At 60.5% G+C, this 55,012-nt stretch carries 56 protein-coding genes and 3 pseudogenes (2 of these 59 running past the window's edge); 27 read left to right on the top strand and 32 right to left on the bottom strand.

Translation table 11 applies throughout. The features are described from left to right. The 4 genes from ACZ445_RS23675 to gntR form a co-directional block, all read right to left on the bottom strand. Positions 1-846: the 5' portion of an MFS transporter gene (locus tag ACZ445_RS23675; RefSeq protein ID WP_464704390.1), read on the bottom strand. It extends 564 nt beyond the left edge of the window; 846 of the gene's 1,410 nt are visible here — the first part of the coding sequence; the start codon lies at positions 844-846; the stop codon falls past the left edge of the window. Between the two features lie 9 nt (positions 847-855). After that, a complete protein-coding gene (locus tag ACZ445_RS23670; RefSeq protein WP_179029308.1) occupies positions 856-1,593 on the bottom strand; it encodes an NAD-dependent epimerase/dehydratase family protein in 738 nt (245 codons plus the stop codon). Positions 1,594-1,608: 15 nt separating this feature from the next. Beyond that, entirely contained in the window at positions 1,609-2,241 is a 633-nt protein-coding gene (locus ACZ445_RS23665; RefSeq protein WP_179029309.1) for a glutathione S-transferase family protein, read from the bottom strand. A 144-nt stretch (positions 2,242-2,385) separates the two neighbouring features. Further along, positions 2,386-3,417 (bottom strand): HTH-type transcriptional regulator GntR, encoded by a 1,032-nt coding sequence (gntR, locus tag ACZ445_RS23660; RefSeq protein ID WP_179029310.1) that lies wholly within the window; start codon positions 3,415-3,417, stop codon positions 2,386-2,388. 212 nt (positions 3,418-3,629) lie between these two features. Between gntR and ACZ445_RS23655 the strand changes: the two genes are divergently transcribed. Together ACZ445_RS23655 and ACZ445_RS23650 are read left to right on the top strand one after the other, a co-directional pair. After that, a complete protein-coding gene (locus ACZ445_RS23655; RefSeq protein WP_058423190.1) occupies positions 3,630-4,163 on the top strand; it encodes a gluconokinase in 534 nt (177 codons plus the stop codon). An 84-nt stretch (positions 4,164-4,247) separates the two neighbouring features. After that, positions 4,248-5,600, top strand: a complete 1,353-nt coding sequence (locus ACZ445_RS23650) for a GntP family permease (protein WP_058423189.1) — start codon at positions 4,248-4,250, stop codon at positions 5,598-5,600. Positions 5,601-5,737: 137 nt separating this feature from the next. On the opposite strand, the gene alaC is transcribed toward ACZ445_RS23650, so the two are convergent. Further along, positions 5,738-6,949 (bottom strand): alanine transaminase, encoded by a 1,212-nt coding sequence (gene alaC, locus ACZ445_RS23645; protein WP_058423188.1) that lies wholly within the window; start codon positions 6,947-6,949, stop codon positions 5,738-5,740. A gap of 196 nt (positions 6,950-7,145) precedes the next feature. On the opposite strand from alaC, the gene ACZ445_RS23640 reads away from it, so the two are divergent. Next, a complete protein-coding gene (locus tag ACZ445_RS23640) occupies positions 7,146-7,628 on the top strand; it encodes a GyrI-like domain-containing protein (RefSeq protein ID WP_464704386.1) in 483 nt (160 codons plus the stop codon). A gap of 60 nt (positions 7,629-7,688) precedes the next feature. On the opposite strand, the gene ACZ445_RS23635 is transcribed toward ACZ445_RS23640, so the two are convergent. After that, positions 7,689-8,189 (bottom strand): GNAT family N-acetyltransferase, encoded by a 501-nt coding sequence (locus tag ACZ445_RS23635; protein WP_464704385.1) that lies wholly within the window; start codon positions 8,187-8,189, stop codon positions 7,689-7,691. A gap of 148 nt (positions 8,190-8,337) precedes the next feature. On the opposite strand from ACZ445_RS23635, the gene ACZ445_RS23630 reads away from it, so the two are divergent. Genes ACZ445_RS23630 through ACZ445_RS23615 form a run of 4 tightly spaced genes read left to right on the top strand, consistent with a single transcriptional unit; the run spans position 8,338 to position 10,860 of the window. Continuing rightward, positions 8,338-8,757 (top strand): YybH family protein, encoded by a 420-nt coding sequence (locus ACZ445_RS23630; protein WP_464704384.1) that lies wholly within the window; start codon positions 8,338-8,340, stop codon positions 8,755-8,757. A gap of 42 nt (positions 8,758-8,799) precedes the next feature. Next, positions 8,800-9,144 (top strand): YciI family protein, encoded by a 345-nt coding sequence (locus tag ACZ445_RS23625; RefSeq protein WP_016978318.1) that lies wholly within the window; start codon positions 8,800-8,802, stop codon positions 9,142-9,144. Positions 9,145-9,178: 34 nt separating this feature from the next. Next, positions 9,179-9,655 (top strand): SRPBCC family protein, encoded by a 477-nt coding sequence (locus ACZ445_RS23620; RefSeq protein WP_179029552.1) that lies wholly within the window; start codon positions 9,179-9,181, stop codon positions 9,653-9,655. Beyond that, a complete protein-coding gene (locus ACZ445_RS23615) occupies positions 9,652-10,860 on the top strand; it encodes an RNA polymerase sigma factor (protein WP_058423183.1) in 1,209 nt (402 codons plus the stop codon). The genes ACZ445_RS23620 and ACZ445_RS23615 overlap by 4 nt, the downstream gene beginning before the upstream one ends. Positions 10,861-11,273: 413 nt before the next feature. On the opposite strand, the gene ACZ445_RS23610 is transcribed toward ACZ445_RS23615, so the two are convergent. Then, complete coding sequence (locus ACZ445_RS23610; RefSeq protein WP_464707635.1) at positions 11,274-12,128, bottom strand: LysR family transcriptional regulator; 855 nt, start codon at positions 12,126-12,128, stop codon at positions 11,274-11,276. Between the two features lie 89 nt (positions 12,129-12,217). On the opposite strand from ACZ445_RS23610, the gene ACZ445_RS23605 reads away from it, so the two are divergent. Next, a complete protein-coding gene (locus ACZ445_RS23605) occupies positions 12,218-12,730 on the top strand; it encodes a multidrug/biocide efflux PACE transporter (RefSeq protein WP_464707634.1) in 513 nt (170 codons plus the stop codon). Here the strand turns inward: ACZ445_RS23605 and ACZ445_RS23600 are convergent. Further along, positions 12,629-13,387: an SDR family NAD(P)-dependent oxidoreductase gene (locus ACZ445_RS23600; protein ID WP_464704382.1), complete on the bottom strand. Its 759-nt coding sequence runs from the start codon at positions 13,385-13,387 to the stop codon at positions 12,629-12,631. The genes ACZ445_RS23605 and ACZ445_RS23600 overlap by 102 nt on opposite strands. 106 nt (positions 13,388-13,493) lie before the next feature. On the opposite strand from ACZ445_RS23600, the gene ACZ445_RS23595 reads away from it, so the two are divergent. Then, positions 13,494-14,390, top strand: a complete 897-nt coding sequence (locus tag ACZ445_RS23595; RefSeq protein WP_464707633.1) for a LysR family transcriptional regulator — start codon at positions 13,494-13,496, stop codon at positions 14,388-14,390. Here ACZ445_RS23595 and ACZ445_RS23590 read toward each other — a convergent pair. Continuing rightward, on the bottom strand, positions 14,387-15,304 hold the full coding sequence (locus ACZ445_RS23590; protein WP_464707631.1) for a LysR family transcriptional regulator: 918 nt from the start codon (positions 15,302-15,304) through the stop codon (positions 14,387-14,389). The two genes, ACZ445_RS23595 and ACZ445_RS23590, sit on opposite strands and share 4 nt — an antisense overlap. A gap of 103 nt (positions 15,305-15,407) precedes the next feature. Here ACZ445_RS23590 and ACZ445_RS23585 point away from each other — a divergent pair, with 103 nt between their 5' ends. The 3 genes from ACZ445_RS23585 to ACZ445_RS23575 are packed head-to-tail and all read left to right on the top strand — an operon-like array spanning position 15,408 to position 18,074. After that, positions 15,408-16,166, top strand: coding sequence for a 5-oxoprolinase subunit PxpA (locus ACZ445_RS23585; protein WP_464707630.1), 759 nt, complete (start codon positions 15,408-15,410; stop codon positions 16,164-16,166). A 58-nt stretch (positions 16,167-16,224) separates the two neighbouring features. Beyond that, positions 16,225-17,103: a 5-oxoprolinase subunit B family protein gene (locus ACZ445_RS23580; RefSeq protein WP_464707629.1), complete on the top strand. Its 879-nt coding sequence runs from the start codon at positions 16,225-16,227 to the stop codon at positions 17,101-17,103. After that, positions 17,100-18,074, top strand: a complete 975-nt coding sequence (locus tag ACZ445_RS23575) for a 5-oxoprolinase subunit C family protein (protein WP_464707628.1) — start codon at positions 17,100-17,102, stop codon at positions 18,072-18,074. The genes ACZ445_RS23580 and ACZ445_RS23575 overlap by 4 nt, the downstream gene beginning before the upstream one ends. Before the next feature lie 66 nt (positions 18,075-18,140). On the opposite strand, the gene ACZ445_RS23570 is transcribed toward ACZ445_RS23575, so the two are convergent. Both ACZ445_RS23570 and ACZ445_RS23565 read right to left on the bottom strand, forming a co-directional pair. Continuing rightward, complete coding sequence (locus tag ACZ445_RS23570) at positions 18,141-19,757, bottom strand: inorganic phosphate transporter (protein WP_464707627.1); 1,617 nt, start codon at positions 19,755-19,757, stop codon at positions 18,141-18,143. A gap of 234 nt (positions 19,758-19,991) precedes the next feature. Then, complete coding sequence (locus tag ACZ445_RS23565) at positions 19,992-21,014, bottom strand: transporter (protein ID WP_058423173.1); 1,023 nt, start codon at positions 21,012-21,014, stop codon at positions 19,992-19,994. A 263-nt stretch (positions 21,015-21,277) separates the two neighbouring features. On the opposite strand from ACZ445_RS23565, the gene ACZ445_RS23560 reads away from it, so the two are divergent. Next, positions 21,278-22,906, top strand: coding sequence for a methyl-accepting chemotaxis protein (locus tag ACZ445_RS23560; RefSeq protein WP_058423172.1), 1,629 nt, complete (start codon positions 21,278-21,280; stop codon positions 22,904-22,906). 48 nt (positions 22,907-22,954) lie between these two features. On the opposite strand, the gene ACZ445_RS23555 is transcribed toward ACZ445_RS23560, so the two are convergent. Both ACZ445_RS23555 and ACZ445_RS23550 read right to left on the bottom strand, forming a co-directional pair. Next, entirely contained in the window at positions 22,955-23,263 is a 309-nt protein-coding gene (locus ACZ445_RS23555; RefSeq protein ID WP_058423171.1) for a PepSY domain-containing protein, read from the bottom strand. An 86-nt stretch (positions 23,264-23,349) separates the two neighbouring features. After that, positions 23,350-24,477 carry a glycerophosphodiester phosphodiesterase family protein gene (locus ACZ445_RS23550; RefSeq protein WP_092247092.1) on the bottom strand — a complete coding sequence of 376 codons (1,128 nt, stop codon included), beginning with the start codon at positions 24,475-24,477 and terminating at the stop codon, positions 23,350-23,352. A gap of 232 nt (positions 24,478-24,709) precedes the next feature. Between ACZ445_RS23550 and ACZ445_RS23545 the strand changes: the two genes are divergently transcribed. Next, a complete protein-coding gene (locus ACZ445_RS23545) occupies positions 24,710-25,033 on the top strand; it encodes a DUF2025 family protein (RefSeq protein WP_032891062.1) in 324 nt (107 codons plus the stop codon). A gap of 198 nt (positions 25,034-25,231) precedes the next feature. Here ACZ445_RS23545 and ACZ445_RS23540 read toward each other — a convergent pair whose 3' ends face one another. Both ACZ445_RS23540 and ACZ445_RS23535 read right to left on the bottom strand, forming a co-directional pair. Beyond that, positions 25,232-25,555, bottom strand: a complete 324-nt coding sequence (locus tag ACZ445_RS23540) for an antibiotic biosynthesis monooxygenase family protein (protein ID WP_058427268.1) — start codon at positions 25,553-25,555, stop codon at positions 25,232-25,234. Beyond that, positions 25,552-26,253, bottom strand: a complete 702-nt coding sequence (locus ACZ445_RS23535) for a CTP synthase C-terminal region-related (seleno)protein (RefSeq protein ID WP_179029311.1) — start codon at positions 26,251-26,253, stop codon at positions 25,552-25,554. The genes ACZ445_RS23540 and ACZ445_RS23535 overlap by 4 nt, the downstream gene beginning before the upstream one ends. A gap of 80 nt (positions 26,254-26,333) precedes the next feature. On the opposite strand from ACZ445_RS23535, the gene ACZ445_RS23530 reads away from it, so the two are divergent. Next, complete coding sequence (locus ACZ445_RS23530) at positions 26,334-27,212, top strand: LysR family transcriptional regulator (protein ID WP_058427266.1); 879 nt, start codon at positions 26,334-26,336, stop codon at positions 27,210-27,212. Here ACZ445_RS23530 and ACZ445_RS23525 read toward each other — a convergent pair. The 5 genes and pseudogenes from ACZ445_RS23525 to ACZ445_RS23505 form a co-directional block, all read right to left on the bottom strand. Further along, a complete protein-coding gene (locus tag ACZ445_RS23525) occupies positions 27,209-27,727 on the bottom strand; it encodes a DUF1003 domain-containing protein (protein ID WP_071496640.1) in 519 nt (172 codons plus the stop codon). The genes ACZ445_RS23530 and ACZ445_RS23525 overlap by 4 nt on opposite strands. Before the next feature lie 76 nt (positions 27,728-27,803). Then, positions 27,804-28,241: pseudogene (locus ACZ445_RS23520) on the bottom strand (methyl-accepting chemotaxis protein); the annotation flags it as partial. Positions 28,242-28,400: 159 nt separating this feature from the next. Then, positions 28,401-29,033: pseudogene (locus tag ACZ445_RS23515) on the bottom strand (PAS domain-containing protein); the annotation flags it as partial. A gap of 351 nt (positions 29,034-29,384) precedes the next feature. Continuing rightward, positions 29,385-30,443, bottom strand: coding sequence for a diguanylate cyclase (locus ACZ445_RS23510; protein WP_058427263.1), 1,059 nt, complete (start codon positions 30,441-30,443; stop codon positions 29,385-29,387). Positions 30,444-30,634: 191 nt separating this feature from the next. Then, complete coding sequence (locus tag ACZ445_RS23505) at positions 30,635-31,261, bottom strand: TetR/AcrR family transcriptional regulator (RefSeq protein WP_058427262.1); 627 nt, start codon at positions 31,259-31,261, stop codon at positions 30,635-30,637. Positions 31,262-31,384: 123 nt separating this feature from the next. Between ACZ445_RS23505 and ACZ445_RS23500 the strand changes: the two genes are divergently transcribed. The 3 genes from ACZ445_RS23500 (at position 31,385) to ACZ445_RS23490 (ending at position 34,897) form a co-directional block, all read left to right on the top strand. Further along, positions 31,385-32,434, top strand: coding sequence for an MBL fold metallo-hydrolase (locus ACZ445_RS23500; RefSeq protein ID WP_058427261.1), 1,050 nt, complete (start codon positions 31,385-31,387; stop codon positions 32,432-32,434). 357 nt (positions 32,435-32,791) lie between these two features. After that, a complete protein-coding gene (locus ACZ445_RS23495) occupies positions 32,792-33,283 on the top strand; it encodes a hypothetical protein (RefSeq protein WP_235595024.1) in 492 nt (163 codons plus the stop codon). 114 nt (positions 33,284-33,397) lie between these two features. Further along, positions 33,398-34,897: an amidase family protein gene (locus tag ACZ445_RS23490; protein ID WP_464707625.1), complete on the top strand. Its 1,500-nt coding sequence runs from the start codon at positions 33,398-33,400 to the stop codon at positions 34,895-34,897. Positions 34,898-35,010: 113 nt separating this feature from the next. Here the strand turns inward: ACZ445_RS23490 and ACZ445_RS23485 are convergent, their stop codons facing one another. The 7 genes from ACZ445_RS23485 to argH all read right to left on the bottom strand — a co-directional run bounded on the left by ACZ445_RS23485 (position 35,011) and on the right by argH (position 41,792). Continuing rightward, positions 35,011-35,391, bottom strand: coding sequence for a helix-turn-helix domain-containing protein (locus ACZ445_RS23485; RefSeq protein WP_058427259.1), 381 nt, complete (start codon positions 35,389-35,391; stop codon positions 35,011-35,013). 93 nt (positions 35,392-35,484) lie between these two features. Next, positions 35,485-36,432 (bottom strand): hypothetical protein, encoded by a 948-nt coding sequence (locus ACZ445_RS23480; RefSeq protein WP_058427258.1) that lies wholly within the window; start codon positions 36,430-36,432, stop codon positions 35,485-35,487. 54 nt (positions 36,433-36,486) lie between these two features. Beyond that, a complete protein-coding gene (locus ACZ445_RS23475) occupies positions 36,487-37,656 on the bottom strand; it encodes an MFS transporter (RefSeq protein ID WP_058427257.1) in 1,170 nt (389 codons plus the stop codon). Between the two features lie 88 nt (positions 37,657-37,744). After that, complete coding sequence (locus ACZ445_RS23470; RefSeq protein ID WP_058427256.1) at positions 37,745-38,566, bottom strand: ABC transporter substrate-binding protein; 822 nt, start codon at positions 38,564-38,566, stop codon at positions 37,745-37,747. 25 nt (positions 38,567-38,591) lie between these two features. Beyond that, positions 38,592-39,356, bottom strand: coding sequence for an amino acid ABC transporter ATP-binding protein (locus tag ACZ445_RS23465; RefSeq protein WP_016974699.1), 765 nt, complete (start codon positions 39,354-39,356; stop codon positions 38,592-38,594). A 24-nt stretch (positions 39,357-39,380) separates the two neighbouring features. Continuing rightward, the gene (locus tag ACZ445_RS23460; protein ID WP_058427255.1) at positions 39,381-40,259 is read right to left on the bottom strand and encodes an amino acid ABC transporter permease; all 879 of its coding nucleotides are present in this window, start codon (positions 40,257-40,259) and stop codon (positions 39,381-39,383) included. Between the two features lie 105 nt (positions 40,260-40,364). Further along, positions 40,365-41,792, bottom strand: coding sequence for an argininosuccinate lyase (gene argH, locus ACZ445_RS23455; protein ID WP_058427254.1), 1,428 nt, complete (start codon positions 41,790-41,792; stop codon positions 40,365-40,367). A 193-nt stretch (positions 41,793-41,985) separates the two neighbouring features. On the opposite strand from argH, the gene ACZ445_RS23450 reads away from it, so the two are divergent. Further along, positions 41,986-42,945, top strand: coding sequence for a LysR family transcriptional regulator (locus ACZ445_RS23450; RefSeq protein ID WP_058427253.1), 960 nt, complete (start codon positions 41,986-41,988; stop codon positions 42,943-42,945). Between the two features lie 188 nt (positions 42,946-43,133). Then, on the top strand, positions 43,134-43,358 hold the full coding sequence (locus tag ACZ445_RS23445; RefSeq protein WP_058427252.1) for an AbrB/MazE/SpoVT family DNA-binding domain-containing protein: 225 nt from the start codon (positions 43,134-43,136) through the stop codon (positions 43,356-43,358). A 131-nt stretch (positions 43,359-43,489) separates the two neighbouring features. On the opposite strand, the gene ACZ445_RS23440 is transcribed toward ACZ445_RS23445, so the two are convergent. The 4 genes and pseudogenes from ACZ445_RS23440 to ACZ445_RS23425 all read right to left on the bottom strand — a co-directional run bounded on the left by ACZ445_RS23440 (position 43,490) and on the right by ACZ445_RS23425 (position 46,513). Further along, a complete protein-coding gene (locus ACZ445_RS23440; RefSeq protein ID WP_038846731.1) occupies positions 43,490-44,131 on the bottom strand; it encodes an HAD-IB family hydrolase in 642 nt (213 codons plus the stop codon). Between the two features lie 72 nt (positions 44,132-44,203). Beyond that, positions 44,204-44,368, bottom strand: a pseudogene (locus ACZ445_RS23435) (HNH endonuclease); the annotation flags it as partial. 71 nt (positions 44,369-44,439) lie between these two features. Further along, on the bottom strand, positions 44,440-45,690 hold the full coding sequence (locus ACZ445_RS23430; protein WP_310863313.1) for a ribonucleotide-diphosphate reductase subunit beta: 1,251 nt from the start codon (positions 45,688-45,690) through the stop codon (positions 44,440-44,442). 553 nt (positions 45,691-46,243) lie between these two features. After that, entirely contained in the window at positions 46,244-46,513 is a 270-nt protein-coding gene (locus tag ACZ445_RS23425; protein WP_092242420.1) for a DUF2790 domain-containing protein, read from the bottom strand. A gap of 397 nt (positions 46,514-46,910) precedes the next feature. Between ACZ445_RS23425 and acs the strand changes: the two genes are divergently transcribed. The 7 genes from acs (at position 46,911) to ACZ445_RS23390 (ending at position 54,871) form a co-directional block, all read left to right on the top strand. Further along, positions 46,911-48,866, top strand: a complete 1,956-nt coding sequence (gene acs, locus ACZ445_RS23420) for an acetate--CoA ligase (protein ID WP_058426874.1) — start codon at positions 46,911-46,913, stop codon at positions 48,864-48,866. 652 nt (positions 48,867-49,518) lie between these two features. Next, on the top strand, positions 49,519-50,304 hold the full coding sequence (locus ACZ445_RS23415; RefSeq protein ID WP_058426873.1) for an ABC transporter substrate-binding protein: 786 nt from the start codon (positions 49,519-49,521) through the stop codon (positions 50,302-50,304). A gap of 91 nt (positions 50,305-50,395) precedes the next feature. Beyond that, a complete protein-coding gene (locus tag ACZ445_RS23410) occupies positions 50,396-51,085 on the top strand; it encodes an ABC transporter permease (protein ID WP_010208305.1) in 690 nt (229 codons plus the stop codon). Then, entirely contained in the window at positions 51,082-51,780 is a 699-nt protein-coding gene (locus tag ACZ445_RS23405; protein ID WP_058426872.1) for an ABC transporter permease, read from the top strand. Before ACZ445_RS23410 ends, ACZ445_RS23405 begins: the two co-directional genes overlap by 4 nt. Before the next feature lies 1 nt (position 51,781). Beyond that, a complete protein-coding gene (locus ACZ445_RS23400) occupies positions 51,782-52,894 on the top strand; it encodes a succinylglutamate desuccinylase/aspartoacylase family protein (protein WP_310863314.1) in 1,113 nt (370 codons plus the stop codon). Positions 52,895-52,921: 27 nt separating this feature from the next. Next, the gene (locus tag ACZ445_RS23395; RefSeq protein WP_003214336.1) at positions 52,922-53,686 is read left to right on the top strand and encodes an ABC transporter ATP-binding protein; all 765 of its coding nucleotides are present in this window, start codon (positions 52,922-52,924) and stop codon (positions 53,684-53,686) included. Between the two features lie 204 nt (positions 53,687-53,890). Further along, the gene (locus ACZ445_RS23390; RefSeq protein ID WP_058426870.1) at positions 53,891-54,871 is read left to right on the top strand and encodes a GlxA family transcriptional regulator; all 981 of its coding nucleotides are present in this window, start codon (positions 53,891-53,893) and stop codon (positions 54,869-54,871) included. 9 nt (positions 54,872-54,880) lie between these two features. Here ACZ445_RS23390 and ACZ445_RS23385 read toward each other — a convergent pair whose 3' ends face one another. After that, on the bottom strand, positions 54,881-55,012 hold the 3' portion of the coding sequence (locus tag ACZ445_RS23385; RefSeq protein WP_464707624.1) for a dermonecrotic toxin domain-containing protein. Its footprint extends 5,763 nt past the window's final position; only the last 132 of its 5,895 coding nucleotides appear in the window; its start codon lies beyond the right edge, outside the window — the gene reads right to left on this strand; it ends in the stop codon at positions 54,881-54,883.

The following is a 55,012-nucleotide window of genomic DNA, read 5'->3' as shown; positions in this document are numbered from 1 at the left end:
GCGACGGCGGTACGGCGGTTGCCAGATATCGGCAAAGCGGCCACTGCCTTGCACGCTGACGGCTTCCGGTTCTGGCTCATCCAGCGGTTTGCCATGGTCCTTCTGGCAGCGCGCCTCCAGGTTGTCCATGATTGTGCCGGCTTCTGCGAAGCGGCCCTTTTGCGCGAGCCAGCGCGGTGATTCCGGCAGGCGCTTGCGCAGTTGCCAGATAAACAGCGCAAACACCGCACTGCTCAGCACCACCCAGCGCCAGCCCGACACGCCGAATGGCGCCTGGGGCACCAGCCACCATGACATCAATGCCACCGCCGGCACCGACAGGAACTGGATGAAAAACGCAAAGGCAAACGCCGAACTGCGCATGCGCTTGGGCACCAGTTCCGAGAGGTAGGCGTCGATGGTCACCAGTTCGATGCCCAGGCCGATCCCCACCAGGAAACGCATGCCGATGATGCCCAGCGCTGACGTTTGAATCCCCATCAACACGGTAGCGACGGTGTACCAGATCAACGCAAAGGTGAAGATCGCCCGGCGCCCGAAACGGTCGGCGATGGGGCTGAGCAGGCTGGCGCCGAGGAACAGACCGAGAAAGGTCGCCGAGGCAAAGGCGGCCTGGTCCGAGAAGCCGAATACGCCCTCGCTGCCGGTGTGGAAAATCCCATCGCTGATCAGGCCGGGGCTGATATAGGCGGTCTGGAACAGGTCATACAGCTCGAAAAAACCGCCTATCGACAGCAGCGCGACCAGGCGCCAGACGGTGGCAACGGCGGGCAGGCGGTCAATGCGTGCGCTGATGTGGGCGGCGCGGATTGGGTCGATGCCGTCGGTACTGGAGAGTGCGGGCATGGGGGAAACTCAATAAGTGATCGGAATCTCGAATGTTTGAAACGCGTCATCCTTGGGATGGTAACCCAGCACCCGCGTGGTCTCGCTCAAGTCCAGGCGCTTGAAGCGGTTGTTGGAAATACCATGGGCGATCAGGTGCTTCACCCCCTCGGCTTCTACCGAACGTTGCAGCAACTGCACCGCGTCACGCGGGCTGAGCCAGGCGCTGAGGTCGCGGGCGTTGTTGAGGTCGTGGGTGTCGGGAAATTCGAAGGCGCCGATGCGCAAGGCAATCGTCGACAGCGGTGTTTTTGCGGCGTAATAGCCACACAGCGCCTCGCCGTAGCATTTGCTCACGCCATAAAGGTTGGCGGGCATTACCTGCATGCCCGGGGTGATCTGGCGGTCCACCGGGTAACCTTCGATGGTTTGTGCGCTGCTGGCGAACACCAGGCGCTTGACGCCAGCAGCCACGGCGGCTTCGAACAGCCAGGTGGTGGCGAGGATGTTGTTGGGCAGCAATTCGTCGAACGAGGCGCTGGCGTGGGGGATGCCCGACAGGTGCACGATCACGTCGATGTCTTCAAGCAAGGTCGCGAGCCCGGTTTTATCGCTGAGGTCAGCGTGTATGAAGCGGTGCTCGCCTAGGGCGAAATCCGGCGCAATACGGTCAGTGAGCGTGAAGCGGTAGCGGTCTTTCGAGGCTTCGAAAAATGCCTTGCCGATTCTGCCGCAGGCGCCGGTCAGCAGTACGTTGAGTCCTTTCACGGTGCAGTCCTTGTTTTAGTTATGGCCGTCGAGGGCAAAGGTTTTGAAACCGGGGCGCTGGCTGAGACGCTGGTAATACGCCTGCACCGCGGGGTAGGGCGGATGCTCCAGGGGGGCATTGCGCCAACGGTGCACCGAGAGGCCGATGAGGATGTCGGCCAGGGTGAACTCATCACCCGCGACGTAGGCGCCGGTCTTGATCAACTGCTGTTCGAGCAGGCCCATCTTGTCATTCCAGGCTTGCACGCCGGCCTGGATGCGCTGCGGGTCCTGGTAGTCCGGGTTCTGGCGCACCAACGCATGAAAGGCATAGCCCCACGACGGGTTGAGCTCGGTGGCTTGCCAGTCCATCCATTGCTCCACGCGGGCCCGTGGTGCGGGTTCGGCGGGGAGCAGGTCGTGGCGTTGGTAAAGGCTGACGAGGTAGCGGCAGATGGTGTTGGACTCCCACAGCACGCCGTGGTCGTCGATCAGCACCGGCACTTGGGCGTTGGGGTTCAGGGCGAGGAATTCGGGGGATTGGGTGGGGGCATAGCCGATGCCCCAGTCTTCACGCTGGTAGTCGATGCCCAGTTCCTGGCAGGTCCAGAGCACTTTGCGCACGTTGATGGAGGACGTGCGGCCCAAGATTTTCAGTGAGTGTCCCATGGTGCTTCCCTGGCATTTGGAGAAGGGCCAATCTAGCAGGGGTGATAGCAATGTGGGAGGGGGCTTGCCCCCGATATCGGTGGGGCAGTTGCAGCTAACCGGCCTGACACACTGCAATCGGGGGTAAGCCCCCTCCCACATGGGTCAAGTGCTTTCTCGTATCTGCAATTCAAAGCCCATATCCACCACTGGCTTGGCGATCTTGTTACCCGCCATGATCGTCAGCAAATGCTCCGCCGCCCTCCGCCCAATCGCCTCACGCGGCGTGCTGATGCTGCTCAGGCGCGGCACCATGAACGACGACGCTGGCAAATCGTTGAAGCCCAGCACAGCCACGCGCTCCGGCACCTTGATGCCATGGCGCATGGCCTCCAGCAGTGCGCCCTGGGCCAGGTCGTCGTTGCCGAAGAAGATCGCATCCACATCCGGATGGGCTGCCAGCAACTGCAAGAACAGTTCGCCACCCAGGCCCACGGAAGACGGGCGCGGTGTCAGCAGTTCCAGCGCCGGGTCATACAGGCCGGCCTGTTGCAGCGCCCGGCGGAACCCTTCGCCACGCAGCAACGTGCGTTGGTCCAGTTGCGCGCCGATATATGCCAGGCGCTTGCGCCCACGGGACAGCAAGTGCGCCGCCGCCGTCTCACCCGCCGCCAGTTGCGAGAAGCCCACGCAGTTCACTCCGGCGTTCGGGTCCAGGTCCATCATGTACACGCAAGGCACATTGCTGGCCTCGACCATTCGTCGGGCACTTTCGGTGCGATCAAAGCCGGTCAGCAACAAACCCCGTGGCTGGTAGGCCATGTAGTTGCGCAGCAGGTTTTCTTCTTCATCGCGGGAATAGTGGGAGTTGCCGATCAGCACTTCAAAGCCCTTGGGCCGCAGCACCTGGTGGATGGCTTCGAGGGTTTCGATAAACAGCAGGTTGGACAACGACGGCACCAACACCACCACCGAATGGCTCTGCGCCGAGGCCAGGGCGCGGGCGGCGGGGTTGACCACGTAGTTCAGTTCGGCGGCGGCCTGCTGTACTTTTTCCACCAGTTCGGTGGCGACGGTGCTGATGCCGCGCAGGGCGCGGGAGGCGGTAATCGGGCTGACGCCGGCCAGGCGGGCGACTTCGTTAAGGGTCGGGCGACCCGTGGTGCGCATTTTTTTATCGTTCTTGGAGGTCATCAGGCGGCTTGCCAAACAAAAATCGAGGCACTAAGGTAGCGCTGTCTCCAAGTAGCTGCAAATGCTTGAACGCAGGGTTGCCTGATCCGGTTCAAATGATTGGAGAGGATGCACGCGTCACTCCATAAAAATGACAAGACGGCGCGGGAAAAGCCTGTTTTTGCACTCGCCTTACAGCGTGCAAAGGTAGCGCTATCTGCGTCCTGAGGTGTTTCATGAGTCAACCTGTTACCGCCCTGGTCATCATGGGTGTCGCCGGCTGTGGCAAGACCAGTGTCAGCGAGGCCCTGTGCCGCCTGAACGGCGCCACCGCGATTGAAGGCGACAGCTTTCACCCCGCCGCCAACATCGAAAAGATGAGCGCCGGCCACCCCCTCAACGACGACGACCGCGCCGGTTGGCTCGACATCCTTTGCGATGAACTGCGCCGTTCGCTCAAGGCGGGCGAGCATCCCGTGCTCACCTGTTCAGCGCTTAAGAAGAAATACCGCGATCACCTGCGCGAAGCCGCGCCGGGCCTGGGTTTCGTGTTCCTGGAGCTGACCCGTGAAGTGGCCGCCGACCGTGTGTCCCATCGCCCCGGGCATTTTATGCCGGCCAGCCTCATAGACAGCCAGTTCGCCACCCTTGAGTCGCCCAAGGGCGAGCCGCTGACCCTGGCCCTCAACGCCAGCGAAGACAGCGTCGAGGAGCTGGCCGAGCAGACCAATGCCTGGTGGCTGCAACACGGTTTTGAACCATCCAACTGATTTTTTGCCGGAAAAGATAGCGCTGTCCCCGGCAGGAAATTCAACACCCGCTTTAATAACAACAACAAACAGGAGAGACCCCCCATGTTTGGCATGTCCCACGAGTCCTACCTGCTGCTAGACGCAGTGGTTACCATCATCGGGTTGATCGTTCTGATCACCAAGTTCAAGGTGCACCCGTTCATTGCCCTGATCATCGCGGCCGGTTTCCTCGGCCTGACCTCGGGCATGCCCGTGGACAAGATCATCAAGGCGTTCCAGGACGGCTTCGGCGGGGTGCTCGGCTTTGTCGGCATCATCCTCGCGCTGGGTACGATGCTCGGCAAGATGATGGCCGAATCCGGTGGTGCCGATCAGATCGCCCAGACCCTGATCCGCGCCTTCGGCAAAGAGAAGGTCCAGTGGGCCATGATGTTCGCCGCGTTCCTGGTGGGCATCCCGCTGTTCTTCGAGATCGGCTTTGTGCTGCTGATCCCGCTGGTGTTCATCGTCGCGCGCCGTACTGGTGTGTCGCTGATCAAGATCGGCATCCCGTTGCTCGCCGGCCTGTCGGCGGTGCACGGCCTGGTGCCACCGCACCCGGGTCCGCTGCTGGCCATCGGCGTGTTTGGCGCGGACATCGGCAAGACCATCCTCTACGGTCTGATCGTCGCACTGCCAACGGCCATTATCGCCGGCCCGATCTTCGGTACGTTCATCGCCAAATACATCCCGGGCAACCCGTCCCAGGAATTGGTCGATCAACTGGCTCGCGAGCCTGAGAACAAAGACCTGCCGAGCTTTGGCATCACCCTGGTCACCGTGCTGTTGCCGGTGTTCCTGATGCTGCTGAAAACCTTCGCCGACATAGCGTTCGCCGAAGGCAACGTGGTACGCAACTGGATGGATATGATCGGTCACCCGATCACCGCCTTGCTGCTGGCGTTGCTGCTGTCGCTGTACACCTTTGGCCATCGCCAGGGCATTCACTCCAAGCAGATCCTCAAGCTGCTCGACGCCAGTCTCGCGCCGACCGCCGCGATCATCCTGATCATCGGTGCCGGTGGTGGCTTCAAGCAGATGCTGGTCACCAGCGGTGTGGGTGACGTGATCGGCCATATGGCGGTAAACGCGCAGATCAACCCGATCCTGCTGGCGTGGCTGGTGGCGGCGGTGATTCGCGTGGCGACCGGTTCGGCTACCGTCGCGACCATTACCGGCGCGGGCATCGTGGTGCCTGTGGTGGGCATGATTCCGGGGGTTAACCGCGAGCTGCTGGTGTTGGCGACGGGGGCGGGCTCGTTGATCCTGTCTCACGTCAACGATGCGGGGTTCTGGCTGGTGAAGCAGTACTTCAATATGACCGTGGCCGAGACGTTCAAGACCTGGACGGCGATGGAGACCATTCTGTCGGTGGTGGCGTTGATTTTCATCATGCTGCTGTCGCTGGTGGTCTAAGCCACACCGCGGAACAAATGTGGGAGGGGGCTTGCCCCCGATAGCAGAGTGTCAGTCACAGCATCTGGTGACTGATCCACCGCCATCGGGGGCAAGCCCCCTCCCACAGTTTGACCACATTCCTAAAGGTAGATTGGTCAGGCCTTCGTGACCAATCCATCCGCGCGAAACATCCCGCGAATCCCGCGCACCGCCTGGCGGATGCGGTCCTGGTTCTCGATCAGCGCAAAGCGCACGTGATCATCGCCATACTCGCCAAATCCAATCCCCGGCGACACACACACCTTGGCCTCCAGCAGCAACTTCTTGGCAAATTCCAGCGAGCCCAGGGCGGCATACTGCTCGGGAATCTTCGCCCAGACGTACATCGACGCCTTCGGGTTCTCCACCATCCAGCCCAGCTCATGCAGGCCCTTGACCAGCACGTTGCGGCGCTGGCGGTACTGCTCGGCGATGTCCCTCACGCACTGCTGGTCGCCTTCCAGTGCAGCAATGGCGGCGACTTGCAGCGGGGTGAAGGTGCCGTAGTCGTGGTAACTCTTGATCCGCGCCAGGGCGTTGACCAGTTCCGGGTTACCGACCATGAAGCCGATGCGCCAGCCGGCCATGTTGTAGCTCTTGGACAGGGTGAAAAACTCCACCGCAATGTCCTTGGCACCCGGCACCTGCATGATCGACGGGGCTTTCCAGCCGTCGTAGACGATGTCGGCGTAGGCCAGGTCATGCACCACCAGCACGTCGTACTGCTTGGCCAGGGCGATCACGCGTTCGAAGAAGTCCAGCTCCACGCACTGCGCGGTAGGGTTGGACGGGAAACCGAGGATCATCATCTTCGGCTTGGGGATCGAGCCGCGAATCGCCCGTTCCAGTTCGGCGAAGAAGTCCACGCCAGGCACCAGCGGCACCGAACGCACCTGGGCGCCGGCAATCACCGCACCGTAGATGTGAATCGGGTAGCTCGGGTTGGGCACAAGCACGGTATCGCCTTGGTCCAGGGTGGCCAGCATCAAGTGCGCCAGGCCCTCCTTGGAACCGATGGTGACGATGGCTTCCGACTCGGGGTCGATGTCCACTTCATAGCGGTCCTTGTACCAGCGCGAAATCGCTCGGCGCAGACGCGGAATGCCTTTGGAGGTGGAGTAGCCGTGGGTGTCTTCACGCTGGGCGACGGTGACCATTTTCTCCACGATGTGCGCAGGCGTGGCGCCGTCGGGGTTACCCATGCTCAAGTCGATGATGTCTTCGCCGCGCCGACGCGCAGCCATCTTCAGCTCGGCAGTGATATTGAAAACATACGGGGGGAGTCGATCTATGCGCGCAAAGCGGCGCGGCGAACCTTGGTCGGCCATTGTTGCCTCGAGAGTACGTAAGCGCCCGGAACCGTCCGAGCGACGTCGGCCACTGCGGTGGCCTGCGGGGCAGACAATACGGTCGATGATGGCAAGTTGTCCAGATGCGTAGGAAAATTTTCTGCATGGAGTAGCGCGTGGATATGCCCCTATACTCGATACGGGTTTGTTCCCTCATAAGAAGGAGACTGTTCGTATGGATCAGCAGACAAAACAACCGTTGGAGCCACGCATGGAAGCGGGCAAGGCCCTGGTGATTGCCGGTGTACAAGGGCGTTATTCGAAGGCCACCGTGGGCGATATCCCTAAGCTGTGGGAGTTGTTCGACACCTGCATCAAGGACATCAAGAAGCGCGTGGGCGGTGTGACCTATGGCGTTTGCCATAACCCCAACCATGGCGAATTCGACTACATGGCCGGGGTCGAAGTCCTTACAAAAGCCGACGTGCCAAGCAACTTCCAGTCTATCGAGATTCCGCCGCTCAACTATGCCGTGTTCCCGCATTACGGGCCGGTGCATGCGCTGGAACAGACCTACGAACGCATCATGTTCGAGTGGCTGCCGCACTCGGGCTACAAGGTGGTGGGCGCGGATTTCGAGCGCTACAGCGCGGATTTTGATGCGCGCAAGGGCACCGGGACGGTGGAGATCTGGTTGCCGGTGGGCGAAAGAGGCTGAAGCACTCGCCGATGTCACGTAAACAGGACATTAACGTCTGAACGTCATGTTTACGTGACATCAAAGGGCTGGGTTAAACACCCTCCTCAATCTGCGCTCATACCCGATCCGCCCTTTATACGCCTCCCCGCTATCGACCCAACCGGCCGACAGATACAACCCGATCGCCGCCACATTGTCCGCGTCCACCGACAATTCCAGGCCCTTGATCTGCGGCCACGCAGCCAGTGCCGCCGCCGGCAGTGCCTGCAAGCACGCTCTACCGAACCCGTGTCCTTGTTGATGCCGATTGACCTGCAACGCATGCAAGGTCGCGCTGTGCTCATCGGCCCAATGGGGTAGGCACGGTGGGCGTTTGAGTAGCAGGAAGGCCACCGGTATTTCGTCGGCGAGCAGGGCGAAGCCTTTGATCGCGCCGGGGCTGGGATTGACCAGCAGGCTGTTCAGCGCACAGTAGATATCGCCGGAATACGGCAGTTGCTCGGGATGCACTTGCAGGGTGTCGAGTTGCTGTTTCTGCACAAGGCTCAGCGTCTCATAGGCGACGAGGCGGGTTTCCATTGGTGGTGCATCCGAAATCCTACAAAGAGGCGTGGATTCTAGCGGGTTTGCCGAGAGCGAAATTATTTTTAAGCGGGTTGTCGATTTGCCGAAGGGCCATTCGACTAGGGGTGTCTTCCGTGAGTTTTCCAACCCGAGGAGTATCGCCATGAGCACTGCCATCAACACCTTGATCGAACAATGGAAACACGCCGTCATGGCCAAGGATGTCGACAAAATTGTCAGCTTTTACGCCGAAGATATCGTCGCGTTCGACGCCGTTGGCGCCCTGCAATTCAAGGGCAAGGCCGCCTACCAGGCGCACTGGAAGGCCTGCATGGAGTTCTGCCCCGGCCCCGGTATTTTCGACTTTCATGAGCTGCATATTGTTGCCGGTGAAGACAGCGCCTTTGCCCACTGGCTCGCCCACTGTGGTGGCACCGGGCCGGATGGCGTGCTCAAAACGTGCTGGATGCGGGTCAGCGCCGGTTACCAGCGCATCAACGGGCAGTGGAAGGTGGTGCATGAACACTGGTCCGCGCCTTTTGACATGGAAACCGGCGCCGGTCTGTTCGACCTGAAACCGTGAGCGCCGCGAACTATAGTCAGTAGTCCGAAAACGGAGAAGCCCATGAAATACCTCTGCCTGATCTACAGCAACGAACAGGTGTTGCACACCTCGCCGGACAGCCCGGCAGACCCGGAATGCTTCGCCTACGCGCAGTCCGTGCAGGCCAGCGGTCGCATGCTGGCCGCCGAGCCGTTGGAGTCGGTGAGCACCGCCACCACCGTGCGCATGCGCAACGGTAAGCTGTCGATCACCGACGGGCCGTTTGCCGAAACCAAGGAGCAGCTCGCCGGCTTCTACCTGATCGAGGCCCGTGACTTGAACGAAGCGATCCAGGTGGCCGGTGGTATTCCGGCTGCCCGGGTCGGCAGTGTGGAAGTGCGCCCCGTGCGTGAATTGAATCTCTGAACACAACAACCATAAGACTCAAGAGGTTTACCCCATGTCTACGCAACCTGCCGAGTTTGAACTGTCCATCAGCCGCCTGATCGATGCACCGCGCAGCCGGGTGTTCCGCGCCTGGACCGAACCCGCCTTGCTCCAGCAATGGTGGGGCCCCCACGGCATGACCACCCCCGAGTGCGAAATGAACCTGTGGGTCGGTGGCCTGTTTCGTACCCTGATGCGTGCGCCGGACGGTGCCGAATACCCGACCCAGGGCGTGTTCCTGGAAATCGTTGCGCCCAGTCGCCTGGTGTTTACCGATGCCTTCATGCCCGGCTGGATACCCTCGGGTAAGGCGTTCATGAGCGCTGAAGTCACCTTCGAAGAGGTCGATGGCAAGACGCTCTACACCGCCCGGGCCATGCACTGGAGCGCCGAAGACAAACAGGCCCACGAAGCCATGGGCTTTCACGATGGCTGGGGCCAGAGCCTGGATCGGCTGGTCACGCTGGTGACTGAGGGCATGGGCGATTGACCCTCTCGGTCGAGGCCCTTTACCGCAGCGAATCACGTCGGGTGCTCGCCACGCTGATTCGCTTGCTGGGCGACTTCGACCTGGCCGAGGAAGCCCTGCACGAGGCGTTTTTCGTCGCCGTGCAGCGCTGGCCGCTGGACGGCGTGCCGGCCAATCCACGGGCCTGGTTGGTGTCGACCGGGCGTTTCAAGGCCATCGACCGTCTGCGCCGCCAGGCGCGGTTTACCCCGTTGTTGCAGGAGCAGGCCGACACGCTGGAAGCGGCTGACTGGAGCGATGAAGACGTGGAAGACGACCGCCTGCGCCTGATCTTTACCTGCTGCCACCCCGCACTGGCGGCGGATGCCCAGGCGGCGCTGACCTTGCGTGAGATCTGCGACCTCACCACCGAGGAAATCGCCCGCGCGTTCCTGGCCACGCCGGCCACCATCGCCCAGCGCATCGTGCGCGCCAAGGGCAAGATCCGCGAGGCGAAAATCCCTTACCAGGTGCCGTCCAGGGACGCGCTGCCGGAGCGTTTGGACGCGGTGCTGCGGGTGATTTACCTGGTGTTCAACGAAGGGTATTCGGCCTCCATCGGTGCCGACCTGACCCGCGAGGAGTTGACCCGCGAAGCGATTCGCCTGGGGCGCCTGCTGCTGGAGTTGCTGCCCGAGCCGGAAGTCATGGGCCTGCTGGCCTTGATGCTGCTGCACGAGTCCCGCCGCCCGGCGCGCACCTCGGACGAGGGTGAGTTGGTGCTGCTGGCTGAACAGGATCGCTCGCTATGGGACGCGTCGATGATTGCCGAAGGCTGTGGGTTGGTGGAGCGCGCGCTTGGCACACGGCGCTTTGGCCCGTATTGCCTGCAGGCCGCCATCGCAGCGGTGCATGCCGAAGCGGCGCGTGCCGATGAGACCGACTGGCCGCAGATCGTCGGTCTCTACGATGTATTGCTCAGGGCAACGCCGTCACCGGTGATCGAACTGAACCGCGCCGTAGCGCTGGCCATGCGCGATGGACCGTTGGCAGGCTTGCAGCAGGTGGAGGGGATTCTGGCGCGTGGCGAGTTGCTGGATTACCACTTGGCGTATTCGGCGCGGGGAGAGTTCTGCCGGCAACTGGGGCGCGTCGAAGAGGCACGCGCAGCCTACGAGCGGGCGCTGGCCTTGACCCAGCAGACGCCCGAACGCAGGTTTATCGAAAAACGTTTGGCGGGACTCTGAATCAAGGCTGCTGACGCGTCGCCGCGCAAACATTGGCGCTGCCCGCATTGCGTGCCCTGCACGAATACTTCCAGAACAACCGCCCGCCGCAGGTTCAGGCCGCCTGACTTTGTAGGAGCCCGGCTTGCCGACGATGGCGTCCTTAAGGTCTGCCCTTTCAAGGTTTTCAGGTAGAACGGGTGATAAATACCCTGTGGCGAGCGGGCTTGTCCCGCGCTGGGCTGCGAAGCGGCCCCAACACCAGCGGCCGAAGAGTGCCTGACTCACCGTATTCCTCCTTCCAGGGTCGCTTCGCAACCCAACGCGGGACAAGCCCGCTCGCCACAGTTGCAGTGTTCGCCTTTAATGGAATGGTATTAGCCAGATATGGCTGGTTCTTCAAAGACTTTCAAAGAGCTGGTCCTGGTGGAGAGTTACTCGAGCATCTTGCCAAGCAACCAACTCCCCGCCGGCCCTGGCGGGTGGTGCCGTGACCACAGCGCATCCACGGCCACCGAGCGTGGCCAACTGCGGGCTTTGAGTTCGACCAACTGGTCGCCGCCAAAACGCTCCACCAGCCAGCGCGGGATCGGCGCCCAGCCGAAGCCCAGTTGCGCCATTTCCATCAGCATCAAATAACTGGGTGCCGACCATACCCGGCCGGTTGGGCGGGTTTCAGTCGGGTTGATAATGCTGGCCAGGCGCAGTTCGCGGTGTTGTTGCAGTGTGTCGGCCGAGATGTTGCGCAGGTGGGCCAGCGGGTGTGTCGGTGCGACAAACAGCGCGATTTCCGTGCGTTCTTCCACCGGAGCGCCCGTCAGGTCGGGTGGGTAGACGTCTTGTTTTTCGATAAATGCGATATGCGCACGACCACTTTGCACAAGGGCGATCAAGTCTTCACATTCGGCGATCAGGCATTCCAGTTCGAGGTCGGGGTAGCGCTGCTCAAAGGCTTTGAGGGCGATCTCGAAACGATCGGATTGGTAGGTATCCGACATGGCGATGGTCAGTTTCGGCTCCAACCCCTGGGACAACTGGCTCGCTGCCAATTCCAAACGACTGCTGGCCTCCAGCACCTGCTCGGCGCGTTGCAGCAGCACATGGCCGGCGGCGGTCAGCGTCGGCTTGCGACTGCTGCGGTCGAACAGCACCACATCCAGGTCGATTTCCAGACTCGCCACGGCCGCGCTGACGGTGGACTGGCTCTTGCACAGCTTGCGTGCCGCCGCCGAAAACGACCCTTGGGTGGCAGCCTGGACAAACGCCTGCAGCACTTCGTGGGAGGCCATGACTATCGCCTTGATCGATGGTTATTAGTTATGAAGTATCGATCCAAAGGGTAATCATGGCAACCATCGTCCTTCACAGAGCAAAGGTTATGAGCCCTACCAAGTCGATTTCTGAACGCGTTTGCCAAGCCCTGGGTTTTGAAGGCCTGGCGTTGTTGATCTGTACGCCGCTGCTGGTCTGGATCACCGGCAGGCCGGCCCTGGAAATGGGCGCGGTGACCCTGGGCCTGAGCCTGCTGGCACTGACCTGGAACATTATCTTCAACAGCCTGTTCGACCGTCTCAAGGTGCGCCTGCAACTGTCCAACGGCGGTTGGACGCGGGTGCTGCATGCGCTGATGTTCGAAGGCGGGCTGGTGATTATCGCCGTGCCGTTGATCGCGGCGTGGCTGAACATCAGCCTGATGCAGGCGTTCATGCTCGACATCGGTGTACTGCTGTTTTTCCTGCCGTACACCTATGTCTATCACTGGGGCTATGACGCACTGCGCGACACGTTTTTACAGAAACATGCCGCCCGACGCCTCGATGCGCTGCCCCGTGATCCAGTTGCTACCGTCGGCCAGCAGGACGGCGATGGCGCCGCCGATATCGTCCGGTAAGCCTGCCCGGCCTAGGGCTGTGTTGTTGGCGACCATCGTATTGAGCGCCGCATTGTCGCGCACGGCGCCGCCGCCGAAATCAGTTTCGATGGCGCCGGGCGCGAGGATGTTCACGGTGATCCCACGACCGCCCAATTCCTTGGCCTGATAGCGGGTCAGCACTTCCATCGCACCTTTCATCGAGGCATACGCCGCATAGCCCGGCAGGCTGAACCGCGCCAGGCCGCTGGAGATATTGAGGATACGACCACCGTCGTTGATCAGTGGCAACAGCTTCTGGGTTAGGAAAAACGGGCCTTTGAATTGGATCGCCACCAATTGGTCGAACTGCGCTTCGGTGGTCTCGGCAAAGCTGGCGTGGGCACCGATGCCGGCGTTGTTGATCAGAAAATTGAAGTGGTCCTGTGCGAATACGTCTTTGAGCACGGTGCCGACTTCGCCGACAAAATCATCAAAGGTGCCGCTCTGGCTCACATCCAGTTGCAGCATGGCGGCTCGGCCCCCCAGAGCCTGGACCTGTTCGACCACCGCATGGGCTTCAGCCGCCGCGCTGTGGTAGGTGCCGATGATGTCAACGCCCTGGGCCGCCAGGTGCAGCGCGGCGCTTTTGCCCAGGCCACGGCTGGCGCCGGTGATGAGTGCGATTTTACGGGTCATGGTCTAGTCCTCGTGGGTGATCAGTGGGACAGAGTGTATTTATTCGCCCATAACGTGATAAACAGCGCTATACCGGAATCACTGACCGGATAAGGCGAACAATCCCATGAACAAACTTGAGCTGTTGCGCACCTTCGTGCGCGTCACCGAGCTGTCGAGTTTTACCCAGGCCGGCGACAGCCTTGGGCTGCCGCGCTCGACCGTGTCTGAGCATGTGCAAGCCCTGGAAGAACTGCTCGGCGCGCGCCTGTTGCAACGCACCACGCGCAAGGTGCAGGCGACCCAGGACGGCCGGGTTTTGTATGAGCGTAGTAAGGATCTGCTGTCGCACATGGAGGAACTGGAGGGCTTGTTTCGCCAGGATGAAGCGCAATTGACCGGGCGCATTCGGGTGGACATGCCCAACGTGATGGCGCGGGAATTGATCCTACCGCGCCTGCCCGAATTCATGGACGCTCACCCCCTGATCGAGCTGGAGATCAGCACCACCGATCGCCAGGTCGACCTGCTCGCCGAAGGCTTTGATTGCGTGCTGCGTGTCGGTGCGCAACCGGACCAGAGCGTGGTGGCGCGCCTGCTGTGCAGCATGCCGATGATCAACTGCGCGAGCGCGGCGTACCTGCAACGCCATGGCATGCCCAAGACGTTGGCCGACCTGGCGCGGCACCAGTTGGTGCATTACGTGCGGCCGCTGGGCGCGCGCTCGGCTGGCTTTGAATACCTGCTGGGCAACAAGGTGCACCGTGTTCCCATGGCCGGGCGCGTGACGGTCAACAGCACCGATGCCTACAAGGCAGCATGCCTGGGCGGTTTCGGGATTACCCAGGTGCCGGCCCTGGGGATCGGTGATTTATTGGCCAGCGGTGAGTTGGTCGCGCTGCTGCCGGACTACCCGGCGCCGCCGCTAGACGTGTCACTGCTGTATGCCGGCCAGCGGCATTTGCCGTTGCGGGTGCGGGTGTTCATGGACTGGTTGGCCTCCACCCTGCAAGCCCATCTCTAACGCCGTGCCGACAATTGCTGCGGCGCAAGGAACGCGTCGTGGAAGTAATCGCGCACCGCCTGCATCGCCGGGGTGAAGGCGCGCTCGCGGTGCCAGGCCAGGCCCACGCTCATCGGCGTGACGGGGTCGGTGACGGTGAGGGTTTCGATGCGCTTGCCTTCCAGGGACCAGGGCCGATGCACCAGGTCGGACAGGATCGCCACGCCGCTGCCATTGGCGACCATGCTGCGCACCGCTTCCACCGAACTGGTGCGCAGCCGCACCTGGGGCGTTTGCCCAGCCTGTTCCCAATAGCGCATGGCGCTGTGTTCGGCCTCGTCGACGGTGAGCAGGATGTAGGGTTCCCGGGCCACATCGGCCAGGCTCACGGCGCCGCGTTCGCACAGCGGGTGGTGGCTGGGCAGCCACAGTCGGCGCTCCGAGTTGAACAGGATTTCCGAGACGATAGCCGGGTGGGTAAGGTTGGCGGTGAGCACCACCGCCATGTCGAACTTGCCATCGAGCAAGCCCTGTTCGATGGCCTGGCGCTCCTGCTCGAAGACCTCGATGTTCACGTCCGGGTGCCAGTGTTCCATGCGCTGCAAATGGTGCGGCAGGAAGTAGCCGAGCACCGTGTAGCTGGCGGCCAGGCGCAGCACGCCGCTGGCGCGGTAGTCGGGCAGCGGGCTGTTCAGCGCGTCATCGACGCTGCGCAGGATCACGTAGGCACGGTTGAGAAAATGCCGCCCGGCGTCGGTCAGGTTCATGCCCTGGGCCGAGCGCACGAACAGCTGCACACCGAGCATGCCCTCCAGCTCCTTGATCGCCGTGGTCACCGCCGACTGGGAGATGTTCAGGTGGATGGCCGCCTGGGAGATCTGGCCGATTTCGGCGGTGGCGACGAAATAACGAATTTGGCGCAAGGTCAGGGACATAGCGATATCTGTTTTTCAGAAGATGGGCCATCTGATAATAGATCTTCCCAAGGGGTCAAGCCGCAGCCTACTTTTCCTCTATCACTTAGGCGGAGCGACTTCGATGCAGGCAGTGGATTTCAACTCGGACATGGGCGAAGGCTTCGGCCCCTGGACCATCGGCGACGGCGTCGACGCAGAACTGATGGCCTATATCAGCTCGGCCAACATCGCCACCGGCTTCCACGCCGGCGACCCCGGCACCATGCGCCGTACCGTCGAGCGGGCCAAGCAACTGGGCGTGGCCATCGGCGCGCATCCGGGATTCCGCGACCTGGTGGGCTTTGGCCGCCGCCACATCAACGCACCGGCCCAGGAACTGGTGGACGACATGCTCTATCAGCTCGGCGCCCTGCGGGAAATCGCCCGCGCCCAGGGTGTGCCCCTGCAACACATCAAGCCCCATGGCGCGCTGTACATGCACCTGGCCCGCGACGAAGAAGCCGCGCGCCTGCTGGTGCAGAACCTGCAAATCATCGAGCCGACGCTGCTGCTGTACTGCATGCCCAACTCGGTGATCTGGCGTGTCGCAAAGGAGCTGGGACAGCCGGTGGTGCGGGAGTTTTATGCCGACCGTGAGTACGATCTGACCGGCTCAATCGTGTTTACCCGCAACGTGCGGGCGCTGGATCCGGCGACGGTGGCGGCGCGGGTCCTAAGGGCCTGTCAGACCGGACTTGTGCGAACCGTGGAAGGCGAAGACCTGTTTATCGAATTCGATTCCATCTGCCTGCACAGCGACACCCCTGGTGCGCTGGAACTGGTGGAAGCCACCCGCGAAGCGCTGGACCAAGCGGGCATCACGGTCAAAACACCACAATAAAAAATCATCGCCTTATTTTTTCGCCTGCCTTTCTACAATGATTCCAAGAGGAACAGACATGGCTGAAACGTCCCCCATCCGCTACAGCTTCGGCGGTGATGAACACCTGTTTGCCGAGGTCAGCGAGAGCATGTCCCTGGAGGCCTTTTTCAAGGGCATGGCGGTGACCCGCGCCGTGGAACGCCTGGCGCTGGAAGGCGTGCTGGATGTGTGCCTGGCCAATGCATCGTTCCAGATTCGCTTTGACCCCGACCGCATCGCGCCTCATGTGCTGCTCGATGCGGTGCAGACCGCCGAAGCCCAGGCCGTGGCCGAACGCACCCTGCACACGCGCATCATCGAAATCCCGGTGCTGTACAACGACCCGTGGACGCACGAAACGCTGATGCGTTTTCGCGACCGTCACCAGGACCCCAGCGGCACCGACCTGGAATACGCCGCACGCATCAATGGCCTGGCCAATGTCGACGCGTTTATCGCAGCCCACAGCGGCGCGCCGTGGTTTGTGTCGATGGTCGGGTTTGTCGCGGGCTTGCCGTTCATGTTCCAGATGGTCGAGCGCGAGCGGCAGTTGCAGGTGCCCAAGTACCTGCGCCCGCGCACTGATACGCCAAAACTCACCCTCGGCCATGGCGGCTGTTTTGGTTGCATCTACTCGGTGCGCGGTGCCGGCGGTTACCAGATGTTCGGCGTGACCCCGGCGCCGATCTACGACCCGGCGCAGCAGTTGGCCTACCTCAAGGAACACATGGTGTTCTTTCGCCCCGGCGATATCGTGCAGTTCAAACCCATTGATCGCGACGCCTATGATCAGGCGGTGGCGGAAGTGGACGCAGGACGTTTCGACCTGCGTATCCGCCCGGTGGAATTTTCCCTCGACGCGTTTCTCGCCGACCCCATCGGCTACCCGAAAACCCTGCAGGAGGCGCTGGCATGATCAAGGTCCTCAAACCCGGCCTCGCCACCTCCGTGCAGGACCTTGGCCGCGAAGGTTACTACCACCTGGGCATCCCGCCATCGGGCGCGCTGGATCAATACGCGCTGAGCGCGGCCAACCATCTGGTGGGCAACCCGGTGGGCGCAGCGGGCCTGGAGTGCACGCTGATCGGCCCCGAACTGGAATTCCAACAGGATACGTTGGTGGCCCTCAGTGGTGCCTTGATGTCGCCGCGCCTCGACGGTGAAGTGGTGCACCAGGACACCGCGTTCCAAGTGCGTGCCGGGCAGGTGTTGCGCTTTGAGTTTCCCAAGGCGGGGGCGCGGACCTACCTGGCGGTAGCCGGTGGGATTGACGTGCCGCTGGTGCTCGGTAGCCGCTCGACCTACACCCTCGGCGCACTGGGCGGCTTTCACGGTCGGCGCTTGCAGGAAGGCGACGAGTTGCCCATCGGTGAAGCCAGTGGCACGGGGCGTGCGGGCGACAGTCTGCCGATGGCGTTGCGCCGTTCGGTGGGCGGTGACGTCACCCTGCGCGTGGTGCCTGGGCTGTATTACGAGCGCCTGACGGATGCGGCAAAAAGCAGTTTTTTTGCCGAGCCCTGGACTGTGGGTTCCGAAGCCGACCGCATCGGCTATCGCTTCAAGGGCGGCAGTGCGTTGAGCTTCCAGCCACGGGAGCAGCCGTTTGGCGCGGGGTCGGATCCGTCGAATATCGTCGACAGTTGCTACCCGATCGGTTCGATCCAGGTGCCGGCCGGTCTGGAGCCGATTGTGTTACACCGGGACGCGGTGTCGGGTGGAGGCTACGCGATGATCGGCACGGTGATCAGCGCCGACCTGGATTTGATCGGGCAGATGCAACCGAACCAGCGGGCAGGGTTTGTGGCGGTGACGCTGGAGCAGGCGTTGGAGGCGCGGCGGGTGTACAAGAAGCGGTTGAAGCTGATGTCCGGGCTGTTCGCTGGATAACAATGTGGGAGGGGGCAAGCCCCCTCCCACAATGGGTTCTCTGTTCATTTTTGCTTGGGTTTTGTGTCAGAACAGTTGGGTGAACAGCCAGTAGAGGCTGCCGGAAAGCAGAATCGCCGCCGGCAACGTCAGCACCCACGCCATCGCCAGATTGCGGATCGTGCGCATCTGCAACCCACCGCCATTGGCCACCATCGTCCCCGCCACACCCGACGACAACACATGGGTGGTCGACACCGGCAACCCATACATGTCCGCCGCGCCGATGGTCAGCATCGCCACCATTTCCGCCGAGGCGCCCTGGGCGTAGGTCAGGTGGGTCTTGCCGATCTTCTCGCCCACGGTCACCACGATGCGCTTCCAGCCGACCATGGTGCCCAGGCCCAGGGCAATCGCCACGGCGATCTTCACCCACAGCGGAATGAAACGCGTGGAATTGTCGATCTGTTGCTTGAACAGTTGCAGCTTGCCTTGGGTGTCGGCGTCGAAGTTGCCGACCTTGCCCTTGTCCATCAGGCGAATGGTTTCGCTGGTCAGGTACATGTCGTTACGCACGTTGCCGACGGCCTCGGCAGGCACCTTGGCCAGCGAGCCATAACCTTTGACTTCATCACCGATCTGCCCGGCCAGGGCGGCGAGGGCGGGGACCAGTTGCGGGGTGGCTTCCTTGGTGCGCACGTAAGTGGAGAGGATCGGTCGTGGGTCACCGGTCAATGCTTGCGGTGCACTTTTCACCAGGGCGACTTGGGTGACTTCGGCTACGGCGGCGAACTGCAATGACTGTTCAGCCGGCATGGTGCGGTTCAGTGCGTAGGCCATCGGCAAGGTGCCCACCAGGATCAGCATGATCAGGCCCATGCCTTTTTGCCCATCGTTGGAACCGTGGGCGAAGGATACGCCGGTGCAGGTGGCGATCAGCATGCCGCGGATCCACCACGGCGGCGGGGTGTCGCCTTTGGGCGCCTTGTACAGCGCGCGGTTCTTGACGAAGGCGCGCAGGGCCAGCAACAGCATCGCCGCAAACGCAAAGCCGATCAGTGGCGACAGCAGCAAGGCGTAGCCAATCTTGATCGCCTGGCTCCAGTCCACACCGCTGGTGCCTTCACGCCCGTGCATCAAGGCATTTGCCACGCCCACGCCGATGATCGAACCGATCAGTGTGTGGGACGACGACGCCGGCAAGCCCAGCCACCAGGTGCCGAGGTTCCACAGGATGGCGGCGATCAACAGGGCGAAGATCATCGCGAAACCGGCGGAAGACCCCACCTGCAAAATCAACTCGACCGGTAGCAACGCAATGATGCCGAACGCCACCGCGCCGCTAGAGAGCAGCACGCCAAGAAAGTTGAAAAAGCCCGACCACACCACCGCAAAATGCGGCGGCAGCGAGTTGGTGTAGATCACCGTCGCCACGGCGTTGGCGGTGTCGTGGAAGCCGTTGACGAACTCGAAACCCAGGGCAATCAACAGCGCCACGCCCAGCAGCAAAAACGGCGTCCAGGTGGTGAGTTGGGCGCCCATTTCGTGCATGTCGTGCATCAGGCTGTAGGCGGTGAACAACAGGCCCATGGCGAGCACGGCGAAGAAGATGATCACTGTCACCAGGCTGGGTTTCTTGTCCAGCCTGGGTTTGGGGGCAGCGGGTGAGACGTGGGTGGAGGCAGTCAGGGAAGGGGTGGCCATGCCGGAGCATCCAGTGTGGGGAGGATGTCGTTCATAGTCATTGCAGAATGTTACAGAGATGCTGCCACAGGTCAGTGTTTGATGGAATTGGGATAGCCGCTGATCCTGTATACGCCGCAGAACCTATGTGGGAGGGGGCTTGCCCCCGATGACGGTGGGTCAGCAAGCTAATCTGTAGCTGACCCACTGCCATCGGGGGCAAGCCCCCTCCCACATGTTCAACGGTGTTGCAGCTCAGTAGTCTTTGCGCTTCCTGAAGGCCCACCGCCCGGCGATCAAGGTAAAGGTCGCCACCAACGCCACCAGGATCCAGAAGCCTTCCGGATCTTGGGAAAGCGGCACACCCCCCACGTTCATGCCGAAAAAACCGGCAATGATGTTGATCGGCAACGCCAGCACCGTCACCACGGTGAGGGTAAACAGCGTGCGGTTGCTTTGCTCGTTGAGGTTGGCGGCGATCTCTTCCTGCAACAGCTTGATGCGTTCGCCCAAGGCCATCAGGTCGTTGATGATCAGCGCAAACTCCTCGGTGGATTTGCGCAACTCCTTCACGTCTTCCTTTTGCAGCCACTGCGGCGGGCGGTTGAGCAGGCGCAGCAGCGAGCCCGGCTCCAGCGCCAGCAGGCGTTGCAGGCGCACCAACACTCGGCGTGCGGCACCGAGTTCGGCGCGGTTGGTGGACAGGCGTGACGAGAGTAATTGATCCTCGATATGGTCGACGCTGATGCTGGTCTTGCGCACGATCTGCGTCAGCACTTCACCCTGGTCACGCAGCAGGTGCACAAGCAAGGCCAGCGGTGAGCGAAAGCTTTCACCGGCTTTCACCGACGAGCGCAGCTTGTCCACCGAGTGCAGCGGTTGCAGGCGTGCGCTGATCAACAGGCGGCTGCGGGCGCACACCCACAGCGTGGAAATGTCCGACGAGACCATGCTGCTGAAGTTGAACACCACGTCGTTGACCACCGCCAGCAGGGCCGAGTCGACGTGTTCGATGCGGGTGGAGCGCGAGCCTTCATGCAGGGCTTCGAAGAACTCTTCCGGCAGGTCCAGGTGCGCCTGCATCCAGCGCTCACATGCGGCGTGGGCCAGGTTCAGGTGCAACCACAAAAACTCGTCCGGGTCGGCCGGCTGGCGCAAGGCCTGGAGGGCCGTGGCCGAATCGATCTGCTCGCCCTTTTCACCGGGGCGAAAACGGAAACCGTAAAGCAAGCCGAACAGGTCGGAGTCCTGGTGGCTGTGGTCGATGCTGTGGTTCATGAGGGCTCGCAGGAAAAGCGCCTGTAGGAGATTTCACAGGTTCGCATGCGCGAATCATTGCAAGGGGATTTGACAGTTTTGTGACGGTTTTGGATTTATTTCGTTGCGGTGACATTTATTTGACCGCCTGTCAGGAACTGTTCAAGAGGCCTCTGGCCCGGCCGATTCAAGGTGTTAAGAACCGCTGTGGATCGGCGGTGCTTTTGATGACAGGGAAGTCGCCGTGTGTATGCACCGCTTCCTTGTATCGAGGCTTTTCCCCGATGAATGTTTTGCGAACCTCCTTGAGAGCACAAATCCTGTCGCTGCTCGGTGGCAGCCTGTTGGCGATGCTGTTGATCGCCCTGGCCTGTTTCAACTTCCTGTCCAATGGGGTGCAGAGCTATCGAAGTTTGATCGATGGACCGTTGCTGACCTCACAGTTGATTGACGAGGCCAACCTGCAATTCAAGGTGCAGGTGCAGGAATGGAAAAACGTCCTGTTGCGCGGCAAGCAGCCCCAGGACATGGAGAAATACTGGGGCCAGTTCCAGGAGCGCCAGCGCGATGTGCAGGGCATTCTCACTCGGCTGGTCACCCAGACCGGCAGCGACCCGAGCCTGAGCCGACGCATCGAAACCCTGCGTCAGACGCACGAGCAACTCGGTGTGGCTTACCAGAAAGGCCGCGATGCCTACGTGGCGGCGGGGGGCGATGCCACTGCGGGCGACACGGCGGTAAAGGGCGTGGACCGCGCCGCCAGCGAGCAGATGAGTGCGCTGGTCAGTGACCTGCGCGAACAAGGCAGCCAGCAATCCAAGGCCATCAGCGCCTACGCCGAGCGCACCGTGCTGGTGGGGTTGGCGATCATGTTGCTGTCCGGTGTGCTGATCGGCTTGTTCAGCCTGTGGTTGATCAACCGCAACCTGATCCTGCCGATCCGCAGCCTGATCGACTACGTGACGCAACTGAGCCACGGTCGGTTCGCCGAGCGCGTAGCCAGCCGTCGCCAGGATGAGTTGGGTCACTTGGCCGCTGCCGCAAATACCTTGCGCGACTTTCTTGCCGAAACCTTCAGCCGCTTGCAGCGCAGTGCTACCGACCTGGTCGGCGCCAGCGGCGAGTTGAATGCCATCGCCGGGCAGATGGCCACGGGCACCCACGATCAATTCAACCGCACCGACCAAGTGGCCACGGCCATGACCGAAATGTCCGCCACCGCCCAGGAAGTCGCGCGCCATGCCGCCAGTGCTTCCCGTGCGGCCGACGAGGCGGACCATTCGGCGCGGGAAGGCGGTGAGGTGATGAGAGTCACCATCGCCACCATCGGCCAGATGCGCAACGAAATCCTCAATACCGGCACCATCATCCGCCGCCTCGAAACCGACAGCGTACGCATCGGCAAAGTGCTGGAAGTGATTCGTGGCATCGCCGAGCAGACCAATTTGCTGGCACTCAACGCGGCGATTGAAGCTGCGCGCGCAGGCGAAGCCGGTCGTGGTTTTGCCGTGGTGGCTGATGAGGTGCGCAGCCTGGCGCAACGCACGGCGGCGTCGATCATCGAGATCAACGGGATTATCGAGGCGGTGCAGACCGGGGCGGTGGACGCGGCTGAAGCGATTGTGAGCGGCCAGTCATGCAGTGATGAGAGCGTCGAGAAGGTCACCCAAGCCGGCGCCATGCTGGCTCACATCACCCAGGCGGTGGAGGCGATTCGCGACATGAACCGTCAGATTGCCACGGCAGCGGAGGAGCAGACGTCGGTGGCCGAGGACATCTCGCGCAACATCACGCAGATCACCACGGTGGCGACGGCCAACCTCGACAATGTGAAGCGCACCGAAGCGGCGAGCCATGACCTGCGTGGGTTATCGAGTGAGTTGAATGAGGTGACGGCGCGTCTGAGCGCCTGACAACAGGCACAAAAAAAGCCACCCGAGGGTGGCTTTTTTTTAGTTCAATCAAGTATCGAGCTTGTCTTCCAGAACGGCGCCGGTCTTGGCGTCGAGCTTCACTTCAAACTTCTTGCCGGCGGTGTCGGTCAGTTCGACTTCGTAGACCAGCACGCCACTGTTGTTGTGGTCCAACTCGGTGTCATTGATGGTGGCGCCAGTGTGTTTGGCCAGGGCAGCCGCGTTGAGTTTTTCGAAAGGCATCACGGCGCCGGACTTGAGCAGGCCTTCAATGTGGTCCGGGCGAACATCCGCCTGGGCCAGGCCGGCGGTCAGGGTCAGGGCGGTAGCGGCGAACAGAGCGGTCAAGGTTTTCATGGTGTGTGTCCTTCTTCGGTGAGCTGTTTAAGTGGCGCCAGATTAACCGGCGCAACTTAACTCATCCTTAATGGCACACTGACCACTCAGTACTTATAGTCGTTCAGCAGGTCTTGCACGCTGGACGACGGCCAGCGCTTGTAGAACTTCAGCAATTCGGCGGCGCGGTTGGTGAAGATGCCATCGACGCCGGCCTTCATCACTTTGTCGAAGTCCACCGGCTCATCGACGGTGTAGACGTGCACCAGCAGGCCCTTGTCGTGGGTCAGCTTGTTCATCTCGGGTTTGACCAGGTCCGAATAGCTCTGGTCGCCGTGGTTGGTCAGCTCGGCCGATGGGCCTGTGCCGATGGCGCCGAGGCTCTTGGCTTCGTCGACCCATTTTTCGAACTCGGCGGCATCCTTCGGCTCCTGCTTGGCGTAGTAGGCGGCCTTGGTGGTTTCGCCGGACTCAGCGAACGTCTGCTTGTTTTTCGGCTCGATGCTGCCTTCACCCACCCACAACAGTAGGATCTTCGGGGTGTTGGGCATTTCTTTCTGCAGCTCTTTGAGGCTGGCAACCTCGAAGGTTTGCAGCACCACGCGGCCCTTGCCCTGGCCTACGCCGGTGTTGCTCTTGCCCAGCTTGGAGCCGGCGGAGCTCAGCCAGCCTTTGTCCAGCAGCTTGTTCTTCAGGTCGGCTTCGATGCCCGGGAATTGCTTGGGCTCCTTGGTCTCGATGTACAGGCCGGGTTTGTGCGACGGGTTGCCTTCGGCGATCTTGATGATGTCGTCCAGGCTCTGGATTTTCAGGCCGACGAAACCTGGACGCGCGCGATCCGGGTAGGCGGCGTTGAACCAGCTGCCGGCGTCGAGGGTTTGCAGTTCTTTCCAGGTGAACTCGTTGGCCGGGGCGTCCTTGCGGTCGGGGAACTTGGTGGCCACGTCAGTGGTGCGCTGCAGGTTGTTGTCGTGCAGGGCGAACAGCACGCCGTCCTTGCTGCGCTGCAGGTCCATTTCCAGGTAGTCGGCGCCCAGGTCGCGGGCAATCTTGTAGGCTGCGGCGGTGGACTCGGGGGCGTCGTAGGACGCGCCACGGTGGGCGATCACGGCCGGGTACGGAATGCCTTCGTTGGTTGCCAATTCAGCCGGGCTGATCGGGTCGGCAGCCTGTGCCTGGCCAAGGCCGAGCATCAGGGCGAGCAGCAAGGCACTCTTGGTAAACGTGACAGGCATATGCGAAGTCCTTTCGTGGAGGTAGCTTTGAGAAGGCCTCCTTTTTAACAATTGATTGCGAAAGGCGCTATCACCAAACCGACATTAACGTGTGCACGCCTCAATTTTCTGCGTTTTTTTTGCAGGCATTGCAGTACTCTTGCCCGAAGCTGCCCCGTCAGAGGGCGGTACTTTGTGCCACGCGTGTAAACCATCTTTCCAGTCCCTGTGGGACTTTTCAGTGAGGTTTACCATGCGCATCACCTCCGAGCTTATCTGCCAGGCCGCCGACCAACTCCACGGTTTTGTTGGCCTCAACCGCAAGACCGGCCAGTACATCGTGCGTTTCAGCGAAGATTCCTTCGGCATGGACGTGGCCGATGACGGCATTATTCCCACCGCCGAATTCGTCTGGCTGCCGGCCCCGGAACAGACCATGACCCTGTCCCGCGAACGCATCCAGTTGCTGCTGGACCAGAACATCGACGACCGTATCAACATCACCGAGCCATTGCGGGTGTATATGCGCAGGGTGGAGATTCCGCAGATCAGTGCGTTGCGCAGCCTGGTGAGCTAACCCTGTGGCGAGCAGGCTTGCCCTGCGTTGGGCTGCGCAGCAGCCCCAATAAAGATCGCACTGTTCTTTCAGGAAAAACGCAGCCGCTGGTTTCAGGGGCGCTTCGCGCCCCGACGCAGGGCAAGCCTGCTCGCCACAACAAGCCTGTTAACCACAAACAACCCTGCTTTCATCATCAGGCCCTCTCACCCCAAAGCCTCAGCCGCTTTCGAACGCGTACGCCCGTTCGACTTTGCACACCCGTGTCTGGAACGCCGAGTACCAAGTGGTGCGCCCCTGTTCGCGTACCGCGCGGTGCTCGGCCTGCTGCTTCCAGGCCAGGATCGCCGCCTCGCTCTCCCAATACGACACGGTAATGCCCAACCCGTCTTCCCGTGCTGATTCCACGCCGAGAAATCCCGGTTGTCCGCGCGCCAGTTCGAGCATGCGGTTGGCGGCCTGGCCGTAACCCTGGTCGCCCTCGGTGCGCAGTGAACTGAAAATCACCGCGTAGTAAGGCGGGGCAGGTGTGCGGGCGATCATGCCGACACCGCCTGGCAAGCCTTGAGCAGGGCAATCGCCAGGGGTGGGGTGATGCCTTTCAGCGCGGCGCGTTCGGGTTGGAACAGGGTGGCGACGAAGAACGGGTGGTCGAGCAGCTCCACGGCCCGCAGATCGCCTGCCGAGTCATGGCCGCTGGGGATCAGGTCGCCTTCCAGCAGGGCATCGAGAAATTCGGGGTTCACGCCGTAGCGGCAGCGGTAACCTTCCTGCAGGTCAAGGGTGTCGTAGGCCTCGGCGATGCGCGTGTACGGCACCAGGCGCACGGTGTCGGTGGCTTCCACCAGCGCACAGCTCAGTGGCGCGATCACGGCGCGCTTGGCGTGCGGCGCGAGTTCGCCATGCTCGGCATCCTTCCAGCCCAGCACGTTGCGCGCATATTCCAGCACCGCGTGCTGAAAACCGCCGCAGGTGCCGAGGAAAGGTCGACGTTGCTCGCGGGCAAAACGGATCGCCCGCAGTGCGCCATCGGTGTCGCGGTAGGGGCTGGCGGGGACGCACCAGAAACCATCGAACGCGTGCAGGGATTGCGGCAGGGTATCGGTGTCGAGCCACTGCACATGGATGCTCAGCCCCAGGGTTTCGGCGGCCTGTTGCAAGGCCACGGGGATGGCTTGGTGGGCGATGACAGCGGGGTTGTAATCGCCGATCAGGGCGAGGTGCAGTGGTGTGGTTTTCATCGTGTACATCCCATGGCTTGTAGTGTCCTGGGGCGCACTATAGATTGGCGTTTGCGCAATCAATATTGGCGTTTTCCCACATGGTCAATGCAGCTACGCACTATTCGCTCGAATACCCTGATTTATCGCTGATCCTCGCCCTGGTGCGTGGCGGCACGCTCGCACGGGCGGCGGCGTTATTGCGGGTGGATGTGTCCACGGTGTTCCGCGCAGTGCGGCGACTGGAGGCGGCGCTGGGCCAGACGTTGTTTGAAAAAAGCCGTGCCGGCTACCTGCCCACCAGCCTGGCGAGCAACCTGGCGCAGCAGGCGGAGCGTGCCGAACAGGCACTGGAAGCGGCGCGCATTGGCGTGGAGCAGGGCGGTGAGGTGATCAGCGGCACGGTGCGCCTGACCTGTACCGACTCCGTACTGCAAGGGTTGCTGTTGCCGGCCCTGGCGCAGTTCATGCCGCACTACCCGGCACTGACCCTGGAACTGAGCACCTCGAATGACTTCGCCAACCTCAGCCGCCGCGACGCGGATATTGCCCTGCGTTTGACCCGCACGCCGCCGGAACATCTGGTCGGCCGACGCCTGGGCAATGTGGCTTATCAGGTGTGCGCCAGCGCGGATTTTGCCCGTCAGCAGGTCGGCCGCGAGCTGGCCGACCTGCCATGGATCGCCCCGGATGATTTCCTGCCCGACCACCCCACGGTCGCCTGGCGCCGCGAGCAGCTGCCCGGTGTGCGCCCCAGTTATCGCTGCAACAGCATGTTGTCGGTCACCGAACTGGTCCGGGCCGGGTTGGGCGTGGCGGCCTTGCCGGACTTTCTATTGGGCGACGGCCTGCAATCGCTGGGCCCTGCGTTGGCAGGGCATGACACCGCGTTGTGGTTGCTCACGCGCCCGGACTGCCGAGCGTTGCGCTCGGTGGTGACCCTGTTCGATGAGCTGGGACGGCATGTGCGACTGCCTTAGGTTTTTCGCACAAAGTGCTCATGCATTTCGCAGGTCAGGCTTTCAATGTGCTCAGTCAGTTGTTTGGTCATTTCCGTGAGCCGGGTGTTCTGTTCCAGCAGTTCCAGCAACTGCTTGGTGGTCTGCGCAGCCTGGGCCTGGCGCTCGGTGTTGGCAATCGCCAGGGCTTCGCGGTGCTGCGCATCCGCATCGGACTGCGCCTTGTCGCGGGCGGCCTGGCGGGTCTGGGCCAGCAGGATCAGCGGCGCGGCGTAGGCCGATTGCAGGCTGAACGCCAGGTTGAGCAGGATGAACGGGTACACATCGAAATGCGTGATGCCGGTCATGTTCAGCACCACCCACAACACCACGATAGCGGTTTGTGCGCCGAGGAAGGTCGGCGTACCGAAGAAGCGTGCGAAGGCTTCGGCCTTGAGGGCAAAGGTGTCGTTGCCGAAGGTCGGCGCCAGATGGGCGTGAGGGCGGTGGAAGCGCAGGTGGTCGACGGGGGCGGCTGCGGGCTTTTCTGGAGTCATGGCGGGCTCGTATCTCGTGCTTGAAGACAAGTCAGCACTATAGACCGAGCCCCTGGCACTCCGTATGAAGATCGGGTCAGTTGCCGCCCCGCTCGTTGGCGAACGCACTCACCGCTTGCACCGCTTCACTGGTGCCTTGACGAATCTGCAGGATCACCGTGCCGGCCTGGTTGGCCATTTCAACACCCTGGGCAGCGCGGTCGCGGGTGGCGTCCATACTGTCGATGGCTTGTCGGGTTTCAGCCTGAATCATCGCAATCATGCTGGAAATCTCGGTGGTGGAGCCGCTGGTGCGTGCCGCCAGTTGCCGGACTTCGTCGGCCACCACGGCGAAACCACGGCCTTGTTCGCCCGCCCGTGCGGCCTCGATGGCGGCGTTGAGGGCCAGCAGGTTGGTCTGGTCGGCGATACCGCGAATGGTGTTGACGATGGCAGTGATCTGTTGCGAGCGATCACCGAGCTTGGCGATCAGTTGCGAGGAATCGTCGATGTCCGCAGAAATTTCGCGCATGCCATTGGCGGTTTTCTGAATCACCTCGGCACCTTTTTCTGCCATGTCCTGGGTGCTCAAGGACAGGTGATAGGCCTGGGCCGCACTCTGTGCGTCCGCCGCATGCTGTTGCACGCGGGCGGTGATATCCGTGGCGAACTTCACCACTTTGCACAGCCGCCCGCTGGCGTCGTACACCGGGTTGTAGTTGGCTTCGAGCCACACGACCTGGCCGTTTTTATCCACCCGCTCGAACTGGCCGCTGAACAGTTCTCCCTGGTTCAGGCGTTTCCAGAAGTCGCTGTAGCTCGGGCTGCTGGCCAGTGCCGCGCTGCAGAACATTCGGTGATGCTGGCCCTGGATTTGCGCCAGGGTATAGCCCATGCGCTGCAGGAAGTTGGCGTTGGCGGTGATGATAGTGCCGTCGAGGTTGAACTCGATCACCGCCATGGCACGACCGATGGCGTCCAGTTTGGCATTGGCTTCGCTTTCGGCTTGCAGGCGCGGGGTGACGTCCATCGCGTACTTCACCACTTTGGTCACCTGGCCCGCGTCATCACGCACCGGGTTGTAGCTGGCTTCCAGCCATACCGACTGGCCATCGCCGGCCACCCGTTCAAAGGTGCCTGACTGGGAGTGGCCATTGCGCAGATTCGACCACAGCTGGTTGTACTCAGGGCTGCGGGTGTAGGCCGGGGAACAGAACATTCGATGGGGCTGGCCCTCGACCTGCTCGGCGCGGTAGCCCATGGTCTGGAGGAAGTTGGCATTGGCCCGCAGCACATTGCCGGACAGGTCGAATTCGATCACCGCCATGGAGCGCTCGATAGCGTCCAGCAGGCTGGCCTGTAGGGCGACAGTGTGTTGCAGCGTGTTGATGGTTCTTTTATGCGTGTTGAATAGCATGTGCGGTGCTCGGGCAAGCAGACTCTGGAGTTTCCTTGGATATGCGCCTGCCCCCGTAAGGTATATGCCCTACGGTTGACTTGCTCATTGTCAGCTTCCTTGTGCTGACAGAGGGGGTGGGACAACGGGTTCAGAGTGATCAGCCTGACAAGAAGTTCGCCCGTGTGGGAGGACCTTTTTTGGGTAGGTGACCAGTGGTGGCATTATGCTTTCTTCTGGCCTGCAGGCTGGAAGATTCAGACGAGTAGTCGTAGGACAACTTCAGGCGGAATGGGCGATCACTTTGTCGCTGACATTGACCCGGTTGCGCCCGGTGTCCTTGGCGGCGTACAGCGCGCGATCCGCTGCATTCAGCCACATCGCGGCATCGTTGAAGAAGGGTTGGAAGTCGGCCAGGCCGATGCTCAGGCTGACCCGCAATTCGGGGATCTGCGGGTTGCGGTAATTGCTGAAGGTTTCGCGCATGCGCTCCATGATCCGGGCGGCCTGTTCCAGCGGCATTTGCGGAAGAATCACACAGAACTCATCGCCCCCGTAACGTCCGGCCAGGTCGTTGTCCCGCAGGTTGCGCCGCAACTCCAGGCTCAACTGCCGCAGTACCGCATCGCCGACAATATGGCCGTGGGTGTCGTTGATCTGCTTGAAGTGGTCGATGTCGATCAAGGCAATCGTGGCGTGGCTTCGCTGTTGCTGGCACTTGTGGAACTTGAGGTGCAGCAGGTCCTTCCAGGAACCGTGATTGAGCAGCCCGGTGAGGCTGTCGGTGCGGCTCAGGGCGCTGAGGGCGCGCTTGTGTTCGGACAGTTTGATTGCCAGTTGATAACAGACCATGCCGATGGCCATGGGGTAGAGCGTCAGCATCGGCAGGCAGGTGTAGACCTGCAGCAGGCTGACATCGGGGTTGAACCGGATACCGAACAGCGCCCCGGCTACGCCGACTCCCAGCCCTTGTGCGCACAGGCCACGCAGGAACAGGCGCTTGCCGCCGGCGGCGACGTTATTCATGGTCATCATCGACAGAATGGTCACTGCCGTCAGTGGCGTGAACTGCGTGGCAGCGGCCCAGAAGCCGCCGAGCAGCGAGTCATACAACAGGTTGCGTTGTTCGGCCTGGTAGGGGTATTGCGAGCGGGTCGACAGTTGATACGCCACATGCGCCCAGGCAAACCCGTTGAACAGCAGGAGTGCCCACACCCAGCCTGGCATGGCGAGGGGGTAAAGGGCGCCGCTGACACTGATGCAACCGATGGCAAGGCCGATGATCCTTGGCTTGTAGATACGCTTGGCAAATGAAAGCCCTTTGCCTTGTCTGTTTTCCATAAGTTCCTGGGGCAGCTGTTTTTACAGGTACGGTGGCGCGCGTTCGCTGGATCAACCGTTGATCGGATAATGACTGTGAATATTGTCAGTTATTCATGTGGGAATAATCAGTGTCCTTCCAGGCCATTTGCGCAAAACAGAGGGTGAATGCGTCAAAAACGACCTGGAATGTCGCGCACACAACAGGTTTTTTACGGCTGGCGGGGGGCGGTGACTTCGTAGCCGGCGAGGAACAGGTCGATGGCCGACTCGATCACACTGGCCTGGTGGGCTGCATCCAGGGTGGGTTGGCCGAGGGTAATTTGTGGCCAGAAGGCGAAGGCCTTGAGCAGGCTCTGGATCTGGTGGGCGGCGAAGGCGGGGTCGGAGCAGTTGAGCCGGCCGTCAGCCTGGGCGGCGCGAACCCATTGGGTGAAGCCTTCTTCGCGCTGGCTCAGGCGGGTGACCATGTCTTGCGCACGCTCCGGCGAATGGATGGTGGCGGCGATGGCGACGCGAGCGAGGTCGAGGAAATTGGCGTCCGACATCATCTTCATCTTCGCCTCCAGCAACCCGCGCAGTTGTTCGCGCAACGGGCGGTCGCTGGTGTAGCTGACGTCAAGTTGGGCGACGCTGCTGGCCCAGAGTTGATGAAGAATTTCAGCGAACAGTTCTTCTTTGCTGGGGAAGTGGTTGTACACGGTGCGCTTGGATACGCCGGCGGTGGCGGCGATCTTGTCCATGCTGGTGACCTCGAAACCGTTTTCGCGAAACTCGGCGATGGCCGCAGCCACAATGGCTTCGCGTTTACGGTCGGTGAGGCGTTGAGGGGCAGTCATGGGTGGCGCTCGGCTCTTGGAGGAAAATTACACTCGGTAGTTTACTTGCTCCGGATTTTGTTGCAATCTTGAAACTACACTGTGCAGTGTAATTTATAAGCGATCCGTAGGAGTCACCCGGAAATGGCCACGATCTCGTCCCGTGTCGATTCTTCGCCAGCAGCGCCCAAGCAAGGCCAGGGGCACTTCAGCAACGAAACCCCCGTGCAGCACGGGGGCTTCGGCAAGACCTTGCGCATTTTCTGGAACATGTTGTTCAACAAACCACGCAGTACGCGGCCAGTGGGGCAGATCCCGGTGCAGCCGCTGACTCGCGAGCAATTGCTGGCGGCCCCGGATCACAGCGTGTTCCGCCTTGGGCATTCCACCGTGTTGCTGAAAATGCGCGGTAAATTCTGGGTAACCGACCCGGTATTTGCCGAGCGCGCCTCACCGTTCAGTTGGGCCGGCCCCAAGCGCTTCCATCAGCCACCGATCAGCCTTGAAGAGTTGCCGCCCCTGGAGGCGGTGATTCTTTCCCACGACCACTACGACCACCTGGACCGCAAGGCTGTCGTCCAATTGGCCGACAAGGCCCGTTATTTTCTTGCGCCGCTGGGTGTGGGCGACATCCTGGTCAAGTGGGGCGTGGATTCCAGCAAGGTACGCCAACTGGATTGGTGGCAGGGCACCGAAGTGGATGGCATTCGGTTTGTCGCCACCCCTGCGCAACATTTTTCCGGACGTGGCCTATTTGATGCGAACCAGACCCTGTGGTGTTCCTGGGTGATGATCGATGGTCCTCGGCGAATTTTCTTCAGCGGTGATACGGGTTACTTCGACGGTTTTAAACGCATCGGCGCGCAGTACGGTCCGTTCGATCTGACGCTGATGGAAACAGGTGCTTACAACGTCGATTGGCCTCACGTGCACATGCAGCCAGAGCAAACCCTGCAAGCGCATATCGACCTCAAGGGCCGCTGGTTGCTGCCGATTCACAACGGCACTTTCGACCTGGCGTTCCATGCCTGGCATGAGCCGTTCGACCGCATCATGGCCCTGGCCTGGGAGCGCAACGTGTCCATCACTACGCCGCAGATGGGGCAGGCGTTCAGCTTGAATCAGCCTGAGCGTGGGGTTGCGTGGTGGCTGGAGGTGGAAGCCCAGGGTGCGCAGGAACACCTCGCAGGCTGACGGAGGAGGCTATGGAAAAAGGAGTTTTCAAGCTGTTTCAGAGCTGCGACAGGCGCCAGGCAACGGTGCGATGATCCCCAGAAATTTATGTGTCGGGGGACGTCTTTTATGGAGAGCACGTGTAAGAAATATTGGCAGGCGGGGTTGCCTTGTCCGACAGGGCAGCGGGTGTCTGCGCTCACTGATTCGTCAGGCCAGGCAACGATAGCCCAAGAGCATACAAGCTCGCGTGGTATCGCTTTCGGTGCTGATCCCCAAACTCATGGCGCCTTGGGGAAAAGCGTCCCGGTCCCGGGGTATGACGCCCCGGGACTCCCTCTAAAACCCTCGCGTGACCCGTCGCTGTCATTGATCGCATTGAGTGGTATTGAACCCTCGGGGCCGGTGATGGTGGAAGTGCCCCTGGTGCAGAACAACACGACCTTTACCGCCGCCAGTGCGTTGCAGGGCAGGCGCCTGGGGTTTGCCGAGCGGTTTGTGGAGGGGCATGAACATCAGTTGATTGAGCACCGCATCTCCTTCCTGAAAGCGCTGGACATCCTGCGTCGGTCCGGCGCCGTACTGGTACCGGTGCATGCGCACCGTACCGACACCCCGCATGTTCGCAATGAAATCGATGAGCTTGTGCATGAGTATCGACTGGATGCCTTGGTATCCGACAGCCGCAGTATCGCCTTCCATGGGGCTTGCTGGAGTGGTTACCCGGGGCTGGGTGAGCCGCTCGAGGATGGCGCGACACTGTGGTTCTACGGCGCACGATGGGCGAAGGAATGGTTGGTGGCCATGGTGTGCGAGTATCGAAGCTCCCGTCGTTTGATGGACCCCTTGGAAGGCTACCCGTTGCGTTGAACTATCCCACACAGTGAACCGCACGCGTCGCGCTGTCCGGCAGGAGAAGAGTTTTTAGACTGGCCCACGGATCAACGTTGGTCCTTCGTCATTTCTTACTCCTCGAGAGGTTTTATGATCGGTATCGCATATGGAATGGGCTCCATCGTCCGGCAGTTTGTTCAGTCTTTTGCAGACGGCCACTCACCTGTTGTTTCAAAGGCAGTCCCTCCGGGGACCGAATACCTCAATGTCAATGAGCTTGGCGCGCAAATGGCCCAAGGCAGGTTCGGTTCAGCCGACTTGGTCACGTACCTGCAGGAGCGGATTCGCAGGGTCGACCCGAAACTGAAGTCCATCATCGAACTCAACCCCAAGGCACTTGAAACCGCACGCGAACTGGACCGTGAACGAGCCAGCGGCAACGTGCGTGGCCTCCTGCATGGCATTCCTGTTTTGCTCAAGGACACCATCGAAACTGAAGGCATGCAAACCAGTGCAGGTGCTTTTGGCCTGGTGGGGGCACCTGCCGGCAAGAACGCCCCATTGGTCGACTACCTGATCAAGCAGGGCGCGGTGATCCTCGGTAAAACCAATATGACCGAACTGGCAGGGTTTCGTGGTGGTCCTGATGGCTGGAGCAGCAGGGGGGGGCAAACCCGTAACCCACATGGTGCGGATGCCGACGTCGGGGGTTCCAGTTCCGGGTCTGCCGTCGCCGTCGCGGCGGGGTTGGCGCCCTTGGCGGTGGGAACTGAAACCAGTGGTTCGATTATTGTGCCAGCAGCGCGCAATGGGGTTGTCGGGCTCAAGCCCAGCGTTGGCTTGCTGGACCGTAATGGAATTATTCCTGCAAGTCACCACCAGGATACTCCTGGCCCGATGGCGCGTTCGGTATTTGATGTGGCGCTGATGCTCAATGCCATGTCGGGCAGCGATCCCAAGGATCCGGCGAGCCAGGGAGCGCCCCAAGGTATCGATTACACGAAATTACTGGTTCCAGGCGCGTTGAAAGGCAAGCGTATCGGCTATCCCGCAACGTTTTCTGAAACTGGCGAACCCACACCCACTAAGGACAGTGCGTCATTCCGCCGGATACTTGCCGTGCTTCGTGAGCAAGGCGCGGAAGTGGTGCCGGTCGAGATGCGCCTGGCCGATGATTCGCGTTGGGTAGATTTGTTGTTCTCGGACGTGAAGAATGAATTGAATACTTATGTGGGCAAGCGTCCAGGGTTGCCAGTCGATTCACTGCCTGATCTGACCCTGTTCAACATTAAACGTGATGGCGCGGAGGTGGATCACCAGGCAGTCCTCAACGAAATCAATGCCCAAACCATGACGCCTGAGCAGAGCAAACCCTTTTGGGATGAGCTCATCCGAGACTTTCGCGCTACCATTGACGACCCGATCAAATCGGAGGTTCTGGACGCCATGGTGTCGGATTTTGAGACTAACGATTATTTCGGGGTAGCAGCAGCCGGCTACCCAGGCATCGCTGTCCCTGCTGGTAAGGATGAGAATGGGCTACCGACCAGTGCCTATTTTTTCGGGACCCAGTGGTCCGAACCCACCTTGCTTGCCGTGGCCCATGGGTATGAGCAGGCAGCCCGTGCTCAAATCAAGCCGGTGCTCTGACGCCGCAAATAATGTGTCAGGCATTGCAACTGCAGGCCTGACGTTTCGCGGTTGAGAGGGGAGTGCATTGGACCCCGTCCAGGCGCTGGCCAGCAAGATGGTACGGCTGGCCGCTATGCACCATTGGCTTGAGCAGTGGGTGAGTCAAGTGATGACGAAGTTGCGCCGATCAAGCGAGAGATGATCCCTTGCGCTGCGTGTTCGGTTGTGGCGGTGTCAAAGCGGCGTGTACTCATCCCCCACCCCGGCGCAAACCCCGGGAAAAACACCAGGCCTTCAGCTTCCAGCCGAAAGGCCAGGGCCAGGCGGGTTTCGTCATCCACGTCGCATTGACATTCAAACTGCTGAACGGCTTCAACCGCCACGCCAGCCTGGTGTGCCAGGTGTTCCCGGCTCCAGCCCAGCATCGCGCGCGCCTGTACGCTGTGCTTGGCGGTGAATTGATGCAGGACGATCTGCTGTTCTACGAAAGAGCTCATTGCCAGAGAGGACATGGGGTATCTCCAGGGTTTGACGGGGGAGGACAAACTATACTGTGTTTTTGTACAGTTGTTTTGACCGCTCATCAACTGATGTTCAACGACCCGTTATTCCACCCCTGGCGCCTCCCGAATGATCAGGTGATCAAGGTTCTCGATATTCGCGCTGAACACCCCGAACGTCTGCTCGGGGTTTTTCTTGCTCGGCACCTGTTTCAGTTCCGGCGTCACCCCATAGAAGAAGCAGTACAACGCCCGCTCACTGTCCACCGCCGCCTTGATCTGCTCCAGGAACGCCTTGCGCTTGCGGTAGTTCTCGATGAGTTTCTTGCTCAGGTAGACATTGACCGAGTAGGGCTTCTTGTCGAGCCACACCTTCTTTTCGAAGTCGATGCGAAAGCTGCTGGTGTAGTCCTTGATTTCTTTGATCTTGCCCCAGTAGATCAGGCCCTTGTTGTCCTGCAGGTATTCGATCTTCTTGAAGAACATCCAGTAGGTGGCGGTGTGGTCGCCGATCTTCAACGGCATGGACTTGAGCTTGTCCTTGTCGTCGATGTTGGACACGTAGCATTCCACCGGGTGGGCGAACACGCTGGTTTTGTCCGGTGTGGTGTCGCTGGCGCTGTGGGAAATGGAGCTGCGGTTTAAGGGTGTCTTCGTTGGCTCTTGTGGGATGTTTCCTTCAGTGCTCGGCAGCGGGGTCTTGCGTTCGTACTGACGACGGGTGAGCACTAATTCCGATGGGAAATTGTCCTCGCGTTCGTCGTCACTTTCACCGGCTGCGCTCTTGTGCGTGCTGGCGTAGCGGCAGCCGTCGATATGCCGGGTACCGGTCTTGTTCTTGAAGTGCGGCGTGCGCAGGTAATTGACGTTTTTCGCGTTGAAGGTGCTCAGGGTATTGCCGGGATCAAACGCTGCCCGGCACTCATCGTTGGGGCACAGGAAGCGGTCCTTGTCGGAGTCGAAGTCGGCGGTCTCGTCGAAATTCAGGTCTCGTACGTCGTAGATCGACAGCTTGTCATCGAGACTCAGGCTGTAGGCCGTATCGAATTTCATGGGGCTCGGGTCCGTGAGAGGTTTCGCTATTAATATAGGGATCCTGCGCAAATATCAGCAAGAACCTGCTACCCGTCGCCCACTCAAGAAACACAAGGTGCCCCCTACCGCAGTCAGTGCCCCCAATGCATAGAACATGCTGGCCGGCGTGGCATTGATCAGCAGATAGCCGCAAATCACTGGGCTCATTGCCCCGCCGAATGCCGCCAGGTTCTGTGCACCGTAGTAACTGCCGCGCAGCGCATCAGGTGCGATGGTGTCGATAAACAGGAACTCGGAGGGGTAGATGATCATCTCGCCCAGGGTGAACACGAACATTGCCAGGCACCAGGTGACCAGGCTGTTTGCGAGGCTGAAACCGATAAGCCCGGCAATGAACAGCAACGTACCTAGCACGATCCAATAGCGCAGTTGCTCACGCTTGAGGAAACGGCCGATCTGGTACTGCATCAAAATCACGGTGATGGCATTGCAGGCCAGTACCGCAGACAGAATCTTCAGCGCCTCGGCGGGTTTGTAGGCTACGAGCAAAAACTGCGACAGATACAAGGTGTAGCGCCCATGGACAATGGTGCTTAGCAGGCTGCCGCTGGTGAACAGAATCAGCGTGCGGTCGTTGCGCAAGGTGCGCAGGGTGGTGAGGAAACTCAAGGGCTTGTTGCTGTCATCCCGTTGGGTGTGCGGGATGCCAATCATCAGAAACAGGCTGCCAAAAGCGATCGCACTGGCGATCAGGAACGGTGCCAGTTGCATATGGCCGGCAATCACGACGCCGACCATCGGGCCTGTGGCGTAGCCGACGTTGGTCAGTGTGTAGCGCAGGGAAAACACCTTGGCACGCTCGCCCACCGGCAGGTTCTCGCTGATGATGGCTTTTGAGCCAATCAGGAACAGCGCTGACGCCGCTTCAGTGATGACCAGGGTCAGGGTGGTGAGGTAGAGGTTGCTGGCAAAGGTCAGCAATAGAAAACCGATGGAGCTGGAGAGCATGGCCAGGATCAGCAGCTTGCGCTTTTCCAGGCGGTCGATGATGTAGCCACCGTACAGGCCCAGCAATGTCGCGATAAACACCGCGATGCCCATCAGCAAGCCGATGTCCTGCTGGTTCAGGCCCAGGCGGGTGCTCAGCAACAGTGCCAGCAACGGGCTGGTCATGGCGCGGCTGACCACGATGGTCACCGAGCAAATCATCAGGCGGCGGATTACCAGGGAGTAGGTGGCCACGGTGGGGCGGGTGTCCTTGTTATCTTTGCGGACAACGAAAATCCAGGGTGGGAGGGGGCTTGCCCCCTCCCACATTATTCAGATTGAGTTATTGGCCGGAGTTGATGGTGATTTTCTCTACAGCACCTTGCTCCAGGTCCCACTTCTTCAGGATCTTGCCGTAGGTCCCATCATCGATCATACCTTGCAACGCTTCACTGATCGCCGTGACCAATTGCGTGTTGCTCTTCTCAATCCCAAGCCCGGTGAACTGCTTGGAAATCGCCAGGCCCACCGGCTTGTACTTGTCTTTATCCAGCGACATCAGATAAGGAATGGTCTCGCTGCCCTGCATCGCCGCGTCCAGACGGTTCTGTTGCAACTGTGCCCGCGCATCTGCCGAGCCCTCAGTGCCGATCACCACGATCGCCGGCTTACCCGCCGCTTCGCAGTTTTCCTTGCTCCACGCGGCAATTTCCGACGGCCAGGTGGTGCGGCGGCTGGTGCCGACTTTTTTACCGCACAGGTCAGTCAATTCCTTGAGGTCTTCGCGCTTGGCCAGGGTGTAGAGCTGCGGGCCGCTGGTGAAGTAGTCGATGAAGGTCACCGCTTTCTGGCGCTCGGCGGTGTCGGTCATGCCTGACAGCACGATGTCCACGCGCTTGGTGGTCAGGCCGCTGAGCATCTGCTCGAAGCCGGTTTCCTGCCACTTGATCTTCACGCCCAGGCGCTCTGCCAGGGCGTTGCCCAGGTCGAAGTCCAGGCCGGTGATCTTGTTGGTAGCCGGGTCCTTGAAGTCCATCGGCGGGTAGTTCGGCACGATGGCCGCGCTGATCTCACCCTTGTCCTTGATTGCCGCCGGCAATGCCGCGAAAACAGCGGTGGAGGCCATCAGGCCTGCGAGCAACGTGGGGATAAACATTTTTTTCATGGGGGCGTTCTCGTTTGTTTTTTAGTTAAGTGCGAACGGCAGAAATAAAGCTTTGGGTACGCGGGTTTTGTGGGCTTATTAGAATTTCTTCGGGGCTGCCGGCTTCCACAATCTGGCCGGCATCCATAAACACCATGCGGTTGGAGACTTCGCGGGCGAAGCCCAACTCATGGGTGACCACAATCATGGTCATGCCGGTGGTGGCCAAATCGCGCATCACCGACAGCACTTCGCCTACCAGCTCCGGGTCGAGGGCTGACGTGGGTTCGTCAAACAGCATCAGCTTGGGGCGCATCGCCAGTGCACGGGCAATCGCCACGCGTTGTTGCTGGCCGCCGGACAATTCCACCGGATAGGCATTGCGTTTGTCCGCCAGGCCGACGCGGGCCAGCAACTCCAGGGCGTCCTCGGTGGCTTCCTTGGGCGAGCGCTTGAGCACCTGGCAGGGGCCTTCGATGATGTTTTGCAACACGGTCATGTGCGGGAACAAATTGAAGCGTTGGAACACCATGCCGGTGGCCAGGCGCTGGCGGGCAATCTGCGATTCGTTCATCTCATGCAGCTTGTTGCCGACCACCCGGTAACCCACCAGTTCGCCGTCGACCCACAGACCGCCCTTGTCGATTTTTTCCAACTGGTTGACGCAGCGCAGCAGGGTACTTTTACCCGAGCCGGACGGGCCGATGATGCACATCACTTCGCCCTGCTCGACCTCGATATTGATATCGCGCAGCGCGTGATACTGGTCGTAGTACTTGTTCAGGTTGACGGCCTTGACGATGCTTCTCATGGGGCAAATCTCCTCAACCCAGACTTACGAACGCTTGCCGGCGCCGCGGGCAAAGCGGCGCTCAAGGCGGCTTTGGCCAAATGAAAGAACAGTCACCACCGCCAGGTACCAGATGCCGGCCACAATCAGCAACTCCATGACCCGGGCGTTGGCGTAGTAGATGTTTTGCGCGTTGTGCAGCAGCTCCGAGTACTGGATCACGCTGGCCAGGCTGGTCATTTTCACCATGCTGATGAACTCGTTGCCTACAGGCGGAATGATCACCCGCATGGCCTGCGGCAGAATGATCCTACGCAGTGCTTGCAGGCTCGGCATGCCGATGGACTTGGCGGCTTCATACTGGCCGGTGTCGACCGAGAGCAAACCGGCGCGCACCACTTCGGCGGTGTACGCACCCTGGTTGATACTCAGGCCCAGCAGGGCGGCCACGAATGGCGTCATCAGGTCGACGGTGTCGATGCTGAACAGACCGGGAATCGCGATCACCGGGAAGATCAGCGCCAGGTTGAACCACAGCAGCAGTTGCAGGATCAGCGGTGTACCGCGGAACAGCCAGGTGTAGGTGATGGCCACGTAGCGCAGGATCGGGTTGGCCGACATGCGCATGATCGCCGTGATCACCCCGATCACCACGCCCAGCGCCATCGCCAGGATCGACATGACGATGGTGTTCACCAGGCCCCAGAGAATGGCCTCAGACGTGAGGAACTGCCCGATGTAGGACCATTCGATCTGGCCATTGGCGAAGGCGCGCAGCAATGCGGCCAACACGATCACGATCAACGTGGCAAAGAACATCCTCCCGTAATACCGACGCGGTACGTGCTCGTACTGGGTGATATCGAACTGGTTTTCGGACAACTTGCGCTCGGCTGCCAAGCGCTCGGCCGGGGTTTGGTTCATGGTGACTCTCCAAAAACTGATGACGCTGGTACTGATGTACTCGGTCCAATGTGGGAGCTGGCTTGCCTGCGAAAGCGCCGGACCAGACACCACGGGGTTGCAGGCTTAAATCCGAAATCCCTGGTAACTCTCTGTCCACTGTTGCTGTTCGGCCAAGGCCGCTTTCAACCGCCCAATCTGCTCCCGAACCCGCTCCGGCGCCGTCCCACCCCACCCACTGCGCGCTGCAATCGCCGCTTCCAGGGTCAGGCAATCGCGCACCTCAGGCGTCAACCGCGCGTCCACCTCCGCCAACATCGCCGGCGAGGCTTCCCACAATTCAATCTCATGCCTCTCACAGGCCTGTACCAAGGCGCCGGTAATCTCATGGGCCTCCTTGAACGGCACGCCGCGAGTGGCCAACCAATCCGCCACTTCCGTTGCCAAGGTAAAGCCCATCGGCGCTTGCCTGCGCAGTTCCTCGACCTGCACCTTCATGGTCGCAACCATCCCGGCCATCGCCGGCAGCACCAGCAGCAAGGTGTCCACACTGTCCAACACGCTGTGCTTGTCTTCACTCAAATCGCGGTTGTACGACAGCGGCAATGACTTGAGCGTCGACATCAACCCGGTCAGGTTGCCAATCAAGCGCCCAGCCTTGCCCCGCGCCAACTCGGCAATATCCGGGTTCTTCTTCTGCGGCATGATCGAGCTGCCAGTGGCGTAGGCATCGTCCAGCACCACCCAGCGAAACTGCCGCGAAGACCACAGGCAAAACTCTTCGGACAAGCGCGAAATATTCACCCCGAGCATGCCCGCCACAAACAGGAACTCCGCCACATGGTCACGGCTGGCGACGGCGTCGATGGAGTTTTCGCACGGCCCGGTGTAGCCCATTTCCTTTGCGGAATGTTCCGGCTGACGGGCAATCGCAGAGCCGGCCATTGCCGCTGCACCCAGTGGCGACAACGCCGTACGCGCATCCCAATCCACCAGGCGTTGCACATCGCGCAACATCGACTGGGCATGCGCCAGCAAGTGGTGGGCGAACACAATCGGTTGCGCCTGCTGCAAGTGGGTGAACCCAGGGCAGATGCTCTCCACATGCTGCTCAGCCTGCTCCACCAAAGCCTGCTGCAAACCCAACACCTCGGTGGTGATGGTGCGCGCATGGTCGCGTAGGAAAAGGCGCAGGTCATTGGCGGTCTGATCATTACGCGAACGCCCGGCACGCAGCTTGCCGCCGAGGGCGCCGAGGCGTTCGGTCAGCACGCGTTCGATGAAGGTGTGCACGTCCTCGTCATCCAGGGTCGGATGCAGCGTGCCGGCGGCGAAATCTGCGCCAATACCGTCCAGCGCGTCGAGGGTGCGCAGGGTCTCCGACTCATCCAGCAAACCGGCGCGCTGCAATTCACGGGCATGGGCACGGGAGCCGGCCAGGTCGTAGGGTGTCAGGCGGAAATAGCGCTCAGGGCAACGCGACAACGCGGCCAATGCAGCAGACGGGCCGGTCTTGAAACGAGCGCCCCAAAGGCGGTCGGTGGGCTGGGACATGGGTGTTCCTCACGCTTGTTTTTAGAAGAGTCGGAGGCAGTAAAAATAAGTTTTCAACTAGACTGAACCAGCGTCTGACGCGCCGTATTCAAGGTTGCCAAGGGCGGATGTTTATGTTCATTATCGCCGCCGGGCTATGTTCAAGGATTGGGTTGAAGCCTGTTGAATATGGCACTTGAGGTCAACGCGTATTATGGAAACCCCACTTTCCACTTCTGGAAACCTGCCACCCAAACCCGGCACAAGACCGCCCCTGCAACTGAGCGGGCTGGACTTCAAATTGCTGCGCGTGTTCATGGCCGTAGTCGAAGCCGGCGGCTTTAGCGCCGCGCAAAACGAGCTGAATGTGGGCCTGGCGGCCATCAGCAAACAGATCTCCGACCTTGAGATTCGCATCGGCATGCGCCTGTGCACTCGGGGTCGCGAAGGGTTTGGGCTGACCGAAGAAGGCAAGTTGGTGTATCAGGCATCCATCGAGTTATTTACCTCGGTGGACAGTTTTCGCGACAAGCTTAGTTCGGCGCAGAACGAGCTTATTGGTGACCTTAGTGTGGGGGTTATTGATAACACGGCGTCCGACGTTAATTCCCCGCTCATTGCCGCGTTGGGGAAATTACATAGCGAATCGCCAAAGATTAGATTGCGCCTGCATGCCTCACAATTGGACGAAGTTGAACGCGGCGTGGTGGAAGGGCGCTTGATCGTCGGCATCGTGCCGGTGTACCAGCGCCGTGAAGAATTCGACTATTTCCCTCTGTATGAGGAAAAGGCCCACGCCTACTGTGCCGTAGGGCATCCACTGTTCAACGCGAGTGAAATCACACCGGAAGTGCTGCGCCAATACGAAGTGGTCAACCATCGCTATGCGATTCATCGCGACAAGGCCAACTTCGTCAACGTTGACAGCCAGTCCGCGTCGGCCTCACAAGTCGAAGCCGTCGCGATCCTGATCCTTACTGGCCGTTTCCTCGGCTTCTTGCCCGAACACTACGCCACGCCCTTGGTAAGAGAAGGGCGCCTACGGGCATTGTGCCCGGAGCAAGTTCACCTGAGCACGGCCTTCAACCTGATCCTGCGCCACAACGCCCCGCGCAGTCCGATGGTAAAAGCCTTTGCGACGGCGTTGGGCGTGGACCTCAAAGCCACGGCATAGACCTCCTGCCAAACACGGATCTGGGCTCGGCGAAGATCAAATGTGGGAGCTGTCGAGCTTCAGCGAGGCTGCGAAGGGATCGAATCGGTTTCCCTGGCGAACCTGCCATTCGCATCGATACATTTTCCGCCTAGGCAACAAACAAGCTGGCTTGTATTGTCTTCAGCCAACCCAAAGGAGGGATGCTCATGACTCAAACAAAAAACAGCCCCCCAGCGGAAAGCACCTGGGACAGCTATTTTCTCCATGGCGAATCAGTGTCTGACGACTTTATGTCTGAGGATGATCGATTGGAGGTTCTGGAGTTGAATCAGATAGTCCAGGAACGCCTCGACGCTGGCGAAACGCCCATTCATGTGCCCCTCGACGATTTGATCAACGAGGCTGAGACAGAAACCGTCCGAAAGAATTGAGTTAGGTATCGACGCACAGCGCGTATAAAAAAGCCCAATCTTCCAGATTGGGCTCAATGAAAACTGAAAACGAGATTTCGGGGCAACGTAATTCAATCTTTCAACCCCTAGCACCCCATGCTAGTGCGCGACTACCGCAGCTGCTTGCGCTTCTTCTTCGCATGAAAATGCCGAAAATGCGCATCCTGCGCCGCCGCCAGCAACTCCCGATCCCCACGCGTATCGCCCCAGGCACGCAGCCGATACTCGCCCAAATCCCCGTACACCGCCTCAAGCCGCAACACCTTGTTCTCACACCGGCAATTATTCCCGGTGAGCTTGCCGGTCAACACCCCGTCGACCACCTCAAGCTCCGTGCCGATCAGCTTGATCCCCAGCCGATTGGCAAACGGCTGTAACACCAATGCCGGCGACGCCGAACACAACGTGACCTCCGCCCCGGAGCCCAACTCCTGCTCCACCGATAACACCCCTGTCGGCCGCATCAGCCGCGCCCAGGTCTTCTGGCAATACTCCTCGGCTTTCTGTTGCACCCATGCCTTCTCCACCCCGGTCATAAAGGTGCGGATCAACTGCGCCTTCAACTCATCCCGGCTGATCTGCCGCACCAAAAAGCGCAGCCCCGGCACCGCCAGCTTGACCATCCGGCCGTAGAACTCGCCGGGGCCAAAGGCAAACTTGAGGAAGGGCACGAAACTGTCGTGGTGGGTCAGGGTGCCGTCGAAGTCAAAGACGGAAAGTACTTTGGCGTCAGCGGGGCCGGCTTCGAGCATGTCTGGGTTCACGGGTTGGCCTCGGTCCTATCGGGTATTTTTTGAGTGTGCATCAGGTGTGACAGCGGGAGTCTACTCCCGTGCCAATCTTCCGACCTTGGCGTAAAGCCCCTCGGTGAAGACGTCCCGGTCACTCGACCGGTGACAACGCTGATGGCAATTGGGGCACAAGGCTACAGCATTGGTGATGCGATCCGAACCCTTCTGGGCGAGGTGGTCAGCCTGATGTGCTTCAAGAAGTAGCAATTCACCGCGCACAAAAAAGCCCTGAACACGTCAGGGCTTCATGAGGTTGCTTGGCTCAGGAATCAATCCCAGCTCAGCGCGCCGCCAGTCTGGTACTCGATCACACGGGTCTCGAAGAAGTTTTTCTCTTTCTTCAAGTCCATGATCTCGCTCATCCACGGGAATGGGTTGGTCGTGCCTGGATACTCTTCCTTCAAGCCAATCTGCGACAGGCGACGGTTGGCGATGAACTTCAAGTAGTCCTCCATCATCGCCGCGTTCATGCCCAGCACCCCGCGCGGCATGGTGTCACGCGCGTATTCGATCTCCAGCTGCGTCCCCTGCAGGATCATCTGGGTCGCTTCTTCCTTCATCTCGGCATCCCACAGGTGTGGGTTTTCGATCTTGATCTGGTTGATCACATCGATACCGAAGTTCAGGTGCATCGATTCGTCACGCAGGATGTACTGGAACTGCTCGGCCACGCCGGTCATTTTGTTGCGACGGCCCATGGACAGGATCTGGGTGAAGCCGCAATAGAAGAAGATGCCTTCCAGCACGCAGTAGTAGGCGACCAGGTTGCGCAGCAGTTCCTTGTCGGTGTCGACGGTGCCGGTTTCGAACTTCGGATCGGAGATCGAGCGGGTGTACTTCAAACCCCAGGCGGCCTTTTTGGCGACCGATGGAATCTCGTGGTACATGTTGAAGATCTCGCCTTCATCCATGGCCAACGATTCAATGCAGTACTGATAGGCGTGGGTGTGGATCGCTTCTTCGAAGGCCTGGCGCAGGATGTACTGGCGGCACTCCGGGTTGGTGATCAGGCGGTACACGGCCAGGACCAGGTTGTTGGCGACCAGGGAGTCGGCGGTGGAGAAGAAGCCCAGGTTGCGCATGACGATGCGGCGTTCGTCGTCGGTCAGGCCTTCGGGGTTTTTCCACAGGGCGATGTCGGCGGTCATGTTGACCTCTTGCGGCATCCAGTGGTTGGCGCAGCCGTCGAGGTACTTCTGCCAGGCCCAGTCGTACTTGAAGGGCACGAGTTGGTTGAGGTCGGCGCGGCAGTTGATCATGCGCTTTTCGTCAACGGCGACGCGGGCGGAGGCGCCTTCGAGTTCGGCGAGGCCTTCGGCGACGTCGAGTTTGTCGAGGGCGGCCTTGGCGCGGACGATGGCGGCGGAGTCACTGGCGGTGACGGCGCGGGCTTCGATGGCGGCGGCGGCGCCGGCACCGTCGAGGCGGTCCATGTTGGCTTCGGTGGCGTGGCCGGCGTTGGCGCCTTTGGTGGCTACTTCGCCTTCTTCTTCTTTGTCGAATTCGTCCCAGCTCAGCATGACGTGTCGTCTCCTGCGTGAGGGCTCAAAGGTGCCCGTGTGAAACCGGATGGTTGGGTGTTCACACGGCCCTGAGGCCGCGGTGGATCTTAAGGAATCGTTTGTTGCAGCTAGCGCACGCATTAAACGGAATAGGGTTACGGGTGCTCTGCGTGAGGCTTGAGGTGCGGAGCGGTGGTTGCTTGCTCCAGCGGGAGGCCTCAGGTCTGGCTCTTCATCCCGGTGTAAAGGGATATTGCAGGCCCGATTTACCCGCGCATTGTAGGGGAAAAAAACCGGTTTGTGTTGAGGCGGATGGTCACGGAGAGCGGCCAGAATGGCGTGTTTTTCGGCCAGAGTGCGGGTTTACAAGGCTTTGCTGGGGTTGGATTTTTTTGACGGGCGGTGGGATGTTTTTTGTGAGGGGAGGAGCGGCGTGGTGCGTCAGGCTTTTATAGGTGCGGTGTTGCAGCTAGCGCTATCGGGGGCAAGCCCCCTCCCACATTTGGGCGGGGTCGGTGCTTTGCCGCAAGAACAATTTCTTGCGGCGAATAAGTTCGAACTAACCAAGTGATTATCCGTTAGAACAACCATTGCCCATCACGTGGTAATTAAGAATATGACGCTGGCCCTGTGAGTCTTCATATTCCATCTTCACCGGTACAACTTCGCACACTTCCGGAATACTGCTCATGGACAGTACTTTGGCCACGTCCAGGTGGGTGCTGTAAGTGTAGTCTTCAACGATTGGAGGGTTGCTGCCAGCTACGTCAGTCGGGGCTTCGTCGGCCAGGGCGGCGGTGGCGCACAAGCTGCTGAGGGCCATAACTACTAAAGCTTTCATTTCTCTATTTACCTTCTTCAGGGCGAAAGGGGTCACGGGGCCCTTGTGAGGCCACGTGTGTAACTCAAGAGTTGGGAAGTTCGGATTAACGTTGCCTTCGTGGGGGCTGTTGCGTTGTTAATCACAGTGTCGTGTTGACGGAAGTGATTTTAGGCCCCCGGGTTATATTCATATACCCGTGCTTTTGATAAACACTATTGGCGGTTTTTGTAACAATCCCGTGGTAAAGCTTTTTTCACAAAGCCGCAAAGCGCCACAGCCCGCGGGCCAGAGCCGCAAACGGGGATATCAGGGCAATTTGTAGGGGCTTGTTACTACCATCGTCGAATGGTTCTATAGGGCCGCCCCGGCTACAACAGGGCCATACAAAAACAACTATGTCACCGAGGTAAGAAAGATGAGTGCGGCTTCCCTGTACCCCGTTCGCCCCGAAGTAGCAGCCAACACGCTGACCGACGAGGCGACCTACAAGGCCATGTACCAGCAGTCGGTGGTCAACCCCGATGGCTTCTGGCGCGAGCAAGCCAAGCGCCTTGACTGGATCAAGCCTTTCACCACGGTGAAGCAGACCTCTTTCGACGATCACCACGTCGACATCAAGTGGTTCGCCGATGGCACCCTGAACGTTTCCTACAACTGCCTGGACCGTCACCTCGCCGAGCGTGGCGATCAAATTGCGATCATCTGGGAGGGCGACGACCCTGCCGAGAGCCGCAACATCACCTACCGCGAGCTGCACGAAGAAGTCTGCAAGTTCGCCAACGCCCTGCGCGGCCAGGACGTGCACCGCGGCGACGTGGTGACTATCTATATGCCGATGATCCCCGAAGCCGTGGTCGCCATGCTGGCCTGTACCCGTATCGGTGCGATTCATTCCGTGGTGTTTGGTGGTTTCTCGCCGGAGGCCCTGGCCGGTCGCATCATCGACTGTAAGTCGAAGGTGGTGATCACTGCCGATGAAGGCGTCCGTGCCGGTAAGAAGATTCCGCTGAAGGCCAACGTCGACGACGCCCTGACCAACCCGGAAACCAGCAGCATCCAGAAGGTCATCGTGTGTAAGCGCACCAATGGCCAGATCAAGTGGAACCAGCACCGCGATATCTGGTACGAAGACCTGATGAAAGTGGCGGGCACCGTGTGTGCGCCCAAGGAGATGGGTGCCGAAGAAGCGCTGTTCATCCTCTACACCTCCGGTTCCACCGGTAAGCCCAAGGGCGTGCAGCACACCACCGGCGGCTACCTATTGTACGCCGGCCTGACCCACGAGCGCGTGTTCGACTACCGCCCAGGCGAAATCTACTGGTGCACCGCCGACGTCGGCTGGGTCACCGGCCACACTTATATCGTCTACGGCCCGCTGGCTAATGGCGCGACCACGCTGCTGTTCGAAGGCGTGCCGAACTACCCGGACATCACGCGGGTGGCGAAGATCGTCGACAAGCACAAGGTCAATATCCTCTACACCGCACCGACCGCAATCCGCGCCATGATGGCATCCGGCACTGCTGCGTGCGAAGGCGCAGACGGCTCCAGCCTGCGTCTGCTCGGTTCGGTGGGCGAGCCGATTAACCCTGAGGCGTGGGACTGGTACTACAAGAACGTCGGCCAATCCCGTTGCCCGATTGTCGATACCTGGTGGCAGACCGAAACCGGCGGCAACATGATGAGCCCGCTGCCGGGTGCCCATGCGCTCAAGCCGGGTTCGGCGGCACGACCGTTCTTCGGTGTGGTGCCGGCGCTGGTGGATAACCTGGGCAACCTGATCGAAGGCGCTGCCGAGGGCAACCTGGTGATCCTCGATTCGTGGCCGGGCCAGGCGCGTACCCTGTACGGCGACCATGATCGTTTTGTCGACACCTACTTCAAGACCTTCCGTGGCATGTACTTCACCGGTGACGGTGCGCGCCGTGACGAGGACGGTTACTACTGGATCACCGGCCGTGTGGACGACGTGCTGAACGTGTCCGGCCACCGCATGGGCACCGCCGAGATCGAAAGTGCCATGGTTGCCCACCCTAAAGTCGCCGAAGCGGCGGTAGTGGGTGTGCCGCATGACATCAAGGGGCAGGGTATCTATGTATATGTCACCCTCAAAAATGGCGAAGAGCCGAACGAAGCGTTGCGCCTGGAGTTGAAAAACTGGGTACGCAAGGAAATCGGGCCGATTGCTTCGCCGGACGTGATCCAGTGGGCGCCGGGCTTGCCGAAGACGCGTTCGGGGAAAATCATGCGGCGCATCCTGCGCAAGATCGCCACGGCCGAGTACGACGGGCTGGGTGATATCTCCACCCTGGCGGACCCGGGCGTGGTGGCGCATTTGATCGAGACGCACAAGACCATGAACGTCGCGTAAGGCGGGTTAGTGGGACGAAGCCCCATCCGGCGTGAGCTGGGTGGGGCTTTTTTGTGCGACCTCAAAACCACCGGAGATCCGGTGTGGGAGGGGGCTTGCCCCCGATGGCAGCGGTTCAGTTGAAATACCTTTCACTGACACACCGCTATCGGGGGCAAGCCCCCTCCCACAGTTGGATCTCCGGCAGATCAATAAATATCGGTTTATCGTGTAGGGCGTTTCTGAATGTTACTGCCAGCCCTGAATGTGTAACCTCGTGCCCAAACCTGAGGCAATGTGCTACGTCTGCGCCCCGAAAAGCCGCATTCCAGACACCCCAGGAAATAAGATTAAACGCCAGACTTGCCGTGCCAGAAGGGTTTGCGAATAATAGGCCCGCAATTTGCAGCGTCTACAGGTTTAATGTCTTTTGTCTCTGCATAAAATCCAGAGGCTGTCAATGAGCTGGAACCGCTTTCTCGGTGCTTCTGTAAATTGTTGTCGCATTGAGGAAATATCGGCTTCCAGCCTGTCGTTAGAATGCCGATCACTCGCTCGTCGTCTCCGGTGTTGAATCGGTGTAGGACGCAGCACCGCTATTCGGTTTCCCTTACGCCGCATCGTGGGCCATGGCTCATACTGCTGTTTTGCCCTATACCGATGGAGTCCCAAGATGAAGAAACTCGTGCTGTTGGGCGCCCTGGCGCTGTCCGTGCTGTCCATGCAGGCTTTCGCTGATGAAAAGCCCCTGAAGATTGGTATCGAAGCGGCTTACCCTCCGTTTGCCTCAAAGGCACCGGATGGCAGCATCGTCGGTTTTGACTACGACATCGGCAACGCCCTGTGCGCAGAGATGAAGGTCAAGTGCACGTGGGTCGAGCAGGAATTCGACGGCCTGATCCCGGCGCTGAAAGTGCGCAAGATCGACGCGATCCTGTCGTCGATGTCCATCACTGACGACCGCAAGAAGTCCGTGGACTTCACCAACCGCTACTACCTGAGCCCAGCACAGCTGGTGATGAAGGAAGGCACCGCCGTCAGCGACAGCCTGGATGAATTGAAAGGCAAGAAGATCGGTGTGCAACGTGGTTCGATCCACGACCGTTTCGCCAAGGAAGTCCTGGCCCCTAAAGGCGCCACGGTTGTGCCTTACAGCTCGCAGAACGAAATCTACCTGGACGTGGAAGCCGGTCGCCTCGATGGCACCGTGGCTGACGCCACCCTGCTGCAAGACGGCTTCCTGAAAACCCCGGCCGGTAAAGGCTACGCGTTCGTGGGCCCACAGTTCACCGACGCCAAGTACTTCGGTGACGGCATCGGCATCGCCGTACGCAAAGGCGACAAGGAAAACCTGGACCGCATCAACGCAGCCATCGCGGCGATCCGTGCCAACGGCGAATACAAGAAAATCCAGGACAAGTACTTCGACTTCGATATTTACGGCGCTGACGCCAAGTAAATCGTCGCAGCGGTCTGTCCCAAATGGCGCAAGCAACAGAATTCCTGAGGTTTGCGCCATTTTTTCATCCCCCTTTTCGAGGACCTGAATCATGTTGAAAGGCTACGGGGCCGTCATCCTCGATGGCGCATGGTTGACGCTTCAGCTCGCCTTGTCGTCCATGGCCTTGGCCATTGTTCTGGGTCTGATCGGGGTCGCGTTACGCCTGTCGCCGGTGCGCTGGTTGGCCTGGCTGGGTGACTTGTACTCCACGGTGATCCGCGGGATCCCCGACCTGGTGCTGATCCTGCTGATTTTCTACGGCGGCCAGGACCTGCTCAACCGCGTCGCGCCGATGCTGGGCTACGACGACTATATCGACTTGAACCCCTTGGCCGCCGGTATCGGCACCTTGGGTTTCATCTTTGGCGCCTACCTCTCGGAAACCTTCCGTGGCGCCTTCATGGCCATTCCCAAGGGCCAGGCCGAAGCCGGCCTGGCGTATGGCATGAGCAGTTTCCAGGTGTTCTTCCGAGTGATGGTGCCGCAGATGATCCGTTTGGCGATTCCCGGTTTCACCAACAACTGGCTGGTACTCACCAAGGCCACCGCGCTGATTTCGGTGGTGGGCCTGCAAGACATGATGTTCAAGGCCAAGCAGGCGGCAGACGCCACCCGCGAGCCTTTTACCTTCTTCCTCGCAGTGGCGGCGATGTACCTGGTGATCACCAGCGTGTCGTTGCTGGCCCTGCGTCATCTTGAGAAGCGCTACTCGGTAGGCGTAAGGGCGGCTGATCTATGATCTTCGACTACAACGTCATCTGGGAGGCCATGCCGCTGTACCTCGGCGGCCTGGTGACCACCCTGAAACTGCTCGCCATCTCGCTGTTCTTCGGCCTGCTCGCGGCCTTGCCCCTGGGCCTGATGCGCGTATCCAAGCAGCCGATCGTCAATGGCGCGGCCTGGCTCTACACCTACGTGATCCGCGGCACGCCGATGCTGGTGCAGCTGTTCTTGATCTACTACGGCCTGGCCCAGTTCGACGCCGTGCGCGAGAGTTTCCTGTGGCCGCTGCTGTCAAGCGCCACCTTCTGCGCGTGCCTGGCCTTTGCGATCAACACCAGCGCCTACACCGCCGAGATCATTGCCGGCAGCCTCAAGGCGACGCCCAATGGCGAGATCGAAGCGGCCAAGGCCATGGGCATGTCGCGCTACAAGCTGTACCGCCGCATCCTGCTGCCGTCGGCCCTGCGCCGTGCGCTGCCGCAGTACAGCAACGAAGTGATCATGATGCTGCAGACCACCAGCCTGGCCTCCATCGTCACCCTGATCGACATCACCGGTGCCGCACGCACGGTGAACGCGCAGTTCTACTTGCCGTTCGAGGCCTATATCACCGCCGGCGTGTTCTACCTGTGCCTGACCTTCATCCTGGTGCGCCTGTTCAAGTTGGCCGAGCGCCGTTGGCTGAGCTACCTGGCTCCACGGAAGCACTGATATGGAACGTATCGATCACCGGTTGCCCTGGGGTCACCTGGGCTGCGAGCGCCAACTGAGCGTGTTCCGTTTCGGCAAGGGCGAGCGCAAGGCCTATATCCAGGCCAGCCTGCACGCCGATGAATTGCCGGGCATGCGCGCCGCGTGGGAGCTGAAAAAGCGCCTCGTCGAACTGGAACAGCAAGGTGCGCTCAACGGCGTGATCGAGCTGGTGCCGGTCGCCAACCCGATGGGCCTGGGCCAGTTGCTGCAAGGCAGCCACCAGGGGCGTTTCGAAGTGGGCAGCGGCAAGAACTTCAATCGTGATTTCGTCGAATTGAGCGAGCCGGTTGCCGAGTTGCTCAAGGGCAAGCTGGGCGATGACCCTCACGCCAACGTGCGCATGATCCGCCAGGCCATGAACGATGTGCTCAATGCGTTGCCCGAGCCGAGCAGCCAATTGCAGGGCATGCAGCGCATCCTGCTGAGCCACGCCTGCACCGCCGATGTGGTGCTCGACCTGCATTGTGATGCCGAAGCCGCGCTGCATATGTACGCGCTGCCGCAGCACTGGTCGCAGTGGCGTTCGCTGTCGGCGCATTTGAATGTGAAAGTCGGCCTGCTGGCGGAAGACTCCGGCGGCAGCTCGTTCGATGAAGCCTGTTCGCTGCCGTGGCTGCGCTTGTCCCAGGCGTTTCCCGAGGCACAGGTCCCTTTGGCTTGCCTGGCGACGACGCTGGAGTTGGGTGGCCAGGCTGACACGGGCCGCGACGAGGCGATCTTTCACGCCGAAGGCATCCTGGCGTTCCTTGCCGAGCAGGGCCTGATCAAAGGCGAATGGCCGGCGCCGCAATACGAGCCGTGTGAAGGCGTGCCGTTCGAAGGCACCGAATTGCTGTTCGCGCCCCACGCCGGGGTGATCAGTTACCTGCGTAATGCTGGTGAATGGGTCGAAAAAGGCGAACCGATTTTTGAAGTGATTGACCCCCTGGAAGACCGCGTCAGCACGATATGCGCGGGCACCTCGGGGGTGTTGTTTGCCGTTGAACGGCTACGTTATGCCCAAGCGGGTTTCTGGCTGGCCAAGGTGGCGGGGCGCGAAGCGCTGCGTCACGGGCGCTTGCTCAACGACTGACCACCTGTTTTTGTGAGAACCGACCGCATGTACAAACTTGAAGTCCAAGACCTGCATAAACGCTATGGCAGTCATGAAGTGCTCAAAGGTGTGTCCCTGGCCGCCGCGGCCGGTGATGTGATCAGCATCATCGGTTCCAGTGGTTCGGGCAAAAGTACCTTTTTGCGCTGCATCAACCTGCTGGAGCAACCCCACGCCGGCAAGATCCTGCTCAACAACGAAGAGCTGAAGCTGGTCGCCAACAAGGACGGCGCCATGAAGGCCGCCGACCCCAAGCAACTGCAGCGCATGCGTTCGCGCCTGTCCATGGTGTTCCAGCATTTCAACCTGTGGTCGCACATGACCGCGCTTGAAAACGTGATGGAAGCGCCGGTGCACGTGCTGGGCATGTCGAAGAAAGACGCCCGTGAAAAGGCTGAGCATTACCTGGCCAAGGTCGGCGTGGGCCATCGCAAGGATGCGTTCCCCGGCCACATGTCCGGTGGCGAGCAGCAGCGCGTGGCCATCGCCCGTGCCCTGGCGATGGAGCCGGAGGTGATGCTGTTTGATGAACCCACCTCGGCGCTGGACCCGGAACTGGTCGGTGAAGTGCTCAAGGTGATGCAGGACCTGGCCCAGGAAGGCCGCACCATGGTAGTGGTGACCCACGAAATGGGCTTTGCCCGTGAGGTGTCGAACCAGTTGGTGTTCTTGCACAAAGGCATCGTCGAAGAGCGCGGCAACCCGCGGGAAGTGCTGGTGAACCCGCAGTCCGAGCGTTTGCAGCAGTTCCTGTCCGGCAGCCTGAAGTAATTCCTGCCTATGGGGTTTGCTTTGTGTGGGAGGGGGCTTGCCCCCGATAGCGGTACATCAGTTAGAAATGTTTATCTGACACGCCGCCATCGGGGGCAAGCCCCCTCCCACATTGGATATGCATCGTTTTTGAGATTTGTACTCGATTACGGGCTAGCATTGGCCCTTGTCTTCATTACTGTTACTGGCTTCGGATAGCACTCCATGACCGCCCACAAAATTGGTTTCCTGATTTGGCCCAGCACAAAAGCCCTGACGCTTGCGCTGGCTGAGGAGGCCTTGCGCGTTGCCCAGCGGGTGCATCCAGACGTGGTCTACGAGTTGTCGTTCCTGCTTGCAGAACCGGCCACCGAAGGCGCCTGGCAACTGCCGGGCGAGCCGTGGGCTGGCAAGCTCGAAGGTTTCCAGAAGCTGTTCCTGCTGGCGGATGAGCCACCGACCGTCATTGCCTCGCAACTGAGCACTGCGCTCAAGCAGTCGGTGCGGGCCGGTTGCGTGATTGGAGGCTTGTCGGCCGGTGTTTACCCCTTGGCCCAGCTTGGTTTGCTCGACGGCTACCGCGCCGCCGTGCACTGGCGTTGGCAGGATGATTTCGCCGAGCGTTTCCCCAAGGTGATCGCCACCAGCCATCTGTTCGATTGGGATCGCGACCGTCTCACCGCCTGCGGTGGCATGTCGGTACTTGACCTGCTGCTGGCGGTGCTGGCCCGTGACCACGGCGCCGAACTGGCCGGTGCAGTGTCCGAAGAACTGGTGGTGGAACGCATCCGCGAAGGCGGCGAGCGCCAGCGCATTCCGCTGCAAAACCGCTTGGGTTCCAGCCATCCGAAGCTGACCCAGGCGGTGTTGCTGATGGAAGCCAATATCGAAGAACCGCTGACCACCGACGAAATCGCCCAGCACGTGTGCGTGTCGCGACGACAACTGGAACGTATCTTCAAGCAATACCTCAACCGCGTCCCCAGCCAGTACTACCTGGAACTGCGCCTGAACAAGGCCCGCCAGATGCTCATGCAAACCAGCAAGTCGATCATCCAGATCGGCCTGTCGTGCGGCTTCTCCTCGGGGCCGCATTTCTCCAGCGCCTACCGCAATTTCTTCGGCGCCACCCCTCGTGAAGACCGCAACCAGCGGCGCAGCAGCAGCCCGTTCGAACTGTCATCGGTGCCGTCCGAACGCGGTTGAGCGCCTGCTTCACTCTTCCTGCGGGGGCAGCGGTGGAGCCAGCGGATTGCCCTGGGCATCGCGGGTAGCCGCTTGTACGTAAAAGGCGAAACCTGTGCGCTGGTAGTAGTGCCTCAGCAACTCCAGGCTGTGCGCAGCCAA

It is taken from the genome of Pseudomonas allii (genome assembly GCF_055380095.1).
This window is presented reverse-complemented; position numbering and strand designations above follow the sequence as displayed.

What these genes read in the sequence shown, in the direction of transcription:
- ACZ445_RS23480 (WP_058427258.1), bottom strand. Translation starts at nt 36,432, where the DNA reads ATGAAATTCGATACGGCCTACAGCCTGAGTCTCGATGACAAGCTGTCG.
- ACZ445_RS23500 (WP_058427261.1), top strand. Translation starts at nt 31,385, where the DNA reads ATGGCCACGATCTCGTCCCGTGTCGATTCTTCGCCAGCAGCGCCCAAG.
- ACZ445_RS23445 (WP_058427252.1), top strand. Translation starts at nt 43,134, where the DNA reads ATGACTCAAACAAAAAACAGCCCCCCAGCGGAAAGCACCTGGGACAGC.
- ACZ445_RS23535 (WP_179029311.1), bottom strand. Translation starts at nt 26,253, where the DNA reads ATGAAAACCACACCACTGCACCTCGCCCTGATCGGCGATTACAACCCC.
- ACZ445_RS23665 (WP_179029309.1), bottom strand. Translation starts at nt 2,241, where the DNA reads ATGGGACACTCACTGAAAATCTTGGGCCGCACGTCCTCCATCAACGTG.
- ACZ445_RS23485 (WP_058427259.1), bottom strand. Translation starts at nt 35,391, where the DNA reads ATGTCCTCTCTGGCAATGAGCTCTTTCGTAGAACAGCAGATCGTCCTG.
- ACZ445_RS23405 (WP_058426872.1), top strand. Translation starts at nt 51,082, where the DNA reads ATGATCTTCGACTACAACGTCATCTGGGAGGCCATGCCGCTGTACCTC.
- ACZ445_RS23555 (WP_058423171.1), bottom strand. Translation starts at nt 23,263, where the DNA reads ATGAAAACCTTGACCGCTCTGTTCGCCGCTACCGCCCTGACCCTGACC.
- ACZ445_RS23595 (WP_464707633.1), top strand. Translation starts at nt 13,494, where the DNA reads ATGAACAAACTTGAGCTGTTGCGCACCTTCGTGCGCGTCACCGAGCTG.
- ACZ445_RS23430 (WP_310863313.1), bottom strand. Translation starts at nt 45,690, where the DNA reads ATGCTGAGCTGGGACGAATTCGACAAAGAAGAAGAAGGCGAAGTAGCC.
- alaC (WP_058423188.1), bottom strand. Translation starts at nt 6,949, where the DNA reads ATGGCCGACCAAGGTTCGCCGCGCCGCTTTGCGCGCATAGATCGACTC.
- ACZ445_RS23490 (WP_464707625.1), top strand. Translation starts at nt 33,398, where the DNA reads ATGATCGGTATCGCATATGGAATGGGCTCCATCGTCCGGCAGTTTGTT.
- ACZ445_RS23650 (WP_058423189.1), top strand. Translation starts at nt 4,248, where the DNA reads ATGTTTGGCATGTCCCACGAGTCCTACCTGCTGCTAGACGCAGTGGTT.
- ACZ445_RS23415 (WP_058426873.1), top strand. Translation starts at nt 49,519, where the DNA reads ATGAAGAAACTCGTGCTGTTGGGCGCCCTGGCGCTGTCCGTGCTGTCC.
- ACZ445_RS23630 (WP_464704384.1), top strand. Translation starts at nt 8,338, where the DNA reads ATGAGCACTGCCATCAACACCTTGATCGAACAATGGAAACACGCCGTC.
- ACZ445_RS23640 (WP_464704386.1), top strand. Translation starts at nt 7,146, where the DNA reads ATGGATCAGCAGACAAAACAACCGTTGGAGCCACGCATGGAAGCGGGC.
- ACZ445_RS23635 (WP_464704385.1), bottom strand. Translation starts at nt 8,189, where the DNA reads ATGGAAACCCGCCTCGTCGCCTATGAGACGCTGAGCCTTGTGCAGAAA.
- ACZ445_RS23510 (WP_058427263.1), bottom strand. Translation starts at nt 30,443, where the DNA reads ATGGAAAACAGACAAGGCAAAGGGCTTTCATTTGCCAAGCGTATCTAC.
- ACZ445_RS23395 (WP_003214336.1), top strand. Translation starts at nt 52,922, where the DNA reads ATGTACAAACTTGAAGTCCAAGACCTGCATAAACGCTATGGCAGTCAT.
- ACZ445_RS23605 (WP_464707634.1), top strand. Translation starts at nt 12,218, where the DNA reads ATGAGCCCTACCAAGTCGATTTCTGAACGCGTTTGCCAAGCCCTGGGT.
- ACZ445_RS23560 (WP_058423172.1), top strand. Translation starts at nt 21,278, where the DNA reads ATGAATGTTTTGCGAACCTCCTTGAGAGCACAAATCCTGTCGCTGCTC.
- ACZ445_RS23575 (WP_464707628.1), top strand. Translation starts at nt 17,100, where the DNA reads ATGATCAAGGTCCTCAAACCCGGCCTCGCCACCTCCGTGCAGGACCTT.
- ACZ445_RS23600 (WP_464704382.1), bottom strand. Translation starts at nt 13,387, where the DNA reads ATGACCCGTAAAATCGCACTCATCACCGGCGCCAGCCGTGGCCTGGGC.
- ACZ445_RS23465 (WP_016974699.1), bottom strand. Translation starts at nt 39,356, where the DNA reads ATGAGAAGCATCGTCAAGGCCGTCAACCTGAACAAGTACTACGACCAG.
- ACZ445_RS23655 (WP_058423190.1), top strand. Translation starts at nt 3,630, where the DNA reads ATGAGTCAACCTGTTACCGCCCTGGTCATCATGGGTGTCGCCGGCTGT.
- ACZ445_RS23565 (WP_058423173.1), bottom strand. Translation starts at nt 21,014, where the DNA reads ATGAACCACAGCATCGACCACAGCCACCAGGACTCCGACCTGTTCGGC.
- ACZ445_RS23525 (WP_071496640.1), bottom strand. Translation starts at nt 27,727, where the DNA reads ATGACTCCAGAAAAGCCCGCAGCCGCCCCCGTCGACCACCTGCGCTTC.
- ACZ445_RS23425 (WP_092242420.1), bottom strand. Translation starts at nt 46,513, where the DNA reads ATGAAAGCTTTAGTAGTTATGGCCCTCAGCAGCTTGTGCGCCACCGCC.
- ACZ445_RS23440 (WP_038846731.1), bottom strand. Translation starts at nt 44,131, where the DNA reads ATGCTCGAAGCCGGCCCCGCTGACGCCAAAGTACTTTCCGTCTTTGAC.
- ACZ445_RS23570 (WP_464707627.1), bottom strand. Translation starts at nt 19,757, where the DNA reads ATGGCCACCCCTTCCCTGACTGCCTCCACCCACGTCTCACCCGCTGCC.
- ACZ445_RS23460 (WP_058427255.1), bottom strand. Translation starts at nt 40,259, where the DNA reads ATGAACCAAACCCCGGCCGAGCGCTTGGCAGCCGAGCGCAAGTTGTCC.
- acs (WP_058426874.1), top strand. Translation starts at nt 46,911, where the DNA reads ATGAGTGCGGCTTCCCTGTACCCCGTTCGCCCCGAAGTAGCAGCCAAC.
- ACZ445_RS23545 (WP_032891062.1), top strand. Translation starts at nt 24,710, where the DNA reads ATGCGCATCACCTCCGAGCTTATCTGCCAGGCCGCCGACCAACTCCAC.
- argH (WP_058427254.1), bottom strand. Translation starts at nt 41,792, where the DNA reads ATGTCCCAGCCCACCGACCGCCTTTGGGGCGCTCGTTTCAAGACCGGC.
- ACZ445_RS23450 (WP_058427253.1), top strand. Translation starts at nt 41,986, where the DNA reads ATGGAAACCCCACTTTCCACTTCTGGAAACCTGCCACCCAAACCCGGC.
- ACZ445_RS23580 (WP_464707629.1), top strand. Translation starts at nt 16,225, where the DNA reads ATGGCTGAAACGTCCCCCATCCGCTACAGCTTCGGCGGTGATGAACAC.
- ACZ445_RS23550 (WP_092247092.1), bottom strand. Translation starts at nt 24,477, where the DNA reads ATGCCTGTCACGTTTACCAAGAGTGCCTTGCTGCTCGCCCTGATGCTC.
- ACZ445_RS23505 (WP_058427262.1), bottom strand. Translation starts at nt 31,261, where the DNA reads ATGACTGCCCCTCAACGCCTCACCGACCGTAAACGCGAAGCCATTGTG.
- ACZ445_RS23390 (WP_058426870.1), top strand. Translation starts at nt 53,891, where the DNA reads ATGACCGCCCACAAAATTGGTTTCCTGATTTGGCCCAGCACAAAAGCC.
- ACZ445_RS23610 (WP_464707635.1), bottom strand. Translation starts at nt 12,128, where the DNA reads ATGGCCTCCCACGAAGTGCTGCAGGCGTTTGTCCAGGCTGCCACCCAA.
- ACZ445_RS23540 (WP_058427268.1), bottom strand. Translation starts at nt 25,555, where the DNA reads ATGATCGCCCGCACACCTGCCCCGCCTTACTACGCGGTGATTTTCAGT.
- ACZ445_RS23625 (WP_016978318.1), top strand. Translation starts at nt 8,800, where the DNA reads ATGAAATACCTCTGCCTGATCTACAGCAACGAACAGGTGTTGCACACC.
- ACZ445_RS23620 (WP_179029552.1), top strand. Translation starts at nt 9,179, where the DNA reads ATGTCTACGCAACCTGCCGAGTTTGAACTGTCCATCAGCCGCCTGATC.
- ACZ445_RS23590 (WP_464707631.1), bottom strand. Translation starts at nt 15,304, where the DNA reads ATGTCCCTGACCTTGCGCCAAATTCGTTATTTCGTCGCCACCGCCGAA.
- ACZ445_RS23410 (WP_010208305.1), top strand. Translation starts at nt 50,396, where the DNA reads ATGTTGAAAGGCTACGGGGCCGTCATCCTCGATGGCGCATGGTTGACG.
- ACZ445_RS23400 (WP_310863314.1), top strand. Translation starts at nt 51,782, where the DNA reads ATGGAACGTATCGATCACCGGTTGCCCTGGGGTCACCTGGGCTGCGAG.
- ACZ445_RS23585 (WP_464707630.1), top strand. Translation starts at nt 15,408, where the DNA reads ATGCAGGCAGTGGATTTCAACTCGGACATGGGCGAAGGCTTCGGCCCC.
- ACZ445_RS23470 (WP_058427256.1), bottom strand. Translation starts at nt 38,566, where the DNA reads ATGAAAAAAATGTTTATCCCCACGTTGCTCGCAGGCCTGATGGCCTCC.
- ACZ445_RS23530 (WP_058427266.1), top strand. Translation starts at nt 26,334, where the DNA reads ATGGTCAATGCAGCTACGCACTATTCGCTCGAATACCCTGATTTATCG.